The sequence below is a fragment of the Enterococcus sp. 3G1_DIV0629 genome (genome assembly GCF_002141285.1).
Lineage (GTDB): Bacteria > Bacillota > Bacilli > Lactobacillales > Enterococcaceae > Enterococcus_B > Enterococcus_B lactis.
The window spans coordinates 798,227-855,897 of the sequence record NZ_NGLI01000001.1 but is presented as its reverse complement, the minus strand read 5'-3'; the positions used below and the strand labels follow the sequence as shown (position 1 = coordinate 855,897).

General features: G+C 39.7%; 47 protein-coding genes, 1 pseudogene and 1 other annotated feature (2 of these 49 running past the window's edge). Of the genes and pseudogenes, 10 read left to right on the top strand and 38 right to left on the bottom strand.

Going from position 1 to position 57,671, the window contains the following annotated elements; genetic code table 11:
- On the bottom strand, positions 1–1,032 hold the 5' portion of the coding sequence (locus A5816_RS04360) for an ABC transporter substrate-binding protein (protein ID WP_086310820.1). 255 nt of this gene lie to the left of the window's left edge; 1,032 of the gene's 1,287 nt are visible here — the first part of the coding sequence; its start codon is at positions 1,030–1,032; the stop codon falls past the left edge of the window.
- A 274-nt stretch (positions 1,033–1,306) separates the two neighbouring features.
- Between A5816_RS04360 and A5816_RS16505 the strand changes: the two are divergent.
- From A5816_RS16505 to A5816_RS04350, 3 genes and pseudogenes are all read left to right on the top strand, one after another.
- Positions 1,307–1,567 (top strand): annotated as a pseudogene (locus A5816_RS16505) (response regulator); the annotation flags it as partial.
- Between the two features lie 318 nt (positions 1,568–1,885).
- On the top strand, positions 1,886–2,815 hold the full coding sequence (locus A5816_RS16500; protein WP_256926079.1) for an AraC family transcriptional regulator: 930 nt from the start codon (positions 1,886–1,888) through the stop codon (positions 2,813–2,815).
- Positions 2,812–4,548, top strand: coding sequence for a sensor histidine kinase (locus tag A5816_RS04350; protein ID WP_086310818.1), 1,737 nt, complete (start codon positions 2,812–2,814; stop codon positions 4,546–4,548). Before A5816_RS16500 ends, A5816_RS04350 begins: the two co-directional genes overlap by 4 nt.
- 74 nt (positions 4,549–4,622) lie before the next feature.
- On the opposite strand, the gene pheA is transcribed toward A5816_RS04350, so the two are convergent.
- The 10 genes from pheA to A5816_RS04295 form a co-directional block, all read right to left on the bottom strand.
- The gene (gene pheA / locus A5816_RS04345; RefSeq protein ID WP_086310817.1) at positions 4,623–5,447 is read right to left on the bottom strand and encodes a prephenate dehydratase; all 825 of its coding nucleotides are present in this window, start codon (positions 5,445–5,447) and stop codon (positions 4,623–4,625) included.
- Positions 5,444–5,953: a shikimate kinase gene (locus A5816_RS04340; RefSeq protein WP_002329282.1), complete on the bottom strand. Its 510-nt coding sequence runs from the start codon at positions 5,951–5,953 to the stop codon at positions 5,444–5,446. Before A5816_RS04340 ends, pheA begins: the two co-directional genes overlap by 4 nt.
- Complete coding sequence (gene aroA / locus A5816_RS04335) at positions 5,946–7,241, bottom strand: 3-phosphoshikimate 1-carboxyvinyltransferase (protein ID WP_086310816.1); 1,296 nt, start codon at positions 7,239–7,241, stop codon at positions 5,946–5,948. Before aroA ends, A5816_RS04340 begins: the two co-directional genes overlap by 8 nt.
- 12 nt (positions 7,242–7,253) lie before the next feature.
- Positions 7,254–8,345 (bottom strand): prephenate dehydrogenase, encoded by a 1,092-nt coding sequence (locus A5816_RS04330; RefSeq protein WP_086310815.1) that lies wholly within the window; start codon positions 8,343–8,345, stop codon positions 7,254–7,256.
- Positions 8,346–8,361: 16 nt separating this feature from the next.
- On the bottom strand, positions 8,362–9,528 hold the full coding sequence (gene aroC, locus A5816_RS04325; protein WP_086310814.1) for a chorismate synthase: 1,167 nt from the start codon (positions 9,526–9,528) through the stop codon (positions 8,362–8,364).
- Position 9,529: 1 nt separating this feature from the next.
- On the bottom strand, positions 9,530–10,594 hold the full coding sequence (gene aroB, locus A5816_RS04320; protein WP_002372877.1) for a 3-dehydroquinate synthase: 1,065 nt from the start codon (positions 10,592–10,594) through the stop codon (positions 9,530–9,532).
- A gap of 32 nt (positions 10,595–10,626) precedes the next feature.
- The gene (gene aroF, locus A5816_RS04315) at positions 10,627–11,649 is read right to left on the bottom strand and encodes a 3-deoxy-7-phosphoheptulonate synthase (RefSeq protein ID WP_002313693.1); all 1,023 of its coding nucleotides are present in this window, start codon (positions 11,647–11,649) and stop codon (positions 10,627–10,629) included.
- Between the two features lie 657 nt (positions 11,650–12,306).
- Complete coding sequence (locus A5816_RS04305; protein ID WP_002372879.1) at positions 12,307–13,281, bottom strand: beta-galactosidase small subunit; 975 nt, start codon at positions 13,279–13,281, stop codon at positions 12,307–12,309.
- Entirely contained in the window at positions 13,262–15,145 is a 1,884-nt protein-coding gene (locus A5816_RS04300; RefSeq protein WP_086310813.1) for a glycoside hydrolase family 2 TIM barrel-domain containing protein, read from the bottom strand. Before A5816_RS04300 ends, A5816_RS04305 begins: the two co-directional genes overlap by 20 nt.
- Before the next feature lie 17 nt (positions 15,146–15,162).
- Complete coding sequence (locus A5816_RS04295; RefSeq protein WP_086310812.1) at positions 15,163–17,388, bottom strand: alpha-galactosidase; 2,226 nt, start codon at positions 17,386–17,388, stop codon at positions 15,163–15,165.
- A gap of 113 nt (positions 17,389–17,501) precedes the next feature.
- Here A5816_RS04295 and A5816_RS04290 point away from each other — a divergent pair, with 113 nt between their 5' ends.
- The gene (locus A5816_RS04290; protein WP_002400258.1) at positions 17,502–18,536 is read left to right on the top strand and encodes a LacI family DNA-binding transcriptional regulator; all 1,035 of its coding nucleotides are present in this window, start codon (positions 17,502–17,504) and stop codon (positions 18,534–18,536) included.
- A 66-nt stretch (positions 18,537–18,602) separates the two neighbouring features.
- On the opposite strand, the gene A5816_RS04285 is transcribed toward A5816_RS04290, so the two are convergent.
- The 3 genes from A5816_RS04285 to A5816_RS04275 form a co-directional block, all read right to left on the bottom strand.
- Positions 18,603–19,616: an alpha/beta hydrolase gene (locus A5816_RS04285; RefSeq protein WP_010732464.1), complete on the bottom strand. Its 1,014-nt coding sequence runs from the start codon at positions 19,614–19,616 to the stop codon at positions 18,603–18,605.
- A gap of 77 nt (positions 19,617–19,693) precedes the next feature.
- On the bottom strand, positions 19,694–20,830 hold the full coding sequence (locus A5816_RS04280; protein ID WP_086310811.1) for a 5-methyltetrahydropteroyltriglutamate--homocysteine S-methyltransferase: 1,137 nt from the start codon (positions 20,828–20,830) through the stop codon (positions 19,694–19,696).
- A 91-nt stretch (positions 20,831–20,921) separates the two neighbouring features.
- Positions 20,922–21,153, bottom strand: a binding site (T-box leader).
- Positions 21,154–21,278: 125 nt separating this feature from the next.
- The gene (locus tag A5816_RS04275) at positions 21,279–22,040 is read right to left on the bottom strand and encodes a MerR family transcriptional regulator (protein WP_086310810.1); all 762 of its coding nucleotides are present in this window, start codon (positions 22,038–22,040) and stop codon (positions 21,279–21,281) included.
- Positions 22,041–22,138: 98 nt separating this feature from the next.
- On the opposite strand from A5816_RS04275, the gene A5816_RS04270 reads away from it, so the two are divergent.
- The gene (locus A5816_RS04270; protein ID WP_086310809.1) at positions 22,139–23,860 is read left to right on the top strand and encodes an ABC transporter ATP-binding protein; all 1,722 of its coding nucleotides are present in this window, start codon (positions 22,139–22,141) and stop codon (positions 23,858–23,860) included.
- Between the two features lie 14 nt (positions 23,861–23,874).
- The gene (locus tag A5816_RS04265; RefSeq protein ID WP_002400264.1) at positions 23,875–25,659 is read left to right on the top strand and encodes an ABC transporter ATP-binding protein; all 1,785 of its coding nucleotides are present in this window, start codon (positions 23,875–23,877) and stop codon (positions 25,657–25,659) included.
- A 572-nt stretch (positions 25,660–26,231) separates the two neighbouring features.
- On the opposite strand, the gene A5816_RS04260 is transcribed toward A5816_RS04265, so the two are convergent.
- From A5816_RS04260 to pcrA, 8 genes are all read right to left on the bottom strand, one after another.
- Entirely contained in the window at positions 26,232–26,360 is a 129-nt protein-coding gene (locus A5816_RS04260; protein WP_002295229.1) for a 30S ribosomal protein S9, read from the bottom strand.
- Between the two features lie 2 nt (positions 26,361–26,362).
- The gene (rlmD, locus tag A5816_RS04255; protein WP_002400266.1) at positions 26,363–27,736 is read right to left on the bottom strand and encodes a 23S rRNA (uracil(1939)-C(5))-methyltransferase RlmD; all 1,374 of its coding nucleotides are present in this window, start codon (positions 27,734–27,736) and stop codon (positions 26,363–26,365) included.
- A 110-nt stretch (positions 27,737–27,846) separates the two neighbouring features.
- Entirely contained in the window at positions 27,847–28,902 is a 1,056-nt protein-coding gene (locus tag A5816_RS04250) for a diacylglycerol kinase (RefSeq protein WP_002292050.1), read from the bottom strand.
- A gap of 9 nt (positions 28,903–28,911) precedes the next feature.
- Positions 28,912–30,342, bottom strand: a complete 1,431-nt coding sequence (gene gatB, locus A5816_RS04245) for an Asp-tRNA(Asn)/Glu-tRNA(Gln) amidotransferase subunit GatB (RefSeq protein WP_002297526.1) — start codon at positions 30,340–30,342, stop codon at positions 28,912–28,914.
- Positions 30,339–31,811: an Asp-tRNA(Asn)/Glu-tRNA(Gln) amidotransferase subunit GatA gene (gene gatA / locus A5816_RS04240; protein ID WP_086310808.1), complete on the bottom strand. Its 1,473-nt coding sequence runs from the start codon at positions 31,809–31,811 to the stop codon at positions 30,339–30,341. Before gatA ends, gatB begins: the two co-directional genes overlap by 4 nt.
- Positions 31,811–32,116, bottom strand: coding sequence for an Asp-tRNA(Asn)/Glu-tRNA(Gln) amidotransferase subunit GatC (gatC, locus tag A5816_RS04235; RefSeq protein ID WP_002288477.1), 306 nt, complete (start codon positions 32,114–32,116; stop codon positions 31,811–31,813). Before gatC ends, gatA begins: the two co-directional genes overlap by 1 nt.
- Positions 32,117–32,221: 105 nt before the next feature.
- Positions 32,222–34,258, bottom strand: a complete 2,037-nt coding sequence (ligA, locus tag A5816_RS04230) for an NAD-dependent DNA ligase LigA (RefSeq protein ID WP_002306506.1) — start codon at positions 34,256–34,258, stop codon at positions 32,222–32,224.
- A 16-nt stretch (positions 34,259–34,274) separates the two neighbouring features.
- On the bottom strand, positions 34,275–36,512 hold the full coding sequence (gene pcrA, locus A5816_RS04225; RefSeq protein WP_086310807.1) for a DNA helicase PcrA: 2,238 nt from the start codon (positions 36,510–36,512) through the stop codon (positions 34,275–34,277).
- A 154-nt stretch (positions 36,513–36,666) separates the two neighbouring features.
- Between pcrA and A5816_RS04220 the strand changes: the two genes are divergently transcribed.
- Positions 36,667–38,226 (top strand): ClC family H(+)/Cl(-) exchange transporter, encoded by a 1,560-nt coding sequence (locus A5816_RS04220; RefSeq protein WP_002400269.1) that lies wholly within the window; start codon positions 36,667–36,669, stop codon positions 38,224–38,226.
- Positions 38,227–38,332: 106 nt separating this feature from the next.
- On the opposite strand, the gene A5816_RS04215 is transcribed toward A5816_RS04220, so the two are convergent.
- The 5 genes from A5816_RS04215 to A5816_RS04195 form a co-directional block, all read right to left on the bottom strand.
- Complete coding sequence (locus A5816_RS04215) at positions 38,333–40,264, bottom strand: fructose-specific PTS transporter subunit EIIC (protein WP_086310806.1); 1,932 nt, start codon at positions 40,262–40,264, stop codon at positions 38,333–38,335.
- A 17-nt stretch (positions 40,265–40,281) separates the two neighbouring features.
- Complete coding sequence (gene pfkB, locus A5816_RS04210; protein WP_086310805.1) at positions 40,282–41,196, bottom strand: 1-phosphofructokinase; 915 nt, start codon at positions 41,194–41,196, stop codon at positions 40,282–40,284.
- The gene (locus A5816_RS04205; RefSeq protein ID WP_002400273.1) at positions 41,193–41,945 is read right to left on the bottom strand and encodes a DeoR/GlpR family DNA-binding transcription regulator; all 753 of its coding nucleotides are present in this window, start codon (positions 41,943–41,945) and stop codon (positions 41,193–41,195) included. The genes pfkB and A5816_RS04205 overlap by 4 nt, the downstream gene beginning before the upstream one ends.
- 159 nt (positions 41,946–42,104) lie before the next feature.
- Positions 42,105–42,314 (bottom strand): hypothetical protein, encoded by a 210-nt coding sequence (locus tag A5816_RS04200; protein ID WP_002314851.1) that lies wholly within the window; start codon positions 42,312–42,314, stop codon positions 42,105–42,107.
- A gap of 10 nt (positions 42,315–42,324) precedes the next feature.
- Complete coding sequence (locus tag A5816_RS04195) at positions 42,325–43,653, bottom strand: hypothetical protein (RefSeq protein ID WP_038398752.1); 1,329 nt, start codon at positions 43,651–43,653, stop codon at positions 42,325–42,327.
- 136 nt (positions 43,654–43,789) lie between these two features.
- Between A5816_RS04195 and A5816_RS16220 the strand changes: the two genes are divergently transcribed.
- On the top strand, positions 43,790–43,945 hold the full coding sequence (locus A5816_RS16220) for an SPJ_0845 family protein (RefSeq protein ID WP_002400277.1): 156 nt from the start codon (positions 43,790–43,792) through the stop codon (positions 43,943–43,945).
- Between the two features lie 74 nt (positions 43,946–44,019).
- Here A5816_RS16220 and yihA read toward each other — a convergent pair whose 3' ends face one another.
- The 7 genes from yihA to A5816_RS04155 form a co-directional block, all read right to left on the bottom strand.
- Positions 44,020–44,607, bottom strand: coding sequence for a ribosome biogenesis GTP-binding protein YihA/YsxC (gene yihA, locus A5816_RS04185; RefSeq protein WP_002297545.1), 588 nt, complete (start codon positions 44,605–44,607; stop codon positions 44,020–44,022).
- 82 nt (positions 44,608–44,689) lie between these two features.
- Complete coding sequence (gene clpX / locus A5816_RS04180; RefSeq protein WP_002292068.1) at positions 44,690–45,940, bottom strand: ATP-dependent Clp protease ATP-binding subunit ClpX; 1,251 nt, start codon at positions 45,938–45,940, stop codon at positions 44,690–44,692.
- A 215-nt stretch (positions 45,941–46,155) separates the two neighbouring features.
- Complete coding sequence (gene tig / locus A5816_RS04175; protein WP_002292069.1) at positions 46,156–47,445, bottom strand: trigger factor; 1,290 nt, start codon at positions 47,443–47,445, stop codon at positions 46,156–46,158.
- Positions 47,446–47,598: 153 nt separating this feature from the next.
- On the bottom strand, positions 47,599–48,531 hold the full coding sequence (locus A5816_RS04170; protein ID WP_010732452.1) for a tetratricopeptide repeat protein: 933 nt from the start codon (positions 48,529–48,531) through the stop codon (positions 47,599–47,601).
- A gap of 153 nt (positions 48,532–48,684) precedes the next feature.
- The gene (locus A5816_RS04165; protein ID WP_002292072.1) at positions 48,685–49,344 is read right to left on the bottom strand and encodes an RDD family protein; all 660 of its coding nucleotides are present in this window, start codon (positions 49,342–49,344) and stop codon (positions 48,685–48,687) included.
- A 2-nt stretch (positions 49,345–49,346) separates the two neighbouring features.
- Entirely contained in the window at positions 49,347–50,372 is a 1,026-nt protein-coding gene (gene sppA / locus A5816_RS04160) for a signal peptide peptidase SppA (protein ID WP_086310804.1), read from the bottom strand.
- A 12-nt stretch (positions 50,373–50,384) separates the two neighbouring features.
- Complete coding sequence (locus A5816_RS04155; protein WP_002297551.1) at positions 50,385–50,675, bottom strand: hypothetical protein; 291 nt, start codon at positions 50,673–50,675, stop codon at positions 50,385–50,387.
- 407 nt (positions 50,676–51,082) lie between these two features.
- On the opposite strand from A5816_RS04155, the gene glmS reads away from it, so the two are divergent.
- A complete protein-coding gene (glmS, locus tag A5816_RS04145) occupies positions 51,083–52,888 on the top strand; it encodes a glutamine--fructose-6-phosphate transaminase (isomerizing) (RefSeq protein WP_086310803.1) in 1,806 nt (601 codons plus the stop codon).
- 153 nt (positions 52,889–53,041) lie between these two features.
- On the opposite strand, the gene A5816_RS04140 is transcribed toward glmS, so the two are convergent.
- Positions 53,042–53,881 carry a helix-turn-helix domain-containing protein gene (locus A5816_RS04140; RefSeq protein ID WP_002336457.1) on the bottom strand — a complete coding sequence of 280 codons (840 nt, stop codon included), beginning with the start codon at positions 53,879–53,881 and terminating at the stop codon, positions 53,042–53,044.
- A 149-nt stretch (positions 53,882–54,030) separates the two neighbouring features.
- Between A5816_RS04140 and A5816_RS04135 the strand changes: the two genes are divergently transcribed.
- The gene (locus A5816_RS04135; protein WP_002400282.1) at positions 54,031–54,642 is read left to right on the top strand and encodes a hypothetical protein; all 612 of its coding nucleotides are present in this window, start codon (positions 54,031–54,033) and stop codon (positions 54,640–54,642) included.
- Positions 54,643–54,980: 338 nt separating this feature from the next.
- Here A5816_RS04135 and glmM read toward each other — a convergent pair whose 3' ends face one another.
- The 3 genes in view from glmM to cdaA are tightly spaced (at most 23 nt apart) and all read right to left on the bottom strand, a layout consistent with a single transcriptional unit that may run on beyond the window.
- Positions 54,981–56,336 carry a phosphoglucosamine mutase gene (glmM, locus tag A5816_RS04125; RefSeq protein ID WP_002287824.1) on the bottom strand — a complete coding sequence of 452 codons (1,356 nt, stop codon included), beginning with the start codon at positions 56,334–56,336 and terminating at the stop codon, positions 54,981–54,983.
- 23 nt (positions 56,337–56,359) lie between these two features.
- The gene (locus A5816_RS04120; protein ID WP_086310801.1) at positions 56,360–57,532 is read right to left on the bottom strand and encodes a YbbR-like domain-containing protein; all 1,173 of its coding nucleotides are present in this window, start codon (positions 57,530–57,532) and stop codon (positions 56,360–56,362) included.
- Positions 57,529–57,671 carry the final stretch of a diadenylate cyclase CdaA gene (gene cdaA, locus A5816_RS04115; RefSeq protein ID WP_002287821.1) on the bottom strand. It continues 745 nt past the right edge of the window, so the window shows 143 of its 888 coding nt (coding positions 746–888); its start codon lies off the right edge, out of view; its stop codon occupies positions 57,529–57,531. Before cdaA ends, A5816_RS04120 begins: the two co-directional genes overlap by 4 nt.

Sequence of the window (57,671 nt, the reverse complement as noted above, 5' to 3'; positions counted from 1 at the left end):
GATTTCTTTCGCAAGAGTGCCCATCAGTTCTTCATTCGATGCAAACGTTGCTTCGAGGAAATCTTTCGCTGATTCTTCTCCAGCTACTCCTTTGAGCACATACCAGCCAGCACCGCCAAGGTTAGAAGCTTGCGCTTTTTGTAAATTTTCTGGAAGTGCAGGTATTGGCGCAATCTTCCATTTTCCAGATTGGTCTTCTGCTCCTTGGATCGTTGAAGAATACCAAGCGCCAGTTGGGCTAGAAGCTACTGCTCCTGATTGTATCGCAGTTACTCCAGCATTCCAGTCAGAGGTTTGTTCGACTAGGTCTTCTTTCAAAAGAGTGGCAAATAATTCAAGACCATACTTTAAAGATGCATTGTCTTGGATTGTGACCGTCTCCCCATCTTTGGACGTATACCATTCTCCCGCCTGTTGCATCATCATTCTTACTCGGCCAAGATCAGAAGGATTGACTTCAGCGATTTTCTTTCCCGTCTTTTCTTTGACATCTCGCGCTACTTGAATGTACTCGTCCCACTTCAGATTCTCCATATCCTCTTCTGTATATCCTGCTTCAGTCATCAGATCCGTACGATAGAAGTTTGCTGTTACGCCCGAATCGAAAGGAACACCGTATATTTTTTCTCCTACTTTGTTTACTGCAAATTTATATGGTGCAAAATGATCTTCCTTTACAATAGCAGTCAAGTCAGCGAATGCATCTGGATAAGAAGTCAAATAGCCTTGTATCCTATAATCTTCAATCAAGACGATATTGGGCAATCCTTCTGTATTCCCGCTTGCTAAAGCGGTGTTCAGTTTCTGAACGATATCATCCTGAGACATCGTAACAACTTCTATCTCTGTTTCTTCGTTCTCATAAACTTTTTTTGCTTCATTCACTGCTTTGATATTGAATGTCTCATCCCACGCCCAGACAGTGACTTTTTCTTCGTTGTCTGCTGTGCTACTAGCACTTCCGCATCCTGTTAAGAAACCTGATGCTGCCGCTAAACAAACGACTCCAGCAATTAACTTTCTGATGTTCATTTTTTATCCGCTCCTTTTCTATCCAATAGTTGTTTACGTTTGCTACATTCATCATATCAAAATTTGAAAACGGTTTCTTTATTATTCAGATACTTCAAAAATTTCTCCTAAAATAATAAAAAAATACAAATCAACTATGACAAAAGGAATAATCTTAGCATCTAGACCAAAGATTGAAAGGGTGGAGGTTTCTTTAAAATAAAAATATCCTTGCATTTTCTCCTAGAAATAAGTATTTTTAAATTACAAGACTATTCTTAAGGCGGGTAAAAAAATGCCAATACGCGTAATTCTTATCGATGATGAACAGACGATTTTAGACGGAATGAAACAGTTGATCAATTGGTCTGAGCACGGGTTTCAATTAATAGGGACTTTTTCCAGCCCGTTGAAAGCGCTTGATTTTTCTTTGGTACATGCAATCGATATCGTGGTCACAGATGTAATGATGCCTGAATTAAATGGGATCGAATTATCCCGGCTATTAAAACAGCAACAACCTGAAACACAGATCCTTATCCTCTCTAGCTATGATGAATTTGATATGGTTAAAGATTCTTTTAAAGAAGGCGTCGCTGATTATCTTTTAAAGCCTCGATTGAGTCCTGATTTTTTTCTAAATTCCTTAACTGCCGTTTCACAAAAAATCAAAAAAAAGCCCAACAAAAGCCCAATCACCGATCGTTATGAGCAGATCTGCGAGAATCTTTCACAGCAGATTGCTGGACAAACTCGTCCATTGCTTGACCCTCTTCTTTTTGAACACACCTTGTTTTTTCTGTTATATACCGAAAAACGGCCATTCAGTTCAAAACAAGGCTCTAAACAAAAACAGTTGATCATCCATTCGTTGATGGATAGCGACGATTCGTTTACTATTTATCCCTTTTCTACCTTTTCAGAAGAATCCGGCTATGTGATCAATACTGATTCCAAAGATACGCTTAGAAAGTTTGTTCAAAAGTTTCGTCAAGAAGTTTTTCCAGGTGATTTTTTTGTTGTTTCTGATTCTTTTGCAATTCAAGATATCAATGGAATATTCCAAGAAATCAGAAATTGCACCAAAGGACAACGCTTCTATCATAAGGGAAAGAACCTTGCTTATCAGCATGAACTTCTTCCGTTATTAACCAACCACGAGCAGCAAGCAAGTAGCTATTTAACAAAAATCGTTCATAAAGACTACACTTTAGCTGTCAAAGAACTTGAGGATTTCTTTACGACAATATTGGAAGAGCCTATTGATCCAGCTTATTTGAAACATGAAGCAATCAATCGTTTCTATGCATTACTCAACGCTTTGGCTGACGAGCATGTTGGGAATGAAGAACTTTCTTTGCTCAAGATCGCCCTTCCTTCTTTATTAGCCGATGCTGAGTACTTCGAAGATTTTTCTATTCTTGTCAAAGAAACACTTGAGAAACTCACCCACTTTTCTGCAAATGCAAAAAAAGACAATTTCGATATCTTGACTTTGATCTACGAGTTCGTTCAGGAAAATTATGAGAAAGAAATCAATTTACAACTTCTATCCGAAAAATATCATTTTTCATATAGCTATCTCTCAGCCATCTTTACTGAAAAATTTGGCATCAACTTTTCAAAATATCTAAAAAAAGTCCGTATCAGTAAAGCCAAGCTCTTTTTAACGGAAACACGGCTTACTTTGACGGAAATCTGTGAGAAAGTCGGCTATACCGAACTGGGTTATTTCTCCAGAGTTTTTAAAGAAGAGACAGGAATGACACCTTCTCAATACCGTAAAGGAACTTTTGTAAAATGAGAAAAAAAATCAAAGAGCATGAACTCTTTACCAAACTTCTGTTCATTTTGTTCATCGGTCTTTTTCTGCAAGCCATCGTCATCTCTTTGTTTATTTATCATCGATCAAGGGATGCCTATATCCAGCTGTTCAATCAATCGAATGATGTGGTACTAAAAAAGATCCAATCTGAATTTGAAAGCTTGAATGATGCAATCGAGAATACATTAGCCGCTTTTGATTCCAACCCAGCTGTCGAAAACTATTTTTCCAATGATCCAGCCCAACATATGGAACAGCTTCAGCAACTAAGAACAATCCAAAAAATGAATGACTCTCTTTCAAAAATCCATCCAATGATCGATTACGATGTATTGATCTTTGGAGAAAATGGAAGAACTTTTGTCGGAAATGACATGCTCACTGCCGTATCTGCCGATTCTTTTTTTCAATCTGCGATTGCCCAGAGAGTGAATGAACGCGCTGCTGATACACAAATGCTTTTTGCACAATACGGATTGACTCTTCGCGATAAGAAAGCACCCAGCGTCTTTTTTGTCAAAAAACTGAAAAACACATTGAATCATATTTACGGATATGCTGTTTTATCGATCTCATCCCAGCAACTAGCGAATCTTTTTCAATCTGTGGTAAATCCCGAGATATCGAAGATCTCCTTCATGAACGAAGAACAGACGGTCATCGCATCAAATGAAGAAAATACAATTGGGAGCCGATCAATGATTTTCAAAAAACTGATAGTAGGTGAAACAGTCATTTCAAATGGACAGCAGTTGACCCGTCTTCCTCTGTACCGCCAGCATTGTACATTACTCAGCCAAGTCGATCTTCATTCTTTGTCTAACCAAATGGGCGTGATTTTCCCCATTATTTTGTATAATATCGTGACACTTGTTTTTGCTGGCTCATTGGTATTTATGTATTTGGATCGACACACAAAATCGATCTACCGCTTGATTGATTCGCTAAAATGGCTAGAGGTAGATGGCTTGAAAGCTACTGTTCCTGTACAAGGAAGCCATGAAGTCCAATTGCTAGGGAATACGATCAATCAATTGCTAAGCAGCGCGCAGCATCATTATGAACAGACGATCCAAGACGAAAAGAAGAAACGTTCGCTTGAAATCCAGACTATGCAAGCTCAGATACAACCCCATTTCATTTATAATACGCTGACTAGCTTGAAATTTTTGATTTGGCAGCAAAAAACAGATGAAGCAGTTCAAGGAATCGACAGTTTCATTACTTTACTAAGAAGTACGATTGGAAAAAAAGAAGAAGTGATTCCAGTCAAGGAAGAAATCAAAAGCGTACAAAGTTACATCGATCTTTTGAGTATGCGATATGGCGAAAGAATCTCGGCTAAAATAATGATTCCTGATGAACTGCAGACATTATCTATGCCGAATATGATTCTTCAACCAATTATCGAAAACGCCTATCTTCATGCTTTTCACAATAAAACGCAAGGATTCATCACGGTGTACGGCAAAACAAAAAATCAGCTTCTTTTATTCGAAGTGATTGATAACGGCGATGGCTTCGATACTGAAAATACCAAACAAAAAAATGATCATTTCTCAGGAATCGGCATCAGCCATGTAGATGAGCGGATACGCCTAATGTATGGAGATGCATATGGCTTAACGATCCAATCAGTGATTGGGACAGGAACGACTGTAACGATTTGTCTCCCGCTTCTTCCTAAAAACCAATCAGAATATCAAAAATAAAGAATAGCCAAGCGCTGATTTTTTTATTTTAAGTTAAATAAATCAATCAGTATTCTTGAATTTCATCTACGCGTCTATTCTACTGTCAATACTGGATAACAGCCCAATATTTGACTTTTTCCTCCGAGCATCTTGATTTCTTGGAGCGCATTCTCTACTAATGCCATTGGGCGGTCCAACAACAAATCGATCACGAAAAAATATTCTCCCAAGCTAGTTTTCAATGGTCGGGATTCAATCTTACTTAAGTTGATCTCCCGCCAGCCAAAAACTGCCAGCATTTTATGAAGCATCCCTGGCCGATTAGCAGGTAGTGTCAAGATGACACTCATCTTTACTGGAGCTGGCTGCTGGCTAGTCATCTTTCGGTCACCGACGATCCAAAAACGTGTCTGGTTCAACTCATTATCTTGGATATTCTCAGCTAAGATCTCCAATCCAACATGCTGTGCTGTTTCTAATGAAGCAATCGCTGCTGCGTCTTCTTTCGGATGTTCTGCTACATACATTGCTGCAGCAGTTGTTGATTCTGTTGCTACTAAAGGAACATTAGGATAATGCGTTTCTAAAAACTGTTGTGATTGTGCTAGTGCTTGGGGATGAGAAAGGATTTTTGTAATCTTTGTTGCTGCATTGCCTAAAAGCTGCTGCTTGATAGGAAGAACGATTTCACTTTTAACTTCGACTTCTGGATGTTTGGAGAGAAGATCGATTGTGTGATGAACAGATCCTTCCAATGAATTCTCTACAGGAACGACAGCCAGATCGACCTGTTTGCGAAACAAAGCGCGCAAACAAGCAGGGATCGAAGCATACGCAGTCAATTGTTCTGTAGGAAATAGCTGGCAAGCCGCCTGATAAGTGAACGAACTTTCTGGCCCTAGATAGCTGACATTCATATGCTTTTGATCCTTTCTATAATGGTATCGATGATCTTTTCTGGTGTTTGATTGGTCGTGTTGATTCGATGTGTCGCACTCTCTTCATACCAGGAAAGTCGTTGTGCCAATAAGGCTTTTATTTCTTCTCTTGTTTTTCCAAGAGCTAACGGTCGAATAGACGTTTTATCTTGTTGGATACGATCGATTAGACAATCTGCTTCTGCCTCTAAGTAAAGAACAATAGGCTGCGTTTGTAAAAATTGCCGATTGGCAGCACATTGGACGATTCCTCCACCAGTCGCGATAATTTTATCTTCATTTGACAGCTTTCTTAAAACCTTTGACTCCACTTTTCGAAAGCTGTTTTCACCGTAATAGTGAAAATATTCGGCAATCGACAATTGGATATGTTCCTCAATCTTTGTATCTAAATCTACATACTCTTTTTGTAAACGTTGAGCTAACCCTTTACCGATCGTTGTTTTTCCAGCGCCCATGAAACCAATCAGCAAAATGCTAGCCATGAGCTTCTCCTCCTGACACAAGTTCTGCTAAATCGTCAAAAAATGCCGGATAAGAGATTGAAACGGCTTCGGCTCCTTCTAGTTCGCAAGGTCCATCAGCTATCAAAGCAGCTACTTGCAGCATCATCCCGATTCGATGATCGCCTCTGCTGGAAACTTTTGCACCATGCAGAGGTGTTGGTCCATGGATGATCAAACCATCTGCTGTTGCTTTTATCTTTGCCCCCATTTTTCGCAATTCTTCTGCCACCGCATCAATTCTGTCGGTTTCTTTTACTTTTAATTCTTCTGCATCTTTAATGATCGTGATTCCTTCTGCTTGAGTAGCCACTAAAGCTAGAATGGGCAGTTCATCAATCAGACGCGGAATGATTTCTCCACCAATCGTTGCTTTCTTCAAATGACTCGTCTTGACACTTAAATCAGCCGATTGGTTCTGTTTATTGTGATTCGTCTGGGTAATCGCTGCGCCCATCTCCTCCAACACATCTAAGATACCGGTTCTTGTTGGGTTGACCCCGACATTTTTTAACAACAGCTGGCTTTCCGGAACAAGAAGCCCTGCTGCTAGAAAGAAAGCAGCTGATGAAATATCACCTGGAACAGTTATCTGCTGACCGGTTAATTTTTGCGGTCCTGTCACCATGATTGTTTTATCTTCCACTGTGATCCTTCCACCAAATTGACGAATCATTTCTTCCGTATGGTTACGGGAACGTTCTTTCTCAACGATTACGGATGTACCTTCTGCTTGTAGTGCCGCAAACAGCAAAGCTGATTTGACCTGTGCACTAGCTACAGGCATATTGTATCGGATAGGTGATAAAGAGCGGGTTCCTGTCACAGTGATTGGTAGATACTGATCATTTTCTTTTCCTTGCAAGTCAGCACCCATCTCGCGTAAAGGCTCCATCACTCGCCCCATTGGACGTTTAGACAACGAAGCATCACCGAACAGAGTCGTTGCAAAAGGCTGTCCAGCCAAAATACCCATCAATAAACGACTCGTCGTACCGGAGTTTCCCATGTCGATGGGTTCAGTTGGTGGGACAAAGGAGTGGCTACCGCGACCATGAATCTTGATCACCTCTTCCTCTTCTTCGATTTCGACACCTAATTGTTGGAAGGCATGTAAAGTACTCAGACAATCTTCTGCGCGCAAAAAATTTTGTATAGTCGTCGTTCCCTCAGCAATTGCTCCAAACATGATGCTGCGATGAGAAATCGATTTATCTGCTGGTATCCTAACAGTCCCTCTTAAACCATGTATTTGTTGTAATAATCGCATTTATCCAACCTCCTATTTGATCCAGCAATGATAACTGGTATTAGATATAATGGTTCTTTTTGCTTGTAACAAATCCTGTTGATTTTTGAAACTGATTTGCAGTATCCCTAAAATATCTTCTCGCGTCTCTTGGATCTTCAAATTGATCAAAGAAACTCCCGCTTTTCCAATCAGTCCAGTTACTTCTGCAATCACGCCAGGCTCATCTGGCACATCGATAAATAAATCAAAAAAGGCAGGAATCGCGCCTTGCTTATGGATAGGCAACTGGTCTCGACTTTCTTTTGCCCGATTGAAAAAAGAAAAGATTTCCGATTGGTTCTCAGTCATGATCCATTCTGCTATTTGTGTCATTTCTTGTTGCCAATCTGCCAATCGTTCCAATAATATCTGCTTATTGCTCAACAAAATATCTGTCCACATGACAGGATCCGAGGAAGCAATCCTAGTGATATCTCGAAAGCCTCCTGCTGCCAGTTGTTTGGCTCGCGGATATTCTTGATTGAATTGTTCTGCCTGATTGACTAAACCAGCTGCCAGAATATGTGGAAAATGACTTAGCATTCCTGTTATACGGTCATGTTCTTCTGCTGTAAGAATCACATATTTTGCTTTGGTTCCGCAAAATAGTTCTTGCAGTTTTTCAACATCTTTTTTCGTCTTTTCCAAAGGTGTAAAGATGTAATAGGCATTTTCAAATAGTTTAGCATCTGCTGCCTGTATACCTGATTTATGAGAACCAGCCATTGGATGGCCACCGACAAACCGAAGATTTTTCTGCTCAGCGGATGTCACGACTTGCTGCTTCGTACTGCTGACATCCGTAATGATGACGTGATCAGACAAGTTGATTCTTTCAAGGACATCAAGATAAGCTAAGGTTGTACGGACGGGAACGGCTAATAAGATAACGTCTGCTTGTTCTGCACCTGTTTCAAAATCATTTGCAACGTAATCAACGATCTGCTGTTCTACTGCTTGCTCACGGGTTTTTGACTGACTATCCCAACCAACTACTATCAGTTCTGGATTGGTCTGACGAATACAAAGTGCCATAGAAGCACCAATCAGTCCAAGCCCCACGATAAAAACATGTTGTGCCATCTTATTTGCCCCCTCTTTAATAATGTTTCAAGTAGTCACGGTACTCCTTCACTGCAGCTTTCAACTCAACAAGCGAATCACTTGGGAATTTTGACAATAGCTCTGTCGCTACTACAGTGGCTACAACATTTTCCGCAACGACGCTAGCTGCAGGAACTGCTGTACTATCCGAACGTTCTACACTTGCTTTGTAAGGTGCTTTTGTATCGATATCAACACTTTGAAGTGGCTTGTACAATGTAGGGATGGGTTTCATGACCCCGCGGATAATAAGTGGTTCGCCATTGGTCATCCCGCCTTCGAAGCCGCCTAGATTATTGCTACGTCGGAAGTAGCCTCGTTCTTCTTCCCATAAGATCTCATCCATCACTTCTGATCCTGGTAATGATCCAGCAGTGAATCCGACCCCAAATTCTACTCCTTTAAAGGCATTGATACTAACCACAGCTTGCGCGATTTTGGCATCTAGCTTCGTGTCCCATTGTACATAGCTTCCTAATCCAGCTGGAACGCCTCCAACGAGCACTTCTACAATTCCTCCGATCGTGTCTCCATTTTTCTTTGTCTGATCGATCAGTTCTTTTATTCTTTGCTCGACTGCTGAATCAACAACCCGTACTTCTGATGCTTCAGAAATTTCTTTGATTTCTTGAATGGAGATATTTTCAGGTATTTCTGCTTGGATTCCACCAAGACAAATCACGTGTCCGGCTACGATGATGTCAAGTTCTTCCAGAATTTTCTTGGCAATTGCGCCGGTTGCTACACGCATGGTCGTCTCTCTTGCAGAGGACCGTTCAAGCACATTCCGAAGATCTCGATGATGGTATTTCATACCGCCTACCAAATCCGCGTGTCCTGGACGCGGACGTGCAACTCGCCGCAGTGATTGGTCTTTTTCAGGTACTTCTGCTACAGACATGACAGTTGTCCAATTTTTCCAATCTTTATTTTCTACCACTAAAGTGACAGGTGAACCAATTGTTTTGCCGTGACGGATGCCAGACGTGATACGAACACGGTCTTTTTCGATCTTCATCCTTCCTCCTCTGCCGTAACCAGCTTGTCTGCGAGCGAGTTCGTGATTGATTTCTTCTTCTGATAGAGGTAACCCTGCTGGTAGTCCTTCAATAATCGCTGTTAATTCTGGTCCATGGGATTCTCCCGCAGTCATATAACGCATCTTACAGTCCTCCTAAGTAATCTTTGAATGTCTCTGTGGGAACAGGTACGATTTTTGCTTGCCCAATCTTTTCTAGTAAGATGATATTCAATTGGCTTCCTCTTGCTTTCTTATCATGGGTTATCGCGTGGAATAATCCCTCTGAATGACTTAGATCGTAAGTAATCGGCAGGTGGAATTTTTGGAGTATCCTTTCTAATGCAGCTGTCGATCCAGTTGGAGACAAGCCGATTTTTTCTGCATGAGAAGTGATGGCTACCATTCCAATAGCTACTCCTTCTCCATGACTGACTACCCCATATCCTGCTGTATTTTCAATTGCATGGCCAATTGTATGACCAAAATTTAAAATAAGTCGATTTCCTTGGTCAAAGACATCTTCTTCCACTACTTTTCGCTTGATTTTCAACGTAGCAGTGATGATTGGAACAGCATGTTCCAAAAGATTTTTTTCGTCTTTCAGCTCATTCAGCTGTTGCCAAAGCATTGCATCTGCTATAGCTGCTGATTTGATGATTTCAGCGATCCCTTCTCGTAAACGACGTACCGGCAAAGTCTTTAGAACCTCAGGATCAATCAATACGCCATCTGGCTGGCTAAATGTTCCGACAAGGTTCTTCGCTTTGTTTGTATTGACTGCTGTCTTCCCGCCGATACTAGAATCTACTTGTGCAAGTAGCGTAGTCGGAAGTTGAACGAAATGGATCCCACGCATGAACGTCGAGGCCACGAATGCGGCTAGATCACCCACCATTCCTCCACCAAGTGCAAGTATTCCATCGCTACGGGTAAAATCATTATCTGCCAAAAAATCGTATAACTCAGCTGCTTGTTCCAAAGATTTACTGGTCTCACCCGCCGGTACGATTGAAAGGACTGGTTCAAAATCAGCTTGTCTCAATTGGAACATGATTTTTTCCGCATACAGTGGAGCAACGTTGGTATCAGTGATCACAGCTACTTTTTGAGGCTTCCAAATCGTTTGAAGCCATGATCCAGCCTGTTCTAGTGCACCTTCTTCAATATGAATATCGTATTTCTGGTTATCAACATGTACAGTAAGCATTCGTTTCACTTCTTTCTTTTAAAAAGCTGGCATTAATCGAGTGTTTGAATCTTTTCCATTGCTTCTTTCATGATCGTCACTTCTTTCATCATGCGTGAGTAAGTCTTTTCATTCAACGATTGGGGACCGTCTGACCAAGCATTTGCAGGATCAGGATGGATCTCTACGATCATGCCATCTGCTCCGCTTGCCACACCCGCACGGGCCATTGGTGGTACAAGATCCCAAATACCTGTACCATGACTTGGATCAACGATCACAGGGAAATGAGTTAATTTTTTCATCAATGGGACAGCACTTAAATCAAACGTATTACGTGTAGCTGTCTCGTAAGTCCGAATCCCACGTTCGATAAAAATGACAGGAGATTTGTCTTCGACTGCAATGTATTCTGCAGCATTAAGCCATTCATTGATCGTACCAGAAATCCCACGTTTCAATCCAACAGGTTTACCTGTTTTACCGACAGCAGATAGCAGTTTGAAATTTTGCATATTACGTGCGCCAATCTGTAGGATATCGCTGTACTCAGCCACCATGTCGATATGCCCTTCATCCATCACTTCAGTAATCACTTTCATTCCAAATTCATCAGCCGCTTGACGGATGTATTTCAATCCTTCTTCTTCTAAGCCTTGGAAAGCATATGGAGAAGTACGTGGTTTGAAGGCACCACCTCGCAGAATTTTTGCACCCCCGGCTTTGGCCATTCGCGCACATTCTCTGATTTGGTCTAATCCTTCGATAGAACAAGGACCAGCCATCGTCACGAAACTACCGTCACCAATTTTTACTCCGTCTACATCCACGACTGTATTGCCAGGATGGAATTCTCGAGAAGTCAATTTGTATGTGTTTAAAATACGCACAGCATTTTCTACTCCTTCGTAGCGTGTAAATGCTCCTTCTTGTAAACTTCGCGTATCACCTTTTAGTCCAATCACTACTCGTTCTGTTCCTTGATCGATTGAGACTTTGAATCCTTCTTTTTCGATATGATCGACGACTTTTTTTACTTGTTCTTCCGTTGCTTCTTTTTTCATAATTACTATCATTGTTTTTCCCGCTTTCTTTTGTTTACTTATCTATCTTGGCTGATTTTCTTTACTTTTTCAAGGTGGTTTTACATAAATCCCTACTAAACGACCGTGTCCTGTTGTTCTCATTTTCGCTCCTTCTTTCCTACTTATGACTCGGATAATCAACAAAAAAAGATGTCCCTGTAGGAAATTGCCTCTACAGTGAACATCTTCAACGAGCCTTAAAAAGCGCTGCAAAAATATAAAATAGCCACTATAGATGAATTTCTCTACGTGGCTGTAAGTCGTGTTTAAAAATCTTTAGCCATCATAGATACAAACTTGGTTTGTTTGTACCCACGAAGTCATGAATACAAACCTATCTAAAATAGCTAAAGTAATACGTATTCAGTTTTGTAAGTTTTCTAGATTTCATAAAAAATCGCTCCAAACTGATGTAAGAATTGTACCTAGTATAGACATAAAAAAATCGACTGTCAATCATTTTTGTGAAACTTTTTTTAATTTTCTGATAGTTAACTTTGTTTTTCAGAAAAATAACAATTGGTTTTATTGAAGAAAACAGTCATGAACAAAAGACTCTGAGACTCTTTTACTCCCTTGTTCATGACATATAGAATAAAGCAGCTTTGTCTTGTACACTCCGTTTTTCAAATAATAATCTAAAGATCGCTACTGGATAATAAAACTGATTTCATGGTCCTCTTCGCCGCTGATGCGGTAAGGTGACTCAACATCCGCTCCCCAGCTATTGATACCCCCGACTCCTCTTACTTTTGCAAAAATCGTAAGAACCGTTCGTCTTTCTGGCGGTAGTTCTTCTATATGTGTCGCCTGTTCCAGTTCTTCTGCTTTGAATGGTAAAGCGGAAAAAGCAAATGGCGTATCCTGCTGTTCAAATCGCAACGAAAAGTCTTCTTGATCGTTGTCCGTATTATCCAATGTTTGATTTCTTGTTAGTTCTACCCATTTCGTTTCCATATGCATACCGCATTCTTGGGGAACAAGGTATGGAGGGATAGGGAGTCCTTCCACTTTATAAATACCTTCGATACCACCAGCCAGCCGATCCGGATATGTTTCCCCTGATAAACCTTCATACTCAAAGAATTTTGCTTTTGTTGGCATAATGAACCTTATACCCAATGCTGGTAATTCCGGCAACCCTTTTTGTCCATCATAATGCATCTTAACAAGCATTTTACCCTCTCCAGCGATTTGGTAGGAAATTGTCACTTGTGTTTTTGGTACTGTGTTGATTTCCAGTGTAAAAATGATTTCAACCGTTCCAGCGTATTCATTACTTGAATATTGATTATTTACTGGAGCAATCGGCAAATCGATCTTTTTATTGTCCACCAGTACTTCTATTTCTTTGACTTTTGGATACAATCCGGCTCCTAACCACATACCAGATTTAAATCCAAATCCGCTACCTCTGTCATTATCGGTCGTTGCCCGCCAAAAAACTGGAAGTGTTTCCCGGTATAGCCATTCTTTTCCGTTTTTATTGAGTGATTCCAGTCCGCCTCTTGTATAAGAAAAAATATAATGCGTATTTCCCGATTTGACACCTAATGTACAGTCGCCGAAGACGATTGCAACTTTTTCCGTCTCCATATGACTTTTATTTACTGTATTTTTCATAATAATATCTTACCTCCTGCATGGCGGGTTTTTCTTGTCCATCTGCAAAAACGATTCCAGTCCCTGAGAATTCATAGTCACTTGGTTTATCGTCAAAGTCACCGCCATAGCGCATCACTTCTCGACCAGTGATTGGATCAGTCACTTGGATCGCCTGATCTTTAAAATCCCATATATAGCCCCCTTGGTACATTTCATAACGATCAAGCAACGTCATGTAAGAATCCATTCCACCTAACGAATTCCCCATGTCATGCATGTATTCACATAAGATGAACGGTTTTTCCGCTTTATTTTCAAGGTAGTCAACGATCTCTTCTGGTGGCGCATACATGCAGCTTTTTACATCTGAAATCGAATCTTCGAATGCTGGATTTGGAAAATTCCCTTCATAATGGACGAGTCGATCCGGGTCTACTTTTTTGAAGTAATCGTTCATTTGTCGAATGTTTTCTTCCGCATAGGATTCATTTCCAAGAGACCAAAAAAGAATGCTTGGATGGTTTTTTAATGTTTCGAAATTCGTTTTTGCCCGATCAAGAACAGCGGCTTGCCACTGAGGTACTGCACCTGGCACGTTGTAAGAAGGCTCAAATGCACCCATTTTTTGCCATGAGCCGTGGGATTCGAGGTTCGTTTCCGCCATCACATGGATGCCTGCTTGGTCGCATAAATAATACCAAGTGATCTGGTTGGGGTAATGAGATGTCCGTACGCCGTTGATCTTTGCATTTTTTATGATAGCCAAATCTTTTTCCATATCTTCTATAGTGATGGCGCGTCCTTTTTTTGGATGCCACTCATGTCGATTTACCCCGTTGATGATCATCCGTTTTCCATTGAAGTAGATGATTTTATCTTTGATTTCGATTTTACGAAAACCGAAGGAATAGTCAATATATTCTGTTACTCTTTTTTCTTCGTCTATCGTCTCCAATTCAAGCTTATATAAATTGGGCTGAAAATGCCCCCACAGTGCCACGTTTTCAAATCCATCTATCCGAATCGTCATTTGCTCTTTTAACGGATATTGCTGTTGATAGATTTCCTTCCCCTCAGGATCTAGTATCGCTACATTCAGCTGACTGTTTTGGGCTACTTGCTCAAAAGACAAATCTACTTCAAGTTTGCCATTTTGACATTTGTCATCTAAGCGAGGTTTGATCCAAAGATCTTCTAAATGGTTTTGTCCTCGAGCAACTAAGAAGACATCTCTAAAGATCCCAAAAAATCGGAAAAAGTCCTGATCTTCCAAGAATGCAGCTGTACTTCTTTTGTAAACCTCCACAGCTAGAATATTTTCTTCTTCCAAATAAGGTGTTAAATCAAATTCAGACGGAGTGAACGAATCTTCGGCATACCCGATAAAATGACCATTCAACCAAAGGAACATTGCTTGTTCTACACCAGCAAAATGAATCGAGATTTGTTTTCCCTTTAGACCTTCTTCTAATCGAAAAGTCGTCAAATACGAACCCACTGGATTGTCTTTAGCAGTTGAAAATATCCCTTCCGCCTCTTTCTCAGAGCTTGTCGTGAAAGGGGGACGGCGAAATACATGTCCCTCCCACGGATACATCGTATTGATGTAATGGATCTTGTCATAATTTGCTAATTCAATATGACTAGGAACAGTGATTTCATCAAAAGAACAGGCATCAAAATCTTTTTTATAAAATGTTTTTGGACGTACCGAAGGATTTGGCGAATAATAAAAACGCCATGTTCCATTTAAAGACTGTTTAAGGGAGGATGTGGTTTCTACTTCTTCCCTTGTTGCATAGCAAACATGATCGCTATGTGCATTTGATTGGTTCACTCTAAAAACTTGTGGATCATCTAACCATTTTATATTTGCTTTCATACTTTTTTCCTTCTCTCTCATAACTTTTTGAAATGAAGCAGCTCTGTTTGGAAATCACCTTGAAAATCAGGGAAGTACAGTCCGACTGTCATCAATTCGGCCCCCGAAAATATCCGCTTCGAGGTCTGTTCCTGATAAAGTGCCTCATCATCTAACCCCATCAGATATACTTCATGGAACACTGGTTGCGCTGAAGCTAGTATCCTCCCTAAAAACACAATAGCTTCATCTTGTTTAGGAGACACAAACATCCATGCGGCAATATTTTCTTCAAAAGGACTCGCCAAACGATAATAATGGCCGTACTGAATCACCGGACGAATCGTTTGATAGAATATAATTTGGTCTTTGACTTGCTTTTTTTCTTTAGGAGACAGCTTTGTCAAATCCAGTTCATAACCAAAAACAGCGCTCATAGCTGTTTCTCCTCTTGTTTTCAACGAAGTAGATCTGCCAGTCTGATGATTTGGTACAGCTGATACATGAGCCGTGATGGACGAAATCGGATAAGCAAGACTTGTTCCATATTGGATTTTCATACGCTCCACTGCATCCGTGTTATCACTTGTCCATGACTGCGGCATATAATAAATAAAACCAGCATCAAACCGCCCACCTCCACCAGAACAGCCTTCCCATAAGATTTCCGGATAATCAGCTGTCAAATGTTCGAGTAGTTCATAAAGCCCGAGCATATAACGATGCGCTACTTCTCCTTGTCTCTGTGGGTCAAGGGTAATCGAATAGACCTCTGAAAGCGAACGGTTCATATCCCATTTGATGTAGTCAAGAGGAATCGTGTCTAAAATCTTTCTCATTTGTTTCTCAATCGTCTGCCGAACATCTAACCTTGTAAAATCCAGTACATGTTGTGATCTGGAAGCAGAAGGCATTCTACCTGGCTCCTGCATAAGAAAATCAGGATGTGTTCGATACAGTTCAGAATCAATGGAGATCATTTCTGGTTCAAACCATAAACCAAATTTCAATCCTTTGCTATGAGAATAATCTGCTATTTCACGTAATCCATTTGTCAACTTGCCTTCATACTCGAACCAGTCTCCTAATGAAGAATTGTCCGCATCTCTTTTTCCAAACCAGCCATCATCTAATACGAACATTTCGATGCCTAGCTCCTTTGCTTCATCAATGATCGCCTTGATTTTTTCACTATTGAAGTCAAAGTAAGTGGCTTCCCAGTTATTGACAAGAATCGGCCGTTCAGCAAATTGATGACGACCTCTTGCGATTCTTTCACGTAGCAACTCATGGTGGATCTGACTCATTTTGTTCAATCCCTGACTTGAGTAAGAAAGGATCATTTCAGGTGTTTGAAAAGACTGATTTGCATTCAATTCCCACGAAAAACGATGGCTGTTGATCCCACCGACGACTCTGAATTGATTGATCTGATCTTTTTCAAGTTCGAAAGAATGGTTGCCGGAATATACAAATTGAAGTCCGATCGCTTCTCCAGTATTTTCTGTCGTATGATGATGAACTAAAGCAATAAAGTTATTCATATGGTGACTGCTCGTTCCTCGACGGCTTTCAAATACTTTTGTTCCAGATAAAAGAGATTGCCGTGAAATCTGTCTTTCATTGACATGTGCTCCTGGCAAAGCAATGACTTCATCAAATCGCCTAGTATGGGCAAAGTCTAGCTGGAAACTAGCTGCTTTTTCTAGTTTGATTGTTTCTCCGGTTTCATTTCTTATCTTTACAGATCGTGTAATCACTGCTCTATCACTAAATATGGTATAGAACAAATCGAAATAAATCGCTGTTTCTCTATCCTTGAGTGAAATCACCAACGTTTGTGCCTCTGACTTGTCTAGCACATAAGTTTGAGGCAAGCCTTCGATCTCTGGCTTCCCATCTGTAATATAATGGCTGTCATATCTCAGATCCAGTAAGTCTGACCCATTCTTGCGCTGAATGATCGATGCGGGCGTTCGAAAGTCCATGCTGCCATGAGAAGAGTATTCTTGCGGTAGTGTATCTTTCGACAGAGACCGGTCAGGATTTAAGGGAACATTTCCTGAAAATCCACGATCTCTTCGGGGATAATTTTTATTGTCTTTGTACTGCTTGACTGGTTTGCCAAAATAAATATGCGCCAATACATTGCTCTCTTCTATCTTTATCAGATAAGAAAGAAATGTATTTCGTAAATGGAAGACTCGGCTCTTTTCATCAAATAAGATGAAATTTTTTTCTGTTTTTCTATGCGTAATATCCATCATTTCACTCCCATCAAAACGGAAACCGTTTACTTTTTTTATAATTCCTGTATACTGTTTACTAAACAATTTTGTCAATAGAAATTTTTTATTTTTTTGAGGAGTGTGTAAAAATGGTTGGAATTAGAGATGTCGCACGAAAGGCAAATGTCTCCCCTGCTACAGTTTCCCGCGTGTTGAATAACGATCAGACGATCCATGTGGCTCAGGCTACTCGGCAACGGATAATAGAGGCAGCTGCTGCGTTGGATTATGATATCAGTACTCGTAAATATATCAAAAAGAGAATGCCTTCGATTGGTGTGATCTCTACGATCGGCAAAGCTAGCGAAGAACAGGATATCTATTACAAACATTTGCGAGTAGGGATGGAAGAAGAGGCTCGACGTCTGCATTTAGGGATGAATCGAATCTATAATCTATCTGATAATCCTAAACAATGGGAAGATCTAGATCAGTTAGGTGCGGTGATCGTTGTTGGGACTGTTACGAAAGAATCGATTACCGCCTTGTTAAAACAAAACATGCAAATAGTCGTCGTGGATAACCCTGACATCCAGCAAGAGGTCGATATGGTGTATGCAGATCTTGAACGGATGACTAAAACCGTACTGGAATTGTTCTTAGAAAATGGCCATAGAAGAATAGCCTATATCGGGGGATATAAAGTCGATATGGATGAATTCGGTGGGAAGCAGATTTCTATAAACGAAAAGAGGATGCGTGCCTATCAGCATTTTATGATCGATCATCACTTAGAAAAATATATGTCTTATCGTCTAGGTGGCTGGACTGAAAAACAAGGTGAGGTACTTGCGACTGATCTATTAGAAAATGAATCCCCTCTTCCTACTGCCATTCTTGTCGGGAGCGATCCAATGGCAATCGGTGTCTATCGGGCATTGAAACAAAAAAATATCCAAATTGGAGAAGAGATTGTTGTAGCAAGCTTTGATAATATCGAGACAATCGCAAACCTCTCCCCTGGCTTGACCAGTGTTCAAATCAATGCGAAATCAATTGGGCAAGCAGCTGTTCGAATGGCATTAGAGCGAATTGACGGTATACGGGACGAACCAATCATTTTGACTTATCCTGCGCGATTGATTGTTCGGGAAAGTTTTATCCCAAGAACAAAAAGGTATTGAAAGAGAGGTTGTGAAAAGCCGCTTCGTTTCTTCATACTCAAAACTAAACGGCTTTTTCACAACCTCTTACTTATACTTATTCACAAAATCCAATGTCTGCTGGTAACAATTTTGCGATTCTTTTAGCGTGTAATCAAATTGGTATTCATGGGTAATCTCTTTTTTTGTATCTGTATAAAACAAGGATTGCACGGGTACCTTTAATTCTGTCAACCGATTTTCTAATGCTTGACCTTGCTCCTGGAATGAGTATGCATTTCCGTCAGTTATATACGTTGGCGGAAATTCCTTAGAAACATGGTCAGCCACACTAGCTTCTTTCAGTTGCTCGCTCGTTTTCCAATCTTTTGTTCCAATCAACGACCATGCAACAGTTTTGACGAAGAACTTCATAAATCGATCATCCGAATGTTGCTGTGCTGTTAGCTTCAAATCAACGGGTCCGCAATAAGAAATGGTTCCTTTCAAACTATCTTTTGGAAGTACCTGTTTGATTTTCATTTGTTTGGCATATGCTTCGTTTGTTTGTAGAGCTGCATATTGCAAAGCGATTTGTGCACCTGCACTATCTCCGCCAAAAAATAGTTGTTCCATGTCTAGCAGTTTGTCGTCTTTTTCTTCAGCTAATAAATCTTTGACCAGCTCATTCACTTGAAGAACTTGATTAGGGTATTCTGAATCAGGCGCTAATTCATAATTCATCGCAACCACTGCGATGTTGGCGTCTGATACTAATTTTGTCGCAAATTCCTTGACACCTGATTTATCTCCGCCGACGAACCCTCCACCATGTACCCAAAACAGAACAGGCACAGGTCCCTTGCTGTTTTTTGGATAGTAGATATCATACGTATTCTCTTTATAGTTGGACTCATACGTCAAATCTGTTTTTTTCGCCACGTTTTTTTCTGCTTGATTGAACGTTTTCTGATCGGTGATTTGAACAGTATTTGAAAACATATGGTTGATCAAGAATGCTCCAGGTCTGGGGGAAAGCTGGAAGGCAAGAAAGATTGCAAACACGATCCCGAGAATGATCCCGAAGAACCATCCGATAAATTTAAGAATTTTCTTTTTCATAAGTCTCCCTCAGTAATTAATATTAAGCATTCTGATTATACCATAGTGTTCTTTCCTAGCAAGCTCTCCTGCATGATTTAATTGTTCCCCCAAACTTCTTCTGCAATGCTTTTGACAAAAGCAATCTTTTCCCATTGTTCTTCTTCAGACAAAATATTTCCTTCTTCTGTTGAAGCAAATCCGCATTGAGGACTTAAGCACAAACGATCCAAAGGCAGATATCGTGTCGCTTCGTAGATCCGGTCAATCACTTGCTGGCGCTCTTCCAGTTCACCACTTTTCGTTGTGATCAAGCCTAATACAACTAATTTATCTTCGGAAACTTTCGCTAAAGGTGCAAAACTCCCAGCACGTTCACTATCGTATTCTAAATAATAGGCACGGACATTCTCTTGACTAAATAATGGATCTGCTACGTCGTCATAGCCCCCCGATGCTGCCCAAGTAGAATGATAATTCCCGCGACAGACATGTGTATTGAGCATTAAATCATCTGGCTGGTCAGCTAAGACTGCATTATTGATCGTTAAATAAAGATTTGCTAGCTCCCGACGAACTTCTTTTTCATCTTCTCCCTCATCCACCGCAAACCCTTTAGGAAGTGGTGCAACTAATACTCCCCATGTACAATCATCTAGCTGGATCGTCCGCGCACCTGCTTCATATAAGTCGTCGATCACTTGACGATAAGCTGCAATGATATCTTTAATTAATGTTTGATTGTCTTCATAAACTTTTCGAACATGGGGTAATATATCCGGACGAAGTAGTTCCACTAAAATTTGAGCTGGAGCAGGAATTGTCTGTTTCACTTCGATGCCTTGACTTGTATGAGCCTGAGTGAATTTAAAATGTTCGACGAAAGGATGGTTCGTACCAGAAATTTTCCCCGTCACAATCACTGTACCAGGACGTGTCTCTTCTCCATGAAAGAAATAGCCATGTTCAGGCACATAAAATTCCACGCCATTCAACCCATAAAAGAAGTCCAAGTGCCACCAGCTGCGACGGAACTCTCCATCAGTAACAGCTTTCAAACCAGCTCCTTCTTGTTTTTTTATCAATTCGATGATCGTTTCATCTTCAACTTTTCGAAGTTCTTCTTGTGTGATTTTCCCATCAGCAAAACGAGTCCTTGCCTCTTTCAGCTTTTCAGGACGTAAAAAGCTCCCGACGATGTCATAGCGAAATGGTGATGTTGTTCGAGTTGTCATTAAAAATCTCCTCCAATAATCATGTTTTAACAAAGCGTAAGAAGCTTTTCAAAAAAAGAAAAAGTACCCGCCTCTTTTGCCGTTGAACGACAAAAGGGACGAATACTTCGTGTTACCACCCTTATTTGCATTATTCTCACAAATAATGCCTCATCGGTACAGATTGTATACCCGGCGAGTTATCGGTCGCTTTACCGTTTAGATTGCGTGAACAATCAAAAAAACTCAGAGCTCATCTTCACTGATCAAACAATCCTTGCTCTCACCTACCAAGGTCTCTGTACTTATTTCCTATCAGCTACTCTTCTCTTCAACGCTTCATTATTTGCTAATTAATATCCCACTTTCGTTTCATTTTGTCAATCTTTTTTTAATAAAAAATCGAGCAGTTTCTCTCTCTTATTTCATTTCCATCCATTCAATCACACTTATCCTAAACACTTCTTTCCTATTTTTTCATTTCCATCCATGCATGATAATATTCAATTCTGATATTGTTTTCGTCCGTATTCGTCAATAGATATTGTCCGATCACTTCTCCTGTTTTCCACCCTTTTTCATGCATTGTTTCTCTGACTTCTAAGATATTATTACGTTCCGCATGGTTCATCTCAGATTTCAACAAAAACCGGCGATAAGTAGTCGTATCTTTTTTCTTCCAAATCACATCTTGGGAAAATAAATGTATCTCACTGGGATCGATAAAAAAGCCGTACATCGTTTGCGAACTGGAAGCTGGCATACTCATCATTCCAAAACTCGAATAGTTCGGTAGAAATTGTTTTATTTCCACAATATCCTCAAATTCCGTTGAGATCATACAGTCAAAAGGGATCTCTTCTATAGGAAATTCTTCCTCGTTTGTATCGATCATCAATTTCAACTGTTTTTTCCGCGCCCTTATCTCTTTCTGTTTTTGTTTCATTATCAATAGCTCTTTATGGATTCTTTTTTCTGTTTCATCAAGTGTCTCATATAACTCCGTCAATGTTTTACCATATAAATTCTTCATCTGCTTGATCGGTATATCTAATTTTCTATAAAAAACGATATCATAAAGCATAAAAATATCGTCGATATCAAACAAGCGATAATCATTCTCTTCCTGTCTACTTGACCGAATCAGACCCTGTTCATCCCAATAGCGAATCGTTGATTTTGGCAAATCGAACAGTTCCGATACTTGGCCGATCGTGTACATTTTTTTCATTTTTTCTCACCTCTTTTCCAGTTTATTCTTTTTTCTATTGACCTTCAAGCTACTTGAAGGTATAGAATCGAAAAGTATCAGGAAAAAGGAGGAATAATATGACTATCTTAAAAAAATTCTTACAGCAAAACAAAGGACTCGCTCTCCTTACCTTTGTGATGATCTGTTTACAAATCGCCGGTACATTAGGTGTACCAAAATTAGTAGCCAAACTGATCGACACAGGTATAGTAAGTGGCGAAGCCTCTGTTATCAAGAAAATCGGCGTTGAAATGCTACTTGTAGCATTTCTAGGAACGATCGCTGCAGTTGCCTCTAGTTACTTTTCAGCATTGGCATCCGCTCGGTTTGGATTCCAGACACGGGAGAAATATTTCCGTAAATTCCAACAACTGTCAATGAAGGATATCAGCCGTTTCAGTTCTGGATCTCTTTTGACAAGAATGACGAATGATGTCGATAATGTCCAGCAAATGATTGTTTTATTTTGCCAAATGATTTTACCAGCACCAGTTATTTGCTTTTTCACCATCCTCATGATGTTTCGTTATTCTCTATTGCTTACATGGGTTACATTATTCTCTGTTGTTTTTTACGTATGGATTGTTTACCGACTGATGAAACGAGGAACGCCTTTATCTTTAAGTATCCAACCAAAAATGGATCGGATCACCATCACATTGAGAGAATTCTTTACGGGAATCAATATGATCCGTGCCTTTGATAATCAGTCATATGAAGAAAAGCGAACGAATCAGACCTTTGCAGATTATGCTAGTCAAATGATCAAAGTGAACCGAATCTTTGCTTGGGTCACTCCAATTGCTTTTTTACTCATGGGAATCGTTTATGCTTCTATTTTGTGGTTTGGCGGAAATCTTGTGGCAGACGGGACGTTACAGATCGGCGTCGTGACCGCGGTAGTGGAATACTCTATGCTGACACTTGCTTATTTGATGATTGCAGCCATGGTACTGGTCATTATCCCTAAATCATTCGCCTCTTTACGACGGATAGAAGAAATACTCGAAGCAGAGATCGAAATTAAAGAAGAGACGATCCAAACAGCTGCTAAACCATCCTTTGATCAGACAAATGCAGCTGCTTTTGAACATGTCACATTCAAATATACTGAAACTTCTGATCCAGTTCTAGAAGATATTGATTTTACAATACCTAAAGGAAAAACAACGGCGATCGTTGGCGGGACCGGATCTGGAAAAAGCAGTTTAGCAAAACTTCTCTTGAGACTAAGTGATCCTACGGTAGGAAAAGTGACCCTTGGTGGTATTCCTCTTACTCAAATGACGCAGGAACAGATCCGCTCACACATCAGTTATGTCCCTCAAAAAGCCTTCTTATTCAGCGGTACGATCTTAAGCAACTTGCAGATGGGAAATGAACATGCCTTACCAGAAGAATTGGCTAAAGCGATCAAGATCGCCCAATTAGAAGAACTAGTGGACACTCTTCCTGATGGATTAGATAGCTTTGTTGCTCAAGGTGGTTCTAATTATTCTGGCGGACAGAAACAGCGGATATGCATTGCTCGAGCATTGATCAAACCAGCAGAAATCTATGTATTCGATGATAGTTTTTCCGCTTTAGACTATAAAACAGACGCAGCATTAAGGGCAGCACTCCATAAACACATGTCGGAGAAAACTCTCGTGATTGTTGCTCAACGGCTCAGTACGATCCAACAAGCAGATAACATCATTGTTTTAGATGAAGGAAAAATCGTAGGACAAGGTACTCATGAAGAACTATTGTCTAATTGTCAAACATATCAGGAATTTGCCAAATCACAAGGAATATAGAAAGAAGGGATTCGATGGAAAAGAAAAAAACGTTAAACACAGGCGCTTTGATACGTTTTTGGAAAATGATCAAACCTGAACATAAATATTTTTACGGATTGTTTCTATGCAGTTTATTGGGCAACCTATTAGTTGTAGCCATGCCCTTGATCATGGGAATTGGGATTGATGATTTATTGTCGCAAATAAGAAAAACAGGTATTGGACAGCTTTCTTTCAGTGATATCAAACAAGCATTGTTGTTCCCTGTCTTATTGCTGATCGGCTGTTCAGTCCTAAGCAGTGTTGCTTCATTTATCCAAGAACGTACAATGGCAGCATTAAGCGAAAAGATCACATTGAGGGTGCGAAAAGAAATCACAAAAAAATTCAAAACGTTACCGATGTCGTTTTTTGATAATCATCAAGTCGGCGACATCATCAGTCGGACGACTACCGGACTCAATCAGCTTTCTCAAGTGTTATTGACAGGTATCAATCAATTTTTCACTTCTGTCGTAACAATAGCTGCTGCTGGTCTAATGCTGTTTTATATCGAAAGCAAGCTCACTTTGCTCGTCTTATTGCTGATCGTTGGAAGTTCAATTGTTACAACTAAAATTGCGAATAAAAACAAACAGATTTCTGAACAAAACCAATATGAACTAGGTGTCTTGAATAATCGGATGGAAGAAATCTTAGCTGGTAATCTAGTGGTCAAAACATTCAATCAGCAAGCTCATGCAGAAGCTTCCATACATGAAGTAAACAAAAAACAATACAATGCTTTTAAACGTGCTCAATTTATGAACTTTGCCATCTATCCGGCAATCCGTTTCATCAATCAACTCGCCTTCATCATAAGTGCGGTATTCGGTGCTATACTCGTTCTTTCTGGCGGTGTGACGATTGGCTTCTTACAAGCTTACCTTCAGTACATCAATCAGATCTCTGAACCAATTTCCACTGCTTCTTATGTGATCAACTCGATCCAATCCGCAATGGCTGCAATCGAAAGGATCTTTGAGATATTAGATGAAACAGATGAAATTCCGGACTTACCAGAAGCAAAACTTTTGGAAGAACCGAAAGGAAAAATAGCTTTCAAAAATGTACAATTTGGTTACACATCGGATAAAATATTGATGAATCAAGTTGATTTTTCAGTAAAACCAAAACAAACTGTGGCGATCGTTGGACCAACTGGTGCAGGAAAAACGACTTTAGTTAATCTGCTGATGCGTTTTTATGAACTGAATAAAGGAAAGATCGAATTTGACGGCCGCGATATTACTAAGCTTTCGCGTGGAGAACTACGCCGTTCTTTTGGGATGGTCTTACAAAATACCTGGCTGTTTGAAGGAACAGTGGCCGATAATATTGCCTATGGGAAAATGGATGCCACGAGAGAACAAATTATCGAAGCGGCTGAAATCGCGCAATGTGATCACTTTATTCGAACACTGCCAGAGGGATATGATACAATCATCTCTAGCGAAAATGGTACGTTATCTCAAGGACAGCAACAATTATTAACAATTGCACGGGTCATTCTGGCAAATCCCCCTGTCGTTATTTTAGATGAAGCAACTTCTAGTGTAGATACACGAACAGAAGCATTGATCCAACAAGCAATGGAGGCTGTGACAAAAGACAGGACAAGTTTTGTCATTGCCCACCGTTTGTCAACGATTGAAAATGCAGATATGATCCTTGTAATGAAAAACGGCGATATCGTCGAAAAAGGAACGCATTCTGAATTACTCCAAGCACCAACGCTTTATGCTAGCCTTTATAATAGTCAATTTCAGGTAGCATAGCCAAAAGAGCGTGGGACAAAAGTAAAGAACACTTTTGTCTCACGCTCTAAACACGTATAAACGGCGGAAGCAGAAGCAACTCCTTCGGAAATAAGCTGAAATTAACAAAAATTTGAAAAGCAATTTTCGTGAATTCCTTCTTATTTCTTGGAGTTAAACGCTTCTGTCCCAGCCTCTTTGTCTCATTACCGGTTGAACACAAAAAATGTTAAAATATCTGAATACAATCAGCTAAATATTTTGGAATGGCCTCGTATGTAGCTTTCCAGTCAGCAGGAGCAATTCTGATGGATTTCATGAGTTTTTAACTTAGCTTTTCTAAATGCAGCTACGTTTCTTGTTTCTTTTGTCATCATGACTTTTTTAAACCCTCATTTTCAACGACTTTTTCACGAACAGCCGATTGAATTACCAAAAAATGCGGAGTATAGCGGCATTTTATTCACTCTTTCTTTATCTTTTTTAGGTTATATCATTGTCAAGAACATGAAACGAAGTGTATGAGGATTTAAATAGCGAAAGGATGAGGAACGATCATCAAAATCATCGTTCCCCATCCTTTTTTAACCATATTACTTATTAAAGATCTTAGGGCCTTTTCTCATGTTTTTACGATCATTTTTAGGTGTTTCCATTTGTTTGGATCGGCCTCCACCTTGTTTCTTTTTGATCAATTCTTTCATTTTTTCTTTTTGGTCCATTTTTATTCTCCTTTAACGAATGAAGCGACTAATTCGATATGATGGGTTTGTGGGAAAAGATCTACAGGCTGAACTTTCTTCACGGCATAACCTGCTTCTGCAAATAACTTAGCATCTCTTGCAAAAGTTGCCGGATTGCATGAGATATAGACGATTCGTTCTGGTGACATTTCGATTGCTGATTCAATAAAATGATGATCTAATCCTTTTCGTGGAGGGTCAACTACGATCACAGATGGTTTGATCCCTTTTTCTTGCCATTTTTTCATGACTTTTTCTGCTTTTCCGACTTCATAATGAACATTTTCGATTTTATTATTTAAAGCATTGAACTGTGCATCTTCAATTGCTTCTGGAATAACTTCCATCCCATACACCTTATCCACTCTGTCTGCTAAAGACAAGCCAATCGTACCTATTCCTGAATAAGCGTCGATCACAATGTCTTTTTTATCTAACTCGGCAAACTCGATGGCTGTTTGGTACAGATACTCTGCTTGTTGAGTATTTACTTGATAAAATGACTTTGCTGAGATTCGATAGGTTTTTCCTAATAGCTGATCTTCGATATAATCTCTGCCATATAAAACTTTTTCTTTGTCTCCTAAAATCACATTTGTTTTTTCTTCATTGATATTTTGGATGACCGAAACCACTTCTGGCAATTCTTCATGAATGGCTTCAGCAATTTCCTTGGATTTAAAGAATTTTTCTTTACGAGTAACTAAAACGACCATCATTTCATGGGAATAATGACCACGACGGATAATGATGTGACGAAGCTGTCCTTCATTTTTTTCTTCATTATATCCTCGTACTTGGAACCGTTGCAAGATATCTCTGACTACTTTGATTGCTTGATCGATGACAGGATCTTGGATATAAAAATCTTCGATAGGGACTAGATCATGGCTATTCTTTTTGTAAAAACCGGTGGCTAACTGTCCATCGATACGGCGAACAGGGATCTGTGCTTTATTACGGTAGCCGAATGGTTCTTCCATTCCGACCGTTGGAAGTACAGGAACTTCTGGCATCTTAGCAATCTTCGCCATTACATGCTCTACTTGTTTTTGTTTGAAAACAAGCTGTTGTTCATACTTCAAATGTGCTAAAGGTGCGATACCTGTGCGAAGTAATGCATTGTTTTCTACAGGCTGACGATCAGGAGATTGTGTAATAAATGTTTCGACTTTCCCATATCCAAACTTGTTGCCTGCTTTCACTACTAGTATTTCTACTTCTTCTCCAGGGAGTGCATTTTCGATAAATAATGGATAACCATCGATTTTTGCTACCCCCATTCCTTCATAACTCAAGTCGACGATTTCGACTGTATATCGTTCGTTTTTCTTTACTAATTGCTGTTCTGTCATATTTTGCTCCTTTAAGCCTATTTTTCAATCCTACTGAACTCTACTATAAATCAGTTAATTACACAACTAAAACCGGCACTGACCTTACTACGTTCAGCACCGGCTTTTGATTAATTCTTTTGATTAGGTGTTTCGTCTGCTATTTTTCCGTCACCGTCGATATCTTCATCCGTTAAACGTTCGACTTCTTTTACAAATTCTTTGCTAACAACCTCTAATTCTTCTTCATCTGTGCCTGTGATTGCTTCATCAGGAATCTGATCGGTATTGGCAAAGAACTCAATGTGTTGATGAAGATTTTGGAAATGCATCGGTGCTTCCCCGCCATATTCACCATCTAAGTTGATCATTACTGGTCGATTGATATCATCTTCTGTTTCGACGAACAAACTGCTTGTTTTGGTATAGATTACTCTTGGATCATCGACATGTCGACCGCCATTCAGCATGAGCGCCGCAATATGCAAAATCTCAAAGATATTTGCTGTCTTCACGATGATCAAAGAAAACTTGCCATCATCCAATTTGGCATCTGGCGCAATCTGTTCGAATCCTCCAACAGAGTTCGTCAGCCCTAGGAAAAACATCGAAGCATTTCCGATATATTCCCCTTCATCATACTTCAAGCGCATTTTGATGGGCTTTACTCGAGGCAGCATCTCTGCTCCTTTTGCAAGGTAGGCAAGATAACCAAAAATACTCTTTAGTTCTGATGGAACTTCATAAGTCAATTCTGTCAAATAGCCGCCTGCAGCGATATTGATGAAGTAACTGCTATCAGAAAGACCGATGTCCATTTTTACGGTTTGGTGTTTTTTTATTACTTCTGCTGCTGCTTTAATATTATCTCTAGGAATTTTTAATGCTCGAGCATAGTCGTTCGTCGTACCGGCTGGGATAATGGCCATTTTAGGACGGTGTTCAAGCGGAGCGATCCCATTGACCACTTCGTTGATCGTTCCGTCGCCCCCAGCTGCCACTACTAGATCAAAACCTAGTTCTGCAACTCTGCGTGCTTCATTCTTGGCTGAATCAGGTTCTGGTGTAGTGGCATAGGCGCTGGCTTCAAATCCTGCTTCTTCTAATGCCTGTAGGATATCCGCCAAATTTTTTTTCAATAATTCTTTTCCCGAGGTAGGGTTATAAATTACGCGTGCTTTTTTCATTTTCAGCCTCTAGCGTTTCGCTAATTCATCTTTAAGCAGCTTGTTCACGACACCAGGATTTGCTTGCCCTTTAGTTGCTTTCATGATTTGACCGACTAGGAAGCCAACCGCACGATCTTTTCCATTTTTGAAATCATCGACAGATTGTTGATTGTTATCCAAGATTTCATTAATGATTGGAAGAAGTTTGCTAGGATCAGATAATTGTACCCAACCATTTTTCTCAACAACTTCTTGCGCTTCTCCGCCATTTGTGATTAATTCACGGAAAACTTTTTTGGCGATTTTTGAGCTGATCGTTCCATCAGCGATCAAACGAATCATTCCTGCTAAGTTCTCAGGTGTCAATTTTGTCTCAGCTAATTCCAGTTTCTCACTGTTCAAGTAAGCAGAAACTTCACCCATCAACCAGTTAGATGCTTGCTTGGCATCTGCACCATTTTCCAAAACAGCTTCAAAGAAATCAGACATTTCTTTTGTAAGTGTCAATACCATTGCGTCATACTCCGGAAGACCAAATTCACGGATATAACGTTCGCGACGAGAAGCTGGCATCTCAGGTAAACTAGCTTTTACTTTTTGAATCCATTCGTCATCGATTACGAATTTCGGAATATCAGGCTCTGGGAAATAACGATAATCACTAGAACCCTCTTTCACACGCATCAAAACTGTTTTATTCGTTGTTTCGTCAAAACGGCGTGTTTCTTGTTGGATTTCTCCTCCTGAAAGAAGAACTTTTGCTTGACGTTTTTCTTCAAAAGCTAAACCTTTTTTCACGAAAGATAAAGAGTTCAAGTTTTTCAATTCTGCTTTCGTACCGAATTCTTCTTGTCCATAAGGGCGTAGAGAAATATTCGCATCACAACGCATAGACCCTTCTTCCATTTTCACATCGCTGACTTCTGTAAATTGGATGATTGAACGTAATGCTTCTAGATAAGCGTATGCTTCTTCTGGTGAACGCATATCAGCTTCAGAAACAATTTCGATCAAAGGCGTGCCTTGTCGGTTCAAATCAACGTAAGAATAACCGCCGATACCATGCATGTTTTTCCCAGCATCTTCTTCTAAATGGACCCGTTCGATCCGGATTTTTTTCTTCTTGCCTTCTACTTCGATTTCGATCCATCCGTCATGACCGATTGGTTGATCAAATTGGGAAATTTGATAGGCTTTCGGATTATCTGGGTAAAAGTAATTTTTCCGGTCAAAATGAGTATCTTTAGAGATTTCGCAGTTTAATGCCAAAGCTGCTTTCATCCCGAATTCCAGCGCAGCTTTGTTCATTACTGGCAGCACGCCTGGATAACCCCAGTCGATCACGTTTGTATTGCTGTTTGGTTCTGCACCAAAATGAGCTGGCGCTGGAGAGAAAATTTTTGAGTTGGTTTTCAACTCGACGTGGACTTCTAGTCCAATGACTGTTTCAAAATTCATTCGTCTTTCCCTCCTAAAATAGCTGGTTGTTGTGTGTGGAATTCTGTTGATTGTTCAAACGCATATGCCGCTTGATACATCGTTTTTTCATCAAAATAATTACCGATGATCTGCAATCCAACTGGTAATCCTTCTGACAATCCTGCCGGTACAGACATACCTGGAAGTCCAGCCAAGTTGACAGGGATCGTTAAGATGTCACTCATGTACATCGTGATTGGATCGTTGATGTTCTCACCGATTCCGAATGCCACTGTTGGTGAAGATGGTCCGATGATCAAGTCATAATCTGCAAAGACTTTTTCAAAATCTCGTTTGATCAATGTACGGACTTGTCCTGCTTTTTTGAAGTAAGCGTCATAATAACCCGCACTTAATGAGAATGTACCTAACATGATACGGCGTTTTACTTCTTCACCGAATCCTTCTGAACGTGAGTTGACATATACATCATCCAATGATTTCACGTTTTCAGAGCGATAACCATAGCGAATACCATCGAAACGTTGCAAGTTGGAACTTGCTTCTGATGAGGCAATGATATAATAAACAGCCACACCGTATTTTGAATGAGGTAAGCTGACTTCTTCCACAACAGCACCTAATGAACGGAATGTTTCTGCTGCTTTCAATACAGCTTCTTTTACGCCAGGGGCCACACCTTCGCCTAAGTATTCTTTAGGTAAAGCAATCTTCATTCCTTTGATGTCACCGGTCAGTCCCTCTGCAAAGTCAGGAACTGAAACGCCTGAAGAAGTACCGTCTTTTTCGTCATAACCACTGATAGCTGTCAATGCTAATGCGTTATCTTTCACCGTACGGGTCATTGGTCCGATTTGGTCAAGAGATGAAGCAAAGGCAATCAAGCCAAAACGTGAGACACGGCCATAAGTAGGTTTCATTCCTACAATGCCGTTGAAAGCTGCTGGTTGGCGGATACTTCCCCCCGTATCACTACCTAAGGAAACTGGGATTTGTCCAGCTGCTACTGCTGCTGCAGAACCACCGGAAGAGCCACCAGGTACTTTTGTTTGGTCCCAAGCATTTTTTGTTTTCTTGAAATAAGAAGTTTCTGTACTTCCGCCCATAGCAAATTCATCCATGTTTAGTTTACCAACAGGGATCATATCTGCTTGATAGATTTTATCCATGACCGTTGCATCATAAATTGGTTCAAAATTGTAAAGAATCTTAGATGCAGCGGTTGTCAAGATATCTTTTGTTACGATATTATCCTTGATCCCAATCGGAATTCCAGCAAGGATGTTGCTTTCATCAATCCCTTTTTCATCTAAAGCTTTTGCCTGTTCCAATGCTTTTTCTTCATTCAATGTGATGAATGCTTCGATCTCAGGCTCTGTTTCTTTGATTCGTTCAAATGTTGCTTTTGTCAAATCTTGTACAGTGATTTCTTTCGATACAAGCATATGATGCAGTTCTTCTAGAGAACGATTGTGTAATTTTGTCATTATGCGCCAGCCTCCCCATTATCGATGATTGCGGGTACTTTGATAAAGCCGTCTTCTGTTTCCGGCACATTTTTCAATAATTCATCACGGTTCCATCCAGCTTGCGCCCGATCTTGTCGCATCACGTTTACTGTTTCGACAACATTCGACGTAAATGGAACACCTTCCGTATCTACTTCTTCCAGCATTTCCACCATATCGATGATTTTACCTAATTGGTCGGTAAAACTTGCAAGTTCTTCATCTGCGAACGCAAGTTTTGCTAATTTGGCAACGTGTTTCACTTGTTCTTCACTAATCGCCATACTACCCCTTCTTTCTAAACGAGTTAAAAACTTTGCTCTCTATTTTAACATAAGAGTGCCCTGTCTGAAATTATTTATTGAAATTTGTCTGAAAAAACTCAATATTTATTCTTTTGCTGAGTGGCTTTTAGCCAATGCTTCTGCCATTTGATCTTCTGTCCAAACTTCGATTCCTAATTCTTGTGCTTTGGTTAGCTTGCTGCCAGCATCTTCTCCTGCTACCACGATATCTGTTTTTTTCGATACGCTACCAGTCACTTTCCCTCCAAGATTTTCGATCGTCTCTTTTGCTTCTTCACGAGTCAATCGTGTTAGTTTACCAGTAAGGACTACTGTCTTTTCTTTAAAAGGCGACTCGACTTCTTGCAATTGGGTACTTCGAAGCCCTTTGTATTCGAAATTGACGCCTGCTTGTTTTAATTCATTCATCAATTCATGGACTTCTTCGTTACTAAAATAAGTGACTACACTGTCGGCAATGATGTCACCGATCGTATCAAGCGCAATGATCGACTCATAGTCGCTTCTACTCAATGTCTCTAGATCACCAAAATGTTCTGCTAAAATTTTCGCTGCTTTCGCTCCGACATGTCGGATTCCTAACCCGAAAATCAACCGCTCGACCGAATTATCTTTGCTGTTGTCAATTGCTGTCAAAATATTATTTGCTGATTTTTCTTTTATTTTGTCCAACGTCAATAACTCTTCTTCTGTCAATTTATAAAGATCAGCAACATCTGCGACTAGTTTTTTGTCATACATCTGTTCAAGCACACGTGGGCCCAACCCGTCGATATTCATCGCATTTCTTGAGACAAAGTGGTTCAAGCCTTCTTTCATTTGAGCAGGGCATTTAGGATTGATGCACCGTAACGCTACTTCTTCATCCAAATGGACAAGTTCACTTCCACAAACTGGGCAATGTGTAGGTAATTGGTATTCTTCGCTGTCTTTAGGTCGTTTATCCAACACGACTTGCGAAACTTCTGGAATGATATCTCCCGCTTTATAAATCAGAACTGTATCTTTCAAGCGGATATCCTTCAACTTGATATAATCCCCATTATGCAGACTGGCACGGCTTACTGTCGTTCCTGCTACTCGGACTGGCGTCATGATAGCCGTTGGCGTCACTACCCCCGTTCGTCCGACTGTCCATTCGATGTTTTCGATCAGTGTTTCAACTTCTTCTGGTGGAAACTTATAAGCTGTTGCCCATCGTGGTGCTTTGACAGTAAAGCCAAGTTGATCTTGCAGCGAGAACTCATTCACTTTGATGACGATTCCATCAATCTCATAGGGCAAATCTACACGTTTATCATGATATTCCTCAATGTATGCCCATACTTCATCAATCGAATGACATAGACGTTTTTCCCGATTCGTGTGGAATCCTATTTTTTCTAGCTCTTCTAGTGCATCATACTGTGTTTTTGCTTCCATAGGACCGAAATCAGCTACTGTGTATAAAAAAGTATCCAGATTTCTTTTCGCTGTAATTTTAGAATCTAACTGACGCAAGGAACCGGCTGCGGCATTCCGAGGATTCGCGAAGATATCTTTTCCCTCTGCTTCTCTGTCTTGATTCAATTGAACAAATGAACGTTTTGGCATGAAACATTCGCCTCTTACTTCGATGTTCATCGGTTCTTTTAATTTGATTGGGACCGATCGGACAGTCTTTAGGTTTTCAGTGATGTTTTCTCCTACAGTCCCATCCCCACGAGTCGCTCCTCTAACGAAATTTCCATCTTCATAACGCAAAGAGACAGAAAGACCATCTATTTTTAGTTCGCAGCAATAGTCGACTACACGTCCCACTGCTTTTTGTACACGTTGATCAAAAGCTATCAGCTCTTCTTTGCTGAAAACGTCGTTCAAACTGTAAAGCGGAATATCATGAGTGACTTTTTCAAAACCTTCTAATACTTTTCCGCCTACTCGTTGAGTGGGAGAATCAGACGTGATCAAATCAGGATATTGTTCTTCGATTGCTACTAATTCTGCGTATTCTTTATCATAAACATAATCTTCCACTGTTGGTTTATCTTCTACGTAGTATTCGCGAGACCATTGGTTCAATCTTGTACGAAGTTCTTCTGCTCGTTTAGCAGCTTCGTCAATCGTCATTTCATGTTCCATCATTTACCCTCCACTACTAAGCTTTTTCAATTGGCGCAAAGGCAGCCAAAAGACGTTTTACTCCTTGACTTGGGAAAGCCACATCTAGTTCTAGATCCTTCGACGTCCCACTTACTCGGACGACTGTTCCTAGTCCCCATTTTTTGTGTTTGACTTTATCTCCAGGTTTCCAGCTGTTCTTTTCCCCTCCAGTGGCACTTTTAGAGGAAACAACCGCTGTCTCTGGCTGTTTATAGCTATATGCTGCTGTTTTTTTAGCGAATACAGGTGTTTTTTTAGGCGTAGGACGCATGCCCTCGATCTCTAGCAATTCTTGATCGATTTCTTCTACAAAACGAGAAGGGCGGTTATATTGCGTCCGTCCATATAATGTTCTGGAGAAAGCATTGGTTAAATACAACGCTTCTTCTGCTCGCGTGATTCCCACATAAGCGAGGCGACGTTCTTCTTCCAGTTCGCTTTCTTCCATCAATGCTCGAGATAAAGGAAAAACACCTTCTTCTAGACCAATCAGGAATACAACTGGGAATTCTAATCCTTTGGCTGCATGCAACGTCATCAATGTCACTTGCGAAGCGTCTTCTTCTAAATTGTCAATGTCAGAAACAAGTGCCAGATCATTCAAGAAGACCGTTAGTTTTTCTTCTGGTGCATCAGCATCTTCTTCGTTTTGCTGTTCGAATTGCTTATCGAATTCTTGTGTGACCGTTAAAAATTCCTCCAAGTTTTCGATGCGCGCTTGTGCTTCTAATGTATTTTGGATTTTTAAATCTTCCAGGTATCCGCTACGATCCAAAACCTCTTTCGTCAATTCTGTCACTGTCAAGTATGGGATCATCTGCGTGACTTCTTGGATCATCTCTCCAAATGAACCTAATTGCTGGCCTGCTTTTCCACCGATATTTGCCAGTTCCACATTTTGGGCTGCTTCAAGCAGTGGCCATTCATGGAGAGAAGCAAAACTGCGTAGTTTTTCGATAGATCCTGGTCCGATGCCTCGTTTGGGCGAATTAACGATACGCTCAAAACTGATTGAGTCTTGAGGATTTGCCAGCACATTTAAATACGCTAAAATATCTTTGATTTCTTTACGATCGTAGAATTTGTGCCCTCCAACCATTTTATAAGGAATATTTGCTTTCAACAGGGTTTCTTCCATTACACGAGATTGTGCGTTCGTCCGGTACAAAATGGCAAAGTCGCCGTAATTCCGATGATTGCTTCGAATCTCTTCTTGCATTCGGTCTACGATAAAACGGGTTTCGTCTCGTTCATTATCTGCACGATAATAAGTGATCTTGTTTCCTTCTTTGTTTTCTGTCCACAAGTTTTTTGGTTTTCGATTGCTATTGTTTTCAATGACTTGGTTTGCCGCGCTAAGAATGTTTTTTGTGGAGCGATAGTTTTGTTCCAGCAAAATCACTGCAGCATCTGGATAATCTTTTTCAAAATCCAAGATGTTCTGCATATCTGCACCGCGCCAGCCGTAGATACTTTGATCTGCATCTCCCACTACGCATAGATTTCTAAATCTACCTGCCAATAAATTGACCAACGTATACTGTGCGTGGTTTGTATCTTGATACTCATCTACATGAATATAATGGAATTTGTTTTGATAATATGTGAGTGAATCAGGATGTTCTTCAAATAACCGGATCGTATTCATGATCAGGTCGTCAAAGTCCATACATTGATTGTATTGAAGCTCTTTTTGGTAAGCAGCATAACATTTTGCCGCAATCTCTTCGTAATAACTACCTTGCATTTTTGCAAAATCCTGAGGGGTCTGCAAGCTATTTTTTGCTTGGGAGATTGTTCCTAATATGCTGCGAGGATCATATTTTTTCGGGTCAATGTTCAGTTCCTTCAGTATCCGTTTCATCAAGGTCAGCTGTTCAGAAGAGTCGATGATCGTAAAGTTCCGGTTATACCCGATAAAATCAACATCTCTTCTTAAAATACGCACACACATTGAGTGAAAAGTCGATACCCAGACATCTTCGCCTCCAGATGCGAGAATCGCATTGACACGTTCTTTCATTTCTTTTGCAGCTTTATTGGTAAAAGTAATCGCTAGGATGTTCCAAGGATTGACTTCTTTTTCCTCAATCAAATAGGCAATGCGATGCGTCAACACTCTCGTCTTTCCACTTCCCGCACCTGCCATCAGCAATAATGGTCCGTCAGTGTGAAGAACAGCTTCTTTCTGACGGGGGTTCATCCCGTTTAATAATTCAGCTTTGGATGACATTAACAACATCCTTTCTTTTATCAATCTTGTTAATTATAGCATTTTCTTGGCTTTCATTAAACTAGCTAATTCAAAATCATTTGTTTCTTTTTATGGATTTCTCCTTGTCAATTCGTTGATTTCGCGCTAAATTAAAAGAAAGCGAGGCGTTTGAATGGAAAAAAAAGGAAAAATCAAGAAATTAGATAAAACTCAGATATATTTTATTCTAAAAGGAATATTCGTTGGACTACTGACAGGAATCGTGGTTAGCCTGTTTCGTTTATCGATCGAAAAGTTAGGCGATTTTGTTCGAAGTATCTATGAAATAAGTCGGGAACAGCCGATTTACTTAGTTGGCATGGCCATTTGCTGCATCCTTGCAGCATTTTTTGTGGGTTATCTGGTCAAAAATGAACCGGATATCAAAGGAAGCGGGATTCCACAAGTAGAAGGACAGCTTCGAGGGGAATTATCAATGAACTGGTTCTCTGTTTTATGGAAAAAGTTCATTGGTGGTGTACTTTCAGTTGGCGCAGGACTTTTTCTAGGTCGAGAAGGCCCTTCTATCCAGCTTGGCGCAGCTATCGGACAAGGAGCTGGACAATTGTTTCGGAGTCCATCTTCAGAAGAAAAGATTTTGATTTCTAGCGGAGCAAGTAGCGGACTTGCAGCAGCATTCAATGCTCCTATCGCAGGATTACTCTTTGTTTTAGAAGAAATCCATCACTCCTTCTCTCCTCTTGTTTGGCTGACATCTTTTGCTTCGGCCATCACGGCTAACTTTGTCTCTCTTTATTTTTTTGGCTTAAGACCAGTTTTATATCTAGGCGATCTTCCTTCTTTGCCGTTGAAATATTATGGTTCTTTGGTGGTATTAGGCGTACTTCTAGGCGTCTTAGGTTTTATTTATCAAAAGGTCCTGCTGGCATTGCCAAAATTTTACAACCGATTGCCTTTACCAGCTTATTTTCATGGATTCGTTCCTTTCTTGCTGATTTTGCCGATTGGTTATTTATGGCCTAGTACGCTAGGCGGAGGCAATCAAATCGTTTTAGCTTTTGGACATGCTTCATTGCCAATCATTATGATTATCGGTTTGTTTGTTCTTCGATTCGTTTTTTCCATGATTTCTTATGGTGGTGGTCTTCCAGGAGGGATTTTCCTTCCGATATTGACATTGGGTGCTTTAATCGGTAGCTTTTATGGAAACATCATGGTTGATTTCGGGATGGATCCAATCTACATCAAGGATTTCGTCGTAATTGCCATGGCTGGTTATTTCACAGCAATTGGGAAAGCACCGCTGACAGCAATTATTTTAGTGACAGAAATGGTTGGCTCTCTCAATCATCTGATGCCTTTAGGGTTGGCTGCTCTTGTTGCTTATATCGTCAATGATCTTCTTGGAGGGAATCCGATCTACGAATCATTGTTGGAACGTTTACTTGGAAATAATCAGACCGCCGCTCTTAAAGGTGCAAGGACAACTTTTGATTTTCCAGTAACGGCAGAGAGTTCTTTAGACGGATTAATGGTACGGGACTTCAATTGGCCTAAAAATATGCTGCTAATCTCTATACGCAGAGGAAATCAGGAAATCTTGACTCACGGTGATACGATCATGAATGTAGGAGATATTTTGGTAATCTTGACTGATGAAGCAAACTTGCCAAGAATCAAGCAAGAAATCGAGGCTAAATCTTCTATCACAAATTTGAAGCAATCATTTTAACGAACCGAGAAGAACTATTTTATGGCACAACACCTATTCATCTATACTACTTTGACTCTACAAAAAAAGAAGAGGCTGGATTTCCCCAGTCTCTTCTTTTTTATTTCTATGCTTCTGCTACTGCAGGAGCTTTTCTCAATAAACCATAAATCACACCAGAGACGACTGCTCCGATAGCAATAAACACCAAATACATAATTGGATGACTCAGTAAAAATACAACAAAAATTCCGCCATGAGGAGCCAGTAATTTGATTCCGAAAGCACCGACTAATCCGCCAGTTAAAGCAGAACCAATAATAAAACTTGGAATGGCACGAATCGGGTCAGCTGCTGCAAATGGAATCGATCCTTCCGTGACAAACGAAAGTCCCATCACGATGTTCGTCAAACCAGCATCTTGATCTGTTTTGCTGAATTTATTTTTGAACAAACGTGTAGCAACGAAAATCGCCAATGGAGGAACCATTCCTCCAGCCATAACAGAAGCCATCACAACACTTCCGCCAGTTGCAACAGTCGTAGCTAAAGTTGCTGTACCAAATACATAAGCGGCTTTGTTGATTGGACCGCCTAAATCTGCCGCCATCATTCCAGCTAATAATGCACCAAGTAAAGCAGCATTCGAACCACTCATACTTGTCAAGAAACCGTTCAATGCATCATTGATTGCTTTCATAGGGACATTGACCAGCAACATCAAGAAACCAGTAATCAGTAAGCCAAACACTGGATAAAAGAGGATCGTTTTGATTCCATCCAATGATTTTGGTAAGTTCTTGAATAATTTACGTAAAAATACGATGACATAACCAGCCAAGAATCCACCAATCAGTGCGCCTAAGAATCCTGCGCCACCTGTATTAGCTAATGCACCAGCAGCAAATCCAACAATCAAACCAGGGCGGTCGCCGATACTTGAAGCAATAAATCCAGCTAATACCGGTAACATGAACCCAAATGCAGCTTGTCCGATTTGGTTGAACCAGCTAGCAGCTTGATTGTAGTTCCCCAGATTCGATAACTGGTCATGCGGTACGCCAATAAATTGGTCAATCATGAAAGAAAGAGCAATAGCGATTCCTCCACCAATAACGAATGGTAACATGTGTGATACGCCATTCATCAAATCTTTATAGATTCTTTGTCCGACAGTACCATCCGCGTTTCCTTCTTCTGAACTATTTTCTTTTCCGTCACCATGGAATACTGGTGCAGTACCACTAAGGGCTAGATTGATCAACTCTTCTGGTTTACGGATACCATCACTGACTGGACGATTGATCAATTCTTTTCCGTCAAAACGGTTCATCTCTACTTTTTTGTCTGCTGCAACGATCACGCCTTCTGCACGAGCGATGTCTTCAGCAGTCAATCGGTTTTTGATTCCTTCTGAACCGTTCGTTTCGACTTTGATCTCCACTCCCATTTCTTTCGCTTTTTTCTTCAAAGCATCTTCTGCCATGTAAGTATGAGCGATTCCTGTTGGGCAAGCTGTAACGGCAACAACGAATTTTCTTTCTGGATGAGCAGAAGCTTCTGCAGCTTGTGTTTCTTGTTCTGCTTTTTCTTCTGCTTCTTTTTGCTCTTCAGCTGTTTGGAACAAGTCTTGGACTTCTTCTGGTGTATTTGCTTCTTTTAATTTTCCTACGAAATCTGCATCAATCAGCAATCGAGATAGTGCTGCTAATGCTTGCAAATGTGTGTCGTTCGCGCCCTCTGGAGCTGCGATCATGAAAAACAGATAAGTCGGCTGTCCGTCTAATGCTTCATAATCTACTCCTTTTTGGCTTTTTGCAAATAAAACTGTTGCTTCTTTGACTGCACTATTTTTCGCGTGAGGCATGGCGATTCCGTCACCAAGACCTGTAGAGGTTTGTGCTTCACGAGCTAGAATTCCTTCTTTATATGTGTCGATATCGGAAATCCGGCCGGCATCAAACATTTTTTGGACCATTTCATCGATCGCGCCTTTTTTATCAGTCGCTTGCAAATCCATGATCATTGCTTCTTTGACCATTAAATCCTTGATATTCATGATTATCCTCCTTGAAACTAATCAATTTTTGTGATTTCAACTTCTGGCAATAACTCATCAATCAGTTCGCGAGCTGCCAGGTCATCAGAAAAAGCCGTTGCGCTTCCACAAGCAACTCCCCATTTAAAGGCTTCGATCGGATCTTTTGTCCGACTGTAAGCACCAATAAAACCGGCGATCATTGAATCCCCTGCACCTACTGAATTTTTCAATGGGCGAACCAATACATTCGTTTTATAAGTTCCTTGTTCTGTAAAGAGCAAAGCGCCGTCTCCAGCCATTGAGATCAGCACATTCTGTGCCCCTTCAGCTAGTAATTTTTTCCCATACGGAATGATTTCTTCTACAGATTGGAAGGTTGTATTGTAAAGCTCAGCTAATTCGTGATTGTTTGGTTTGATCAACAACGGTTTCTTAACAAGTGCATTTTTTAGATCATCACCTGTTGTATCGATTACGAAATCTGCACCTTTTTCCCGAATGATATCAATCAGTTCTTGATAAAATCCTTTTCGTAGGCTGGCTGGCGCGCTTCCTGACAATACGACGATATCTCCTTGTTCTACTGTCCCTAGCGCTTGCTTCAATTCATTGATTTCTTCATCTGAAATAGCTGGACCTAAACCGTTAATTTCAGTTTCAGTATCTGATTTTAGTTTGATATTGATTCTTGTATCTTCTTGCACGTGTGTGAACAAAGATTTGATTTGTTCTTTTTCAAGCCACTTCGAAATAAATTCGCCAGTGAATCCTCCTAAAAACCCTAGTGCTGTAGACTGAGAATCGATCCGCTTCAAAATACGGGAAACATTGATCCCTTTTCCTCCAGGCAATTTGAAGTCTTCATTCATCCGGTTCAAATCACCTAGTTTTAACCCATCTACGCGTACAATATAATCAATTGATGGATTAAGTGTTACTGTGTAAATCATTGTATTGCCTCCTTAATTGTTGTCTTTTCACGGAATTCATTGATGAATTCTAATGGACAACGCTCGGTTATGATCGTGGCTGCTTCCAAAGGTGCAACAGAGGTGAAAGACAACTGGTTGAATTTAGTATGATCAATCAATACAAAGGTCTCTTCAGAATTTTTCATGGCTAAACGTTTAACTGCTGCTTCTTCTGGATCCGGAGTTGTGAATCCTTGTTCAATATGTGCACCGTTCATTCCCATAAACGCTTTATTGAAATGAAAATGTTTTAGTTGTTCTATTGCATTAGATCCTAAAACAGCATTGGTTGACAGCTTGATCGTTCCACCTAAAATAATCGTAGCAAGCTCCAAATCGACTAAATTTGCCGCATGTTGAACGGAATTTGTCACCACTGTGATTTGTTTTCCTTGTAAAAAAGGAATCATTTCTAAAGTAGTAGAGCCAGCATCTAAATAGATGACATCTTCGTCATTAATGGTTTCAGCTGCCAATTTGGCGATCTGCTGTTTTTCATGAACGTTTTTGAGTGATTTTTCACTCATATTCTGCTCAAAATTCAATAATTGCTCTTTCTTAGCGCCGCCATGGACTCTTTCTAGAAACCCACCATTCTCCAACTCTTGCAAATCACGCCTTATCGTTGATTCTGAAGCATTCAAAAGGTTTACAAGGTCTTGTGATTTCACGATTTTCTGCTGTTCAAGCAAGTCTAGGATTTTTTGTCTGCGTTCCTCTGTAAGCATTTTCACGATCACCTCAATACAAATAATAGCATATTTTTTTTAGGCTCGCAATACAAATCAGTCAAAAACGTTCACAAAAATTATAAATCAGTCAAAAAAATAAAAAACCAGTCTTTTTTTGACTGGTTTCCTACTTTATTTGACTATTATCAAATTGTTTTATCGTTTGTTATTTTCGCTTCTTGTTTTTTTCATATAAACAGAAGCAGGTTTTCTTTCCTTATGAAGAAGGTAATAATAAAGTCCCATCCCACCAAACATGACCAAGAAACCGATGACTGATCGAATAGGAAAATTAGGAACAAAAAAGAGACAGACGGATAATAATGATGCTGGAACCATTATTCGATAATAAAGTTGTTTATCCATTTTCTTCACCTCATATTTTTTGTAAAGTAATCAATTGTTCTAATTCGCGATAATCTAAAAACTGCACACGCAGATGCTTCTCGCCTTTCTTGACATCAAATTGGACACTTCGCCGTTTTTTCTTTATTCGTTTGAAGGCAATATCAGAGAGTCTGTGTTTGATTTCCTTTAACGGTAAATCCGGAAGTGCTTCAGAAGGAACATAGATTCTTAATGATAAAAGATAATCTTGATATTTCTCATCTGTTACCTCTATTTCTAGATATTCCCTGATGTAATAACAATATGCTTCGATTCCATTGTCCAAAGCAACAGTCGGATCGATGATCTTATAGCACATCATGCGCGCGCGATTCTCGTCAACCCAAGGAAAATACGCCTGAGCATTTAGTGTTCCGCGGACACGTCTTTCTTTATAATTTCCTCCTTGAATATCATAACTTTTCGTTACAAAGAACGAGGCATTTTTTTTGGGAACAGGTTGCATCTGCGCATTTTGATACTGGACAGATTGAATCGTATGATCAGTATAAATGTATTCAACAAATGGTGGTTTCAGCAATCCCACGCCGTTATCCCAAGCAAGGTGGTCAAACCCAAGCTGGTCTCTAAAATAGGATTGGAATAGCTGATTGTTTGTTTTTTGCCAATTGAATGGGTCTCGATAAAGCTGGATATATATGACTTCGTTATCTAATTCTTTCACTTTTTCTACTTGTTGTGTATCGAGAAAAATCGGTTTGGGGATGATTTGATGGTAATAGTGACTGTAATACATTTCCCAGCATGAGGTAAAACATAAGCCTTGATAAAAAAGATCGTAGCCTGGAAATTGATTGCAATCCACTACTACGTCGCCGTTTTGTTGTTTCATTTTAGGTAAACGCTCGATTTCATCCATCGTCTCAAACAGCAGCCGCTGGGGAATCTGTTTTGTATTGTGATAGATAAACTCGCTATAAGCTCTCATATAAGCAAATACACCATGGGCAATCATTTTTTTCTGAATGAAATCTCGAATCAAAAACTGGTTTTCTTTGAAAACAGAGATAGCCAATACATTTTTTATCAACAATTGATTGCCTTCCAAACGAAAACTACACTCGTTCTCGTCATTCCCTACAACTAACCAGCTTTCGTCTCTTACCGATGCGAGCATTATTTTTTCTTGCAGTTTCTTAAGATCATACGGCTCCGCTTGTTGAGTGAAAGAGCGGATAAATGTTGGCTGGATCAACAGACGTGTCAAAACGGCCCAATCGCTTATTTCCTGTTTTTTTTCTTCCTCATTTAAGTCTGTGAGCTGGATAGTCATTAATAATTTATCTTCACCAATCATTTTCTCACCTCTTTCAAATCTTTTTATAATTTAATTATAACGAATGATAAAGAAAAACTAAAACTTTTTGTCTTAGAAACCAATTTTAGGTATTACATGGTAAACTAAGTAAAAAAGGAACAAAGAGGTGTTCGCGATGGGATTGAAATTTGAACGTACAGACAATTTAGATAGACTTTTCGAATCATTTGCTGTCGATCCGGAAAAAACAGTTGCGCCAAAAGAAGAAATCGATCGGTTTCTAAAACCGCAGCCACAAAACGAAAAGAAAAAAGACAAGAAACAAAAGTAAGATAAGTTCTGCAAAAAAAGACTTACCAGCCAAACTTTTATGGAAGAGTTTGGCTGGTAAGTCTTTTTTTCTTTTTATGATTCGATTGCTTGTTCGATTGCTGCCCATGCTTCTTCTTTTCCTTGTTTTGTAACGGAAGAAAAAAGAATAAATGTGTCATTACGATCAAAATCCAATGCTTTTTTGATCTCGCTTTCGTGCTTGTTCCATTTACCGCGAGGAATCTTATCTGCCTTAGTAGCAACAACGATCACAGGGATATCATAATACTTCAAAAATTGATACATCTGGATATCTTCTTGAGAAGGCTTATGGCGCAGATCTACTAAAGAAACGACCGCACGTAGTTGTTCTCTAGTCGTTAAATATGTCTCGATCATCTTCCCCCATTTTGCTCGTTCAGTTTTGGATACTTTTGCATACCCGTATCCTGGAACATCGACAAAATGCAACGCATTCTCGATCAAATAAAAATTCAAGGTCTGGGTCTTTCCAGGCTTACCGGAAGTACGCGCTAAATTCTTTCGATCAATCAATGTGTTGATAAAAGAAGATTTCCCTACATTTGATCGCCCTGCCAGAGCTATTTCCGGTAATTGTGTCTCTGGATATTGTTTTGGTGCCACTGCACTTATGATGATTTCAGCTTGATGGACTTTCATGGTCTCTCTCCTTAAAAAGGTGATGAATAAAGCAAGCGGCTGTCGTAAAAGCCAAAATGACTTTTACGGCAGCCTCTTCTCATCAACCCGCTTTTTTCTCTGAATCTTTATAGATCACTGTTGGCTCACCAGACAATTCAGCTGCTTCTTTGGTGATAATCACTTTTTCGATGTTTTCATTTGAAGGGATATCAAACATCACATCCATCATGATTTCTTCGATGATAGAACGAAGACCTCGAGCACCAGTGTTGCGTTCGATTGCTTTTTTCGCAATAGCTCTCAACGCTTCAGGTTCGAATTCAAGTTCAGTATCATCTAGAGAAAGAAGTTTTTGATATTGTTTGACTAACGCATTTTTTGGCTCAGTCAAGATCCGTACCAGATCATCTGTTGTCAATTTCTCTAAAGCTGCCATAACAGGTAATCGTCCGATAAACTCAGGAATCAATCCGAATTTCAGCAAATCTTCAGGAATGATATGCTGCATGACGCTTTCGTCTTCAGAAAGTTTTTGGTTTTGTGTACCAAATCCAATCGTTTTTTCGCCCATACGGTTCTTCACGATTGTTTCGATACCATCAAACGCCCCACCTACGATGAACAAGATATTCGTCGTATCAATCTGGATAAATTCTTGATGTGGATGTTTACGTCCTCCCTGAGGCGGAACACTTGCAACAGTTCCTTCTAGAATCTTCAGCAAGGCTTGTTGGACACCTTCACCGGAAACATCACGAGTGATGGATACATTTTCGCTTTTACGCGCGATTTTATCGATTTCATCAATATAGATGATCCCTTTTTCTGCACGTTCCACATTGTAATCAGCAGACTGGAGCAATTTAAGTAAAATGTTTTCTACATCTTCACCCACATAACCAGCTTCTGTCAAACTTGTCGCATCTGCGATTGCAAAAGGTACATTCAACGTTTTTGCTAATGTTTGTGCCAAAAATGTTTTCCCTGACCCTGTAGGTCCGATCAAGCAGATATTGCTTTTTTGTAGTTCAACATCGTCTGTGTTCTCTTGTGCTTGCTGATTGACACGTTTGTAGTGATTGTATACGGCAACAGCTAACGAGCGTTTTGCGCGATCTTGTCCAATCACGTAGTTATTCAATACTTCAAGAATTTCTAGTGGTTTAGGGACTTCAGTGAATTCGCGTACAGCTTCTTCATAAAATTCTTCATCAATGATCTCTTTACATAGGTCGATACATTCATTACAGATGTAGACCCCTGGACCAGCTACGATTTTTTTCACTTCTTCTTGGGTTTTCCCACAAAAAGAACAGCGTACGGTCTCATTGCTACTTGGATTGTCATACATGGTCTTCACCCCTTAACTTGCAAAAAGTATGCAAGAAACTATCAGAGACTTTACAGTCTTTTACTATCATAACATAGTTTAGTAAAAAGAAAAAGTGTTTAACAAAGGATCGATTGACCTATATCTTTGTATATTTTCACGCTTAACAAAAAATAAGGGACTGTGACAACAAACATGTCACAGTCCCTTATTTCATGACCTCTATTACTTAATTTCTATTCTTTTGCTTCTGTCGCTGTACCTGTGATCAATTCGATTGCTTTTTTCATTGTCACATCATGTTCCAGCATATCTTCTGTCAACACGCGTTTGATTTGTTCGATTGGCATGTTGTATGTTTCTGATAATTCTTGGATTTCTGCATTGATTTCTTCTTCTGTTGCTTGAAGATTTTCAGCAGCTGCAATTGCTTCGATCACAAGATTTGTTCTTGTGCGCATTTCTGCTTCACCTTCGAATTGTTTATGCAAGTCTTCTTCTGTAGAACCAGTTAATTGATAGTACATTTCAGGAGAGATACCTTGACGTTGCATGTTGTTCAAGAATTCGTCCATTGAACGATGTACTTCATCATGAACCATCACGTGTGGCAATTCAACGATTTCTGCGTTTTCAACAGCCATACGGATTGCTGCTTCATCTTTTGCATCGTCCGCTGCTTTTTCTTTTGTTTCTACTAATTCTTTGCGATATTTTTCTTTCAATTCGTCTAATGTTGATACTTCGTCATCCACATCTTTTGCGAATTCGTCATCTAATTCAGGCACTTCTTTTGCTTTTACTTCATGGATTGTCACTTTGAAGACTGCTTCTTTTCCAGCAAGATCTTCTGCTTGATAATCTTCTGGGAAAGTTACATTTACATCTAGACTTTCACCTGATTTATGACCAACTAATTGATCTTCAAATCCTGGAATGAATGAACCTGAACCTAATTCAAGTGAGTAATTTTCGCCTTTTCCGCCATCAAACGCTTCGCCATCTACAAAGCCTTCGAAGTCGATTACTACTGTATCGCCATTTTCAGCTGCAGCATCTTCTTTGATAACTAATTCAGCTTGTGCTTCTTGTTCACGTTTGATACGTGCATCCACGTCAGCATCTGTTACTTCACGATCTTGTTTTTCAACAACTAGATCTTTATATTGTCCTAATTTTACTTCTGGTTTCACTGTTACTTCAGCAGTGATTACCCAGTCTTGACCTTTTTCCATGCTTTCAACATCGATTTTTGGTTGAGAAACAGGATCGATGCCAGCTTCTTTGACAGCAGCTTCATAAGCTTCTGGTAATACAGCATTCAATGCATCTTCATATAAAGCTTCTTCACCGTACATACGGTTGAATACTTGACGAGAAACTTTTCCTTTACGGAATCCAGGTACGTTCAAGCTTTTTTTCACTTTATTAAACGCAGTTGTTAATCCTTTTTGGATTTCGTCTTGCGCAATCGTAAATTTTAAAACACCATCATTCGTGCCTTTTTTTTCAAATGTTGCAGTCATTTAATTCCCTCCGAGTTTAGAAATTCATTTTATACATCAAAAACGTTTCATGCATACCTTTAAATAGTACACTAACCCTTTCAAATTGTAAACATATTGAATGGGTAGAATCCTTGTTTTTCATAACATTTTTATCTTTTTCACTGATAAAATCTAATGGAAGAAGATCATTTGCTGCAAAATTTTCTCTCGTTTTTTAAAAAAATCTTGTTTTTCATCTTCCGTACCATCATACATCGTTTTTCCTGTGCATGCCTCTACAGTCAGTTGAAACCAACGCCTCGGGTCTTCAATGTATGTATCATAGACAGGATAAACGATTGCAGATTGCAACGTAAATTCTTCTTTCAACACCGAACTAAGTAGCGCATCTTCATTCCCATAATGATCTGAAAACACACACAATTGTCGATAACTTGACTGTTGCTGTGGCTTAGGCAAATCTTTGGGTATGACTTTGACTAGTTTTTCTTCAATCGTCAAATAGAAAACAGGGTTGCATTCATTCAATTGCCTGAGTGTCTCCAGCAATTTTGCCCTCGCTAAAATATGGACCTCTGGTAATACAATCAGCTTACTCGCTGTTTGGATAAACTCATGGTAAGGAAGCTGTTCGATCTCCTCGATAGACGACAGCTGACGTGCTGGTTCCAATGAAGGAAGTTCCTCCGATTTTTTATGGAGTGCCTTGACTTTTTGCCTCTCCATTTGTCCGGATAATTCTTCTGCAAATTGAATTTTTTCAATGATACGCTGCTCAAAAGATTCATAAAAATCTGTACTTGCTATCAATTTTCTAGCATATAAAAAATCTTGTGCGCTGATTAACAAGTCAAAATAAAATTCAGCAAACTCCTCGTTTTCAAGATACTGTTTTTCATGTAAGAGTGCTTGTTTCAACGCTTCTTTTTTCTCGTCTAACTCATAAAGACAAAAAACAAGCAGGCTATTAGCCTCAAAGCTTTCTTTCAACTCGTAAGCACGTTGAAATAGTTCTTTTGCCTGCTGATATTGCTGGTTTGCTAGTGCTTGTTGGGCCACTCGCATTAAATTCTCATATTTTTCTGGAAAATCAATCGGCTTCACGCAGTGTCCTCCTCTTGCTTATGTTCAGCTCATGTTCAATAGTAGCAAAACAAAAAAAGCATGACAATTAAAAATAATCGAAGCATCCTCTAAAAGCTAGATTTTTGATCTGACTTTTAGAAGATGCTTCAAACTACTGTTTTTTATAGATCATCAGCTGTTAACTTCTTGGTTGAATGCTTTGATCAGATTAATCGTAACGACACTTGTATTAGTGAAAAAATCTCCCAGATGCTGCTTTTTCTGATTAAAGATTGCTGGAAGATACCCTAACATCAGCAAAGGAAACTTTAGAATGAACCGGCAAGCACCTTCTCTAACTAAAACAGTTGACCAGCTAAGTTCTTCTTCATCAAAGCTGATAACTCGAATACCGAAGATCATTTTCCCAATCGTTTGGCCATGATTGAGTTTCGTCAATAAAACAAAATACGCTAAATAAATGAGTAATGCTGTGAATCCATAGAGACTCAAATACGAATCTGAAAAATTCAGCCAACCTAGATTTTTGGCAATACCAAGTGTTAAACGTGTAATAGCTCCGATACACAAAAGATCAATCAAGAAGGCAAACATTCGGATCAAAAAACCTGCATAGAAATAATGAGGAAAATCATTTGCTTTTGGTGGTTCATTTTTTGTGTCAGTATACTTTTTCCATTTCCGTTGTTTCTTTTTGATTTCTTCTGACGTCATCGGTTCTCTTTCAAAAGAGCTCAGCACCTTTTGGGAAAAGCTTGGATCAGGTCCCACAGCAGGCTGCTGTTGCCTCTCTCTTCCTTGTTCCTTATTTTCGTTTGGAAGTTCCGTCATGCTTACTCACCTCCGTAATAATACATTGCTTTTGGTGATTCTGCAGTTCCGAGATTCTCAAGTATTGATAAGATCTGACTAGTTTCAGAAGATTTCAATCCTTGGAACTCTGCCAGTTTGCTCCCTAACCATGTGCTGGCAAATCCAGATGATGCGGAGGAATATTCTACTAATTCAGCATCTTCAAGCTTTTGTTCCTTTCGCATAGCTTGTAAGGCGTCTTCAGGGAATCCCAATTCATCGACTAAACCTACTTCTTTTGCTTGGACACCATCATAAATCCTTCCATCTGCTATTTTTTTGACTGCTTCTTCAGATTTATTCCGTCCCTCGCTAACGATTCTTACAAATCGTTGATACGCACTGTCAATATACGCTTGAAGCACTGCTTCCTCTTCTTTTGTCTCTGGGCGTGTTCCTGAACCCATATCTTTCAATGCGCCACTTTTCACTGTTGTGTCTTCCACACCCAGTTTTTCTAAAAGCCCTGAATAATTCAATCCTGACATGATCACACCAATTGAACCGGTCACTGTTTCTTCGGTTGCAAAGATTTTATCTGCTTGAGCAGAAATATAGTAACCACCGCTAGCTGCCATGTTTTTCATACTGACATACATCGGGATATCATGCTCTTTACGGATCGTATCTAATTTCTTAGCGATTTCCGCACTTTCATAGACACCGCCACCAGGAGAGTTTACTTCTAAAAAGATTCCTTTGACTGTTGGATCTTCTTCCACAGCTTTCAGTTGTTCCATGAAATTTTCATGGTTATAACCTTCAGAAGCAAATAAACCAGAAGATCCTCCTGCAGCAATCGTTCCATCTACTGTTAGTTTTACGATTTTTTGCGTACTGTCTCCCTCTTCCAACACATTTGGTACTAACTCTTCATCCCCGTATAACCAACTGTTCAACCCCTCGACTTGATTGTTTTCCTGAGGCTTAGTCAAACTCGACGAAACTAACGAAACCACAAATAATCCCGCAGCAATCAGAACTGCTGCCCAACGTTTTTTATTCATTCTTTCTCCTTTCTAATACAAGTTTTTTATGACGATCACAGTTTCTGACTGCTCGGAAGCGTCGAACCGCTCTGCTTTTTCTTCACGCGCATACCCGGAAAATGACTCTTTTGTCCATTCATCTTCTACCGTAAACTCTCGCGCTTGGACAACTTCCAAGGCATCAGGTGCGATTTCCTGGATGCTATCCCAACCAGTATCTAAAAATATTTTTGTATCATCTGATACACCAGCTGATGCTTCAAATTCGGACAATTGTTTTTTTAACATTCCAAGTGTCATGATTTCAATTTTTGAATCCATTTTTCTCCTCCTTCATCCTATTACTTTCTATTGTACCGAACTCCTGAAAAAGATGATAGATAAAAACCGATTATTTTTTGACACAAAACGCACATACAAAAAGCAATTCGATATATACCAATTTATTTTTATTCTTTTTTTGTTGACAAAAACATTCGCAAAAGGGTATGATTTTAAATGTTTCCAGATAAAAAATAAAAAAGGAGGATAGTTATACCTTTTAGGATAGCGCCTGGTCTGTGCAAACAGATGACGAGGAGAGGGTTTATCGAAAGATTCGGCGGATGACCCTAGGGACTGCACTCTACAGAAGATCCACAAAAAGTATCTGCAAAGATAAAACAAAAGGATTTTCCTGCAGCTGGAAGCATTCATACGAATTCATTATAGAAAGTAGGATGTTTTTTATGTGCGGAATTGTTGGAATGATTGGATTAAAAAATGTAACACCAGGATTGATTGGCGGGCTAGAAAAATTGGAATACCGCGGTTATGATTCAGCTGGCATCTTTGTCTCAGATGGCACGACAGATCATTTAGTCAAAGCACAAGGCAGAATCCAAAATTTAAAGGATAAAATAACTTCTGATACTACAGGAAATATAGGCATCGGCCATACACGTTGGGCAACCCACGGACAACCATCTGAGGAAAATGCCCATCCACATACTTCACAAAGCGGACGTTTCGTGCTCGTTCATAATGGCGTGATCGAAAACTTTGAAGAACTTAAAAATGCTTATTTAACAGATGATCACTTTATCGGTGAGACAGATACTGAGATTATCGCTCATCTGATTGAAACTTTTGCGAAGGATATGACGGCAAAAGAGGCATTTTTAAAAGCTTTGCGCGTCATCAAAGGTTCTTATGCTTTCGCTTTGATTGATCGTACAACACCTGATGTGATTTATGTAGCGAAAAACAAAAGCCCATTGTTAGTCGGACTTGGCGATGGATTCAATGTGATTGCCAGTGATGCAATGGCTATGCTTGCTCATACGAAGAAATTCGTCGAGGTCGAAGATGAAGAGATGGTTACCGTTACATCAGACAAAATTATTATCCAAAATTTTGCGGGCGACATTATGGAACGTTCTTCATTTGAAGCGCAAGTAGATGCTTCAGATATCGAGAAAGGCACCTATCCTTTTTATATGCTGAAAGAAATCGACGAACAGCCTATTATCATGCGCCGTATTGCTCAAAAATACGTAACAGAAGATAATCGGGTCCCTCTTGATCCAAAACTGATCGATACATTATCTGACAGCGATCGAATCTACATCGTTGCTTGCGGAACTAGTTACCATGCGGGATTAGCTGGTAAACAGACTTTGGAAGAATTGACACAGATTCCTGTCGAGGTTCATTTAGCCAGTGAATTCGGCTATAACACACCTCTTCTTTCAAAAAAACCATTCTTTATTTTCTTGAGTCAAAGTGGCGAAACAGCGGACAGTCGGCAAGTGCTGGTAAAAATCAACCGTCTTGGCTATCCTTCACTTACGATTACAAATGTTGCTGGCTCTACTCTTTCGCGAGAAGCATCCTTCACCCTATTGTTGCATGCCGGACCTGAGATTGCAGTAGCATCAACGAAAGCTTATACTGCACAAATAGCAGTACTGACTTTATTAGCCAAAGCTATCGGTGACAAAAAAGAATTAGAAACTTCTCTTTCGTTCGATATCACTCATGAATTGAGTTTAGTCGCAAATGCGATGGAATCGGTCATTGCCCAGAAAGATTATTTAGAGGAGCTGGCTGCAGAATACCTCAGCGACACAAGAAATGCTTTTTATATCGGACGCGGGGCAGACTACAACGTTTCTCTTGAAGCCGCTTTGAAATTGAAAGAAATCAGTTACATCCAGGCAGAAGGTTTTGCTGCTGGTGAATTGAAACACGGAACAATTGCTTTGATTGAAGAAGGAACACCCGTGATCGGAATCATCAGTGAAGAAGTGACTGGCGCGCATACTCGAGGTAATCTGAAAGAAGTCGAAAGCCGTGGCGCTAAAACATTAATTATCGTCTCAGAAGGATTAGAAAAGGAAAATGACCAACTAGTACTGCCAGCAGTCCACCCTTATCTGTCTACTCTTGCCACAGTCGTACCGACTCAATTACTTGCCTATTACGCCACACTGTTACGAGGGTTTGACGTTGACAAGCCACGTAATCTGGCGAAATCAGTGACAGTTGAGTAACGTTTCTGTACGGGAAATCATTTGATTTTTGCAGTCTTTTGTAAAAAAATAAAAGCATAGTATGTACCGAACACCAAAAAATTTGATTTTTAGTGTTCGGTATTTTTACTTTATTTCCCGTTTACTTTTTAAAACCTCGTTTAAATAAATCGTTCACTTTCTCTGTCTATAATATTGGAGTTCCTTTAATAATTTGGCTTTTAATTCCGTTTCTTCAACTACTTCAAGTAAATCAAACCCTTTTTGCATTAATTTTGTATCGTTTTGGCAGTACCCCAATCTTACGAAGATCATGCCTAGAAAATCAGCTCGTTTTGCTCGTTTCGCCATATCTTTTGCTAGATTCAACATGTATCGGCCATCTTCTACAAGATTTTTTTGTATATATATTTGAGAGATATTCATCAAAAGTGTCAGCCTTACTGTATCGACAACATCCAATCGATTATATCTATCAAGCGTAGCTAATAGAATAGGATACATTATTTCTAACGTGCTGATTTCTAGATGAAATGAAATGATCGCAAATATTTGAATATCTCTTAATGTCCACACCTCTATTTTTGAAAGCCGCTGCCAAATCGGAGTCACCAACCCTTTGAATTCTGTTTTATCAAAGTCTATAGGATCAGCAGATAAATACAAGCGTAAAATCAACAGGATTTCTTCTATTTTTTTATCTGAACAAGTAGATGTAAATTCTAAACATCGTCTATACAACTTTCTTATCTGTGCACTTTCTGTATTTGAAATAATAGAATAAAAATCCTCAATAAGCCTTGTACGATTATCTCTATTATCTCTATTCTCTATATTTGCCAAATATCTAAATTCATCTAAAGATACATCTATCCTCTCTAATAAATAACAAGCATTTTCAAACCTTGGCTCCGTCTCATTTTTTTCAATCCGCGAAAGAGTTGTCCTATCTAAAAAATCATTACAAACTTCTTTTTGAGTCATTCCTTTCCCTTTCCTTATAAATCGATACATTTCGCCAAACCTCAATTTTTTCTCCCTCCAAAATTTTTGTGAGCTTATGCAACAAATCTACCAAAAACAATTAGATGATTATAAAATATAAGGGTAACAAAGAAACTATTATACTTATATTATAACAAAAACAAAATGGAGGTTGTCCTATGATAAGAAAAATGCTTATTATTTTTGTCACTACAATTGTTGTTTCCTCACTCGTCCTGACTTCTACTGCAATCGTCTCCCTTGCTTCTGAATTAGATACTACCACTATCAAGCCTGATGTTTACAAAAATGATAGTTATAAAGAAATGGAAAAAGAAATGGCATCCATTGCGTTCAAAAGATCATTGGAAACCATTACCCGAACAAACAACATTGAACAGGCAAAAGCATTTGCAGAATATTTTCTTAAAAAATATGAAGGCGCAGAAATGAGGACTAGTGGTTATGGCGAACGTATCCAAAACGGGGGTTGGAATATTTTTTATCAAACAGCTGCCGGTAAGCAAGCAGTTCGTACTGCTTACAATATTTTATTCGTTCAAAGCAGTGCTGGCGTCGCACTTTCCGGAATACTTGCTGCCATTACTAAAGCTACTTTACTAGGGGTGGGTGTTGCTATTGCGGCTCTGTTATCCGGCATGGTATTGAATACGATAGCATCAAGAAGCAGATTTTGTCGTGATAGAATAGATGCTAACGGCAATAGAGGGACTGGTAGAATAACCTTGACCGAAGCACGCTGGAGTTCTACCTATGATTTTCGATGGTAACAAAATTAACGCTCTTACGCTGGTCTATTCTCTTTTTTGATAGTATAGTTGCTTCTCTTGTTTTGTACTTCCTTATTGCGGACGGGCAAAACTATTATTACGTCTATCTATTGGCTCAAATTCCTAGTTATATTATTCTTGATCATATCCACAAAAAAATAGGATTAAAAACAGATAAAGCACGCAAACGTGCTATTTTACTAGTGATGTTGAGTTTTTTCATCTCTTACATTGGTATAATGTTTCTTACACAATATGTTTTTAAATAAAAGAAAAAGCAAAGACCAGCGACGAATAACCGTCACTAGTCTTTGCTTTTTCTCTTCTATCTTAGTTTCTTAATCTAGACCGATTTCTTCTTTGACTACTGCTGCAATTTTATCGACATAGTAATTGACTTTCTCATCGGTAGGCGCTTCTGCCATCACACGAAGTAATGGTTCTGTGCCGGAAGGACGAACTAGGATTCTACCTTCTGATCCCATTTCAGCTTCTGCTTCTTCGATTACTTTTTTAATTGCTGGAACATCCATCGCACCGTTTTTATCACTTACTCGGATATTCACTAATTTTTGCGGATAAATCGTTACCTCTGCTGCAAGCTCAGATAATTTTTTACCCGTCTGTTTCATAATATTCAACAACTGAATTCCTGAAAGCATCCCATCACCAGTTGTGTTGAAATCTAAGAAAATCATGTGTCCAGACTGCTCGCCACCAAAATTATAATCGTTTTTGCGCATTTCTTCTACAACATAACGATCACCAACTTGTGTAACGACATCTTTCAGACCGATTCCTTCTACCGCTTTGTGGAAGCCTAAGTTGCTCATCACAGTTGTAACGATAGTGTCTTTTTTCAAGCGATTTTTTTCTGCTAAGTATTTAGCACAGATAAACATGATTTTATCACCATCGACGATATTCCCAAGTTCATCTACCGCGATGATGCGATCGCCATCGCCATCGAAAGCTAGACCAGCGTCCGCTCCTTTTTCAACGACCATCTCAGCTAAACGTTCTGGATGTGTAGAACCTACCCCATCATTGATGTTTAAACCATCTGGATTTGTGCCCATTGTATAGAAGTCTGTTTCAAGATCAGCGAACAAACGATTGACACTTGTTGAAGTTGCTCCGTTTGCTGCATCGACACAAATTGTCAACCCGGAAAGATCGCCATTGATCGTTTGGACAAGGAATTGAGAATATTTCAATAAACCCTCTGGAAATTCTTCTACAGTTCCCAAACCTTCAGCTGATGGACGAGGCAATTCATCTACTTCTGCATCCAGCAATGCTTCGATTTCTAGTTCTTGATCATCTACTAATTTAAAACCGTCTGCACCAAAAAATTTGATTCCATTATCCTGCGCTGGATTGTGCGAAGCAGAGATCATGACTCCTGCACTTGCTTTTTGTAATCGTGTCAGATAAGCAACACCTGGCGTAGAAATCACACCTAGTTGGAACACTTCGATACCCACCGATAAAAGTCCTGAAATCAGCGCTTCTTCTAACATTTGACCTGAGATTCTTGTATCCCGCCCCACTAGTACGCGTGGGCGTTTTCCTTCTTCTTCATGCTGGCTTAGGACATAACCTCCGCATCGTCCCAGCTTAAATGCAAGTTCTGGCGTAAGTTCCTTGTTGGCTTCACCGCGGACGCCGTCTGTTCCAAAATATTTACCCATAGTTGTAAAATTACTCCTTTAACTTAATTTTCCGAGGAATTTGTTCTGCTCATTTGTGTTGATTCGCTTGTTTGCGACGTTTCTTCTGTACTCGTGGATGAACTGCTTGTTGCAGATCCCGAACTAGAAGAAATGGACGTTGTTGTTGATGGTACCGTTGCTGAATCAGCAGATGAAGTGCTTATACTTGTATTTGTATCTTCTTGTGTCCGACTGCTCGTCGAAGCGGAACTGCTACTTGACGTTTGCATTACGGGTGTAATCTCCACACTGACTGATTTAGGTTTGATACTTAGTCCTTCTTCTACTGGTATTTCGATTTTACGAGTTGTTCGATGACTGATTCCTGAGACATTGATCGGTACAGCGATACTGTCGCCGATTGATGCAAGCAAATCGCTAGATCCGCTTACTTCTGCTTCCAGGTCTGAAAAACTAAAATCATAGCTTTCAACCCCAGCAGCCGGTGTTCCTTGTTGCGTCCCATAAAGTCGTACCGTCTTGCTTGGTTTGATTGCATCAGCTTTCACAGTTACTTGCACTGGATCGGAAATGATACTTAATATTTCTCCTGCTGCATTCAGCGCTTGTATCGGCACTTCACTATTGATTCCATCATCCGTGACCATCGAAGCATCCACATCAGCTACTACTCGTTTGATTTCGGCCAATGTTTTGTCGCCTGTAGTGATAGAGACTTTTTTTGGACTAACGGAAGTATCATCCAGCTCATATCCAGATGGTGTGATCGTTGAAGGAATCAACGTTTCAACATCGAAATCTTTTGTCACCTTTTTCTCAACCGTTACTGTAATAGTTGATGGTTCCATCTTTGCTGTGACAGCACTGCTCAAGTTCTGAATTTTCAGCGGAACTTCATGTGTTCCTTCGCCAAGCTTAGTGATATCTGCAGTGATGCGAAACATCCGTGTATCTTCGTTTGCTTCTGCATTCAACTGGACTCGGTTTGCACTGGAAAGTTTGACCGTCACTGTGTTTTCATATCCATGGATATAATAGCGTTGCGAATCATAAGAAATTTTGATTGGCACACCAGTGACTGTTTGATTATACGCTTCATTTCCAGAAAGCGTGTTTTGAACGGACTGTCCATTTGCATTGAAGTACAGTGCAATACTGAACAGCAATGCAATAAAACTGTAAAGAATGCTTGTCCGTCTCTCTTTTGAGATCATTTGCGATCCCCTCCCTTAGTCATACCGTCTAGGAAAGATTGAATCACGTTTTTCTTATTTTTTGTTTTCTCTTCAGCAATTAGTTCTCTACGCAAGATTGCCAAATATTCTTGCTGGGATAAGCCAGCCATCAGTTCAT

Bases quoted from the DNA above. Each gene is read 5' to 3' on its own strand.
- A5816_RS16500 (WP_256926079.1), top strand. From the start codon at position 1,886: ATGGATAGCGACGATTCGTTTACTATTTATCCCTTTTCTACCTTTTCA.
- A5816_RS04350 (WP_086310818.1), top strand. From the start codon at position 2,812: ATGAGAAAAAAAATCAAAGAGCATGAACTCTTTACCAAACTTCTGTTC.
- pheA (WP_086310817.1), bottom strand. From the start codon at position 5,447: ATGAATGTCAGCTATCTAGGGCCAGAAAGTTCGTTCACTTATCAGGCG.
- A5816_RS04340 (WP_002329282.1), bottom strand. From the start codon at position 5,953: ATGGCTAGCATTTTGCTGATTGGTTTCATGGGCGCTGGAAAAACAACG.
- aroA (WP_086310816.1), bottom strand. From the start codon at position 7,241: ATGCGATTATTACAACAAATACATGGTTTAAGAGGGACTGTTAGGATA.
- A5816_RS04330 (WP_086310815.1), bottom strand. From the start codon at position 8,345: ATGGCACAACATGTTTTTATCGTGGGGCTTGGACTGATTGGTGCTTCT.
- aroC (WP_086310814.1), bottom strand. From the start codon at position 9,528: ATGCGTTATATGACTGCGGGAGAATCCCATGGACCAGAATTAACAGCG.
- aroB (WP_002372877.1), bottom strand. From the start codon at position 10,594: ATGCTTACTGTACATGTTGATAACCAGAAATACGATATTCATATTGAA.
- aroF (WP_002313693.1), bottom strand. From the start codon at position 11,649: ATGATAGTAATTATGAAAAAAGAAGCAACGGAAGAACAAGTAAAAAAA.
- A5816_RS04305 (WP_002372879.1), bottom strand. From the start codon at position 13,281: ATGAAAAATACAGTAAATAAAAGTCATATGGAGACGGAAAAAGTTGCA.
- A5816_RS04300 (WP_086310813.1), bottom strand. From the start codon at position 15,145: ATGAAAGCAAATATAAAATGGTTAGATGATCCACAAGTTTTTAGAGTG.
- A5816_RS04295 (WP_086310812.1), bottom strand. From the start codon at position 17,388: ATGGATATTACGCATAGAAAAACAGAAAAAAATTTCATCTTATTTGAT.
- A5816_RS04290 (WP_002400258.1), top strand. From the start codon at position 17,502: ATGGTTGGAATTAGAGATGTCGCACGAAAGGCAAATGTCTCCCCTGCT.
- A5816_RS04285 (WP_010732464.1), bottom strand. From the start codon at position 19,616: ATGAAAAAGAAAATTCTTAAATTTATCGGATGGTTCTTCGGGATCATT.
- A5816_RS04280 (WP_086310811.1), bottom strand. From the start codon at position 20,830: ATGACAACTCGAACAACATCACCATTTCGCTATGACATCGTCGGGAGC.
- A5816_RS04275 (WP_086310810.1), bottom strand. From the start codon at position 22,040: ATGAAAAAAATGTACACGATCGGCCAAGTATCGGAACTGTTCGATTTG.
- A5816_RS04270 (WP_086310809.1), top strand. From the start codon at position 22,139: ATGACTATCTTAAAAAAATTCTTACAGCAAAACAAAGGACTCGCTCTC.
- A5816_RS04265 (WP_002400264.1), top strand. From the start codon at position 23,875: ATGGAAAAGAAAAAAACGTTAAACACAGGCGCTTTGATACGTTTTTGG.
- A5816_RS04260 (WP_002295229.1), bottom strand. From the start codon at position 26,360: ATGGACCAAAAAGAAAAAATGAAAGAATTGATCAAAAAGAAACAAGGT.
- rlmD (WP_002400266.1), bottom strand. From the start codon at position 27,736: ATGACAGAACAGCAATTAGTAAAGAAAAACGAACGATATACAGTCGAA.
- A5816_RS04250 (WP_002292050.1), bottom strand. From the start codon at position 28,902: ATGAAAAAAGCACGCGTAATTTATAACCCTACCTCGGGAAAAGAATTA.
- gatB (WP_002297526.1), bottom strand. From the start codon at position 30,342: ATGAATTTTGAAACAGTCATTGGACTAGAAGTCCACGTCGAGTTGAAA.
- gatA (WP_086310808.1), bottom strand. From the start codon at position 31,811: ATGACAAAATTACACAATCGTTCTCTAGAAGAACTGCATCATATGCTT.
- gatC (WP_002288477.1), bottom strand. From the start codon at position 32,116: ATGGCGATTAGTGAAGAACAAGTGAAACACGTTGCCAAATTAGCAAAA.
- ligA (WP_002306506.1), bottom strand. From the start codon at position 34,258: ATGGAACATGAAATGACGATTGACGAAGCTGCTAAACGAGCAGAAGAA.
- pcrA (WP_086310807.1), bottom strand. From the start codon at position 36,512: ATGTCATCCAAAGCTGAATTATTAAACGGGATGAACCCCCGTCAGAAA.
- A5816_RS04220 (WP_002400269.1), top strand. From the start codon at position 36,667: ATGGAAAAAAAAGGAAAAATCAAGAAATTAGATAAAACTCAGATATAT.
- A5816_RS04215 (WP_086310806.1), bottom strand. From the start codon at position 40,264: ATGAATATCAAGGATTTAATGGTCAAAGAAGCAATGATCATGGATTTG.
- pfkB (WP_086310805.1), bottom strand. From the start codon at position 41,196: ATGATTTACACAGTAACACTTAATCCATCAATTGATTATATTGTACGC.
- A5816_RS04205 (WP_002400273.1), bottom strand. From the start codon at position 41,945: ATGCTTACAGAGGAACGCAGACAAAAAATCCTAGACTTGCTTGAACAG.
- A5816_RS04200 (WP_002314851.1), bottom strand. From the start codon at position 42,314: ATGGATAAACAACTTTATTATCGAATAATGGTTCCAGCATCATTATTA.
- A5816_RS04195 (WP_038398752.1), bottom strand. From the start codon at position 43,653: ATGATTGGTGAAGATAAATTATTAATGACTATCCAGCTCACAGACTTA.
- A5816_RS16220 (WP_002400277.1), top strand. From the start codon at position 43,790: ATGGGATTGAAATTTGAACGTACAGACAATTTAGATAGACTTTTCGAA.
- yihA (WP_002297545.1), bottom strand. From the start codon at position 44,607: ATGAAAGTCCATCAAGCTGAAATCATCATAAGTGCAGTGGCACCAAAA.
- clpX (WP_002292068.1), bottom strand. From the start codon at position 45,940: ATGTATGACAATCCAAGTAGCAATGAGACCGTACGCTGTTCTTTTTGT.
- tig (WP_002292069.1), bottom strand. From the start codon at position 47,445: ATGACTGCAACATTTGAAAAAAAAGGCACGAATGATGGTGTTTTAAAA.
- A5816_RS04165 (WP_002292072.1), bottom strand. From the start codon at position 49,344: ATGACGGAACTTCCAAACGAAAATAAGGAACAAGGAAGAGAGAGGCAA.
- sppA (WP_086310804.1), bottom strand. From the start codon at position 50,372: ATGAATAAAAAACGTTGGGCAGCAGTTCTGATTGCTGCGGGATTATTT.
- A5816_RS04155 (WP_002297551.1), bottom strand. From the start codon at position 50,675: ATGGATTCAAAAATTGAAATCATGACACTTGGAATGTTAAAAAAACAA.
- glmS (WP_086310803.1), top strand. From the start codon at position 51,083: ATGTGCGGAATTGTTGGAATGATTGGATTAAAAAATGTAACACCAGGA.
- A5816_RS04140 (WP_002336457.1), bottom strand. From the start codon at position 53,881: ATGTATCGATTTATAAGGAAAGGGAAAGGAATGACTCAAAAAGAAGTT.
- A5816_RS04135 (WP_002400282.1), top strand. From the start codon at position 54,031: ATGATAAGAAAAATGCTTATTATTTTTGTCACTACAATTGTTGTTTCC.
- glmM (WP_002287824.1), bottom strand. From the start codon at position 56,336: ATGGGTAAATATTTTGGAACAGACGGCGTCCGCGGTGAAGCCAACAAG.
- A5816_RS04120 (WP_086310801.1), bottom strand. From the start codon at position 57,532: ATGATCTCAAAAGAGAGACGGACAAGCATTCTTTACAGTTTTATTGCA.